Below are 56799 nucleotides of genomic sequence, written 5' to 3' on the forward strand. Positions count from 1 at the left end.
GACGACAAGTCGCCGATGGGGCGGTGACTGCTCAGCGGCATTTCCGGACGGGCGCTTGGCATCGGTGCGGATGCATGCTCATGCAGAGCGGGAGGCGGCCGGGAGCCCGCGTAGGCACCTTCCTGCCGAGTGCCCATAGGGAGATCGGCTTGCGGTGCGGCCGGTTCTGCTGTTCGGCTGGCGAGCCCCAGCCCAGCTGAGACGCGCCCGTGCGAGATGATGTTGTTGTGGCGGGGCTGCAGGGGTTCTCGACGGTTGGGTCGTTGTCGCGGCTTCGATCGGGTGAGCCGTTCGTGGTGCTGGTGGCTACTGAGCGGGATGAATCGGCGGAGCGGGCTTGGCGAGGTATTGCCGAGCGGCTTGTGGCGCTCGATGACGAGCAGCGGGGCGGCCGGCTCGGGGCTGGGCCGTCGGCAGTGTTCGACCCGGTGCCGGTAACGGGCGGCTACGTGTTCTCCGTCGACACGCATCTCATGACGACCAGGGCCGTGCGTGCGATCCCCGCCCTCGTTTTGCAGGAGTTCGAGGCGGCGGGGTCGGCAGCCGCGCGCGTGTCGGTCCCACAGGCAAGCCGTTGGCTGCGCGCCTTCGCAGGGCGGGTTGGACTGGCAACCCAGGTTCAGCTCTACGGCCCGATGAAGGCTTGGGTCAAAGCGCCCGACGCCCGTCCGCCCGGGCAGCCGCCGTTCCGCGCGGTTCCTTGGACCTCGGATCAACTCGAGCCGTTCACCGCAGCCGCTGCTCGGTGGGTCGGTGAGCGCGGGCCGGTGACCCTGACGCTGGTCGATGACGTTCTCGTTCAGGACGTGCCGCCGGCTGAGGCCGCCCGGGCTGCCCTGCTGCCGCTGTCCGGAGCCGGCGCGATGTGCGTGCTCTACGCCGGGGACGCCACTGGGGACGCCCGAGTAGTGACAGTGAGCTCCATACTCGGGATCGAAGTTATGGCGACCGACGCTGCTCTGAAGCGGGAAGGGTGGGCGCAACGGCTGGGCAACTCGGTCGAGTACTGGCGGGCGCTCGCACCACACATTTTCTGGGCGGGGGCCGATGTGACCGGCTGCTACGAGTCGGGACACTCGTTCGGTGGCTCGCAGTCGCTGCTGTCGGCTTTGACCCTGCAGGACGGATCACCGGCACAGACGCTGCATCACCGCGACACACTGATCCCGGACGCCTACTGGTGGCAGGTCCTCAGCCCCACTCACCTGGGCCAACTTCCAAAGCTCTCCGAAGGGCAAAGCGCCGCGCTCGACGGGGGACGCCTCGAAGTCCGATACGGAGACGCCGAGCAGTGGTCTGCTGGCACCGAGGCGCGGGCCGCGATGCGGACGCGTGCCCGGCGTGAGCTCGCGGTCCTCATCCCAGACTGATCAAGCGGCCTCGGGCCGAGCCGCAACTTGACCCGTCCGCAGCATGGGCTTGTTACTTGACAGGGCGTCGGTGAACTCGCCATAGGCGGATCCGCCTGCGGCGACGCCGCAGGCCGGGAACTTGCCCGAGATTGTGCGGCGTCTGCCGTCCCGTTTGCCCTGTCGCGTGATGAATCCCGCTCGGGTGCCTGTTGCGGGACCGCGCCGCCCCGGACGACCGAGTCCCTCGGGGGGACGTGCACCGGGCAGCGGCGCACCTTCGAGTGGATGCTCGTACCAGGAGCCGCATCTTCACCCAGTCCTGGACCGGCCCTGTCTTCGGCACGAGCGGGTGGGTTAGGTGCCGGAGGCCATGTAGGCGGCGAGGATGTAGTTGGGGTGCCGGTCGAGGTTCTTGCGGGCACGGTCATACCGCATCGTGGTCCGTGGGTCGGCGTGGCGGGCGGCGATCTGGACGTCGCGTAGATCCACCCCAGCATCGAGCATCGTCGTGACGTACGTGTGGCGCAGCATGTGCGGGTGCATCCGGGGCAGCCGTACCCCGGCGGCCTCGGCGAGGTGGCGGAGCCGGCGGGTGGAGGCGTGCCGGTCCATCCGTCGGCCATAGCGGTTGAGCAGCAGTGCCCCGGCCTGCCGGTCGCCGCAGGCCCGGTCGACCGCGCGGGAGACGGCCGGCGGCATCGGTACTAGGACGGTCTTGTCGCCCTTGCCGACGACCCGCAGGACCCGGTGGCCGTGCTCCTCGCCGATGTCGGACAGCGACAGCCCGCAGGCTTCGAACACGCGCAGGCCTAGCAGCCCGAGCAGGCAGACCAGGGCAAAGTCGTACCGGTTGGCGCTGCCACGGGCGGCGGAGACCAGGGCCTCGAGCTGCAGGTGCGAGAGCCCGAGCGTGGGTGACTCGGGCGGGACATGCGGGCGGCGGACATAGTCCGCCGGGGAGTGCTCGAGGACGGCGTCGATGACGCAGGTCCGGTAGAACATCGTCACCGTGGACAGGCGTCGGGAGACGGTCGAGGGGCGGTAGTGCTGGGCCTCCTGCATCCACCGGACGTAGAGCTCGATGTGCGGGCGCCGGGCCTGCAGGGGGTCGAGGCCGCGGGCCTGGCACCACACCAGGTAGGAGCGCAGGTCCGAGGCGGAGTGAGTGCGGGACTCGCCCTTGTAGCGGGCGAGGTAGGCCGCGACCGCGAGGCGGAGCGGGTCGGCGGCGACGGGCAGGAGCTCGGTCGAGGTCGTCATGCCCGACCATCCGCCCGCGCGCCGCGAGCGTCACGCCTCGGCTGCCACCTGGAAGATGGGGCCGTCGTCGTTCCGGTGCTCCAGCTGGCTTAGCCGGTGGCGGGCGGGAAGCGGGTGGCCAGGAACTCCGCGAGCAGTTGGCGGTCGTCGGGACCGAGGTCGCCGTTGCGCTTGAGCAGCCTGGCCAGGCCGCGGCGCCCGACGAGCGGGACGCCGTTGATGCTCTCGCCGAACCAGGGCAGCTCGGTCCCAACGAAGCACAGCGCGCCGCGCACGGGCACGGCCGCGTCAACGGCATGGAGGGCGGCGGTGACGTCGGCGACCTGGCCGGCGAGGCCGTCCAGCAGCTTGGTCTGGTCACGTCCGCGGATGTAGAGCCGCTCCTGGCGGGCGGTGAGGAACCCGCCGGACCGGCGGACCTCGAGCTCGCCCTGGTGGGTCTTGGCGTCGATGACCCACACGCCGCTCGGTGTGATGGCGATGTGATCGATGTTCGCGCGGGACAGCCGGCCGTCCGGGTGGCGGCGCACACGGTCGTGCAGAACCGTCACGTCGTCCAGGCCGTCGAGCTTGGCGGCCACGGCCCGCTCACCGCGGGCTCCCTGCGCCCACACCCGGGTGGTCGCGGGCTCCTCGCCCAGGGCAAGGATCAGCCCGCCGAGCAGCGGGTGACGGGAACGAACCTGCTGCTCACGGCGCTGCGACCGACGCTCGTACTCCCGCTGGGCCGACGTCCCCGCCGCGCTCACGGTCGACGCAACCTGGGCTGGTGCATCGTCCCGTACCGGCCCCGGCACGGGGTGAGCCGGGAGCGCCGGGGGCTCCACGGTCCTCGCCTCCGCGTAGCAGGCGAGGCAGGTCACCCGCCGCAGGCCCGGGTCCCACGCAGCGCGCGTTCCTGCCTCCAGCGGGCTGAGGCAGCCGCTGCAGGTGTCAGGACGCCGGAGAGCCAGAACACGCACGCCAACGTCGTCGGCCCAAGAGCACCGAACCTGAGCAGAAGGCCCTGTGCTCAAAGCCACCAGGCGAGCCCAAGCGCGGCACGTAGGACCGGTAGAACTGAAGCCTCTCCTACGGTCAAGTCTAGTTCTTCGGCCGACCGCGCCAGTTCAGCTTGGTTGGGGCGCCGGGCTCTGGGATGGAGTCGCTGGCGCCCAGAGCGGTGACCAGAGTCGTCAGTAGCTGATTGGTCCGACGTTGTTCGTCCACGAGCAGCGCGACGAGGCGCCGGCTCTTCTCGAACTCTGTCGTCAGGACAGCAAGCTCTGCGTTGCTCAGCCCAGCCATGTCACTCCGTCACGTCGAACCGTTGAGGACCAGACTCGCACGGGTGTAGGCGATACCCGCGGGGTGCTCGCAGCGCGGCATGTGGGTGCGTGAGCTGTCAGACGCGCCATCAGGCCGGCAGGAGCGCGCTGGCAGCGGGCGGCAGTGATGTCTTCTACATGAGGGCTCGTGAACCAGCCAAGAGGGTCCGGGCGGTAGTCGAGGCGACAGCGCCCGGACGTTCTCTGCCCAGAGGGAGCTGGCCGACCGCACCGCCACCCACCATGCCGGCCGAGCGTCCCACCTCTCGATGCGAGACCTGCGGCCGAGACTCGAACGACGACAAGCCGTGCGCCACCTGCGCCAGCTTGCGCCAGTAGACAGGGAGGCTCGGGTTCGTCAAGCGCCTCTGGGTAGGAGCGGCTCGATGCGCCCCAAGGGCGCCAGTTGCGGGCGAGGCATCGAAGCCGTGATTCTGCGCCAACGTGCGACGGTCCTGAACTAACCTCGGTCGAGACCGAGGTCGGCAGTTGGAGGCCTGGTGCAGCGCGTGACGTCAAGTAGATCGCAGGTCCAACTTCTCGGAGTCGGGGCCCTACGACAACGAGGGGAAGGGGCCTGATGACTACCGACGGCACTAAGGGGGAGTTGCAGGAGGCGGCGCCCAAGGGCCTCTTCATCATTGGCGGAACCGTGAAGGAGGTGATCACCACTTCCGAGCCGAAAATGGTCCGCGAACATCTGAGCTCGCTATTACAGGTAAAGAACCTCGTCGTCCTCCTCGGATCTGGCGCGTCGTTTCACCTGGGCTCGCCGAGAACACGCGACCTGACAAACAAGCAGGTTGTGGAACTCATCAAGGACTCAGGTGAGCAGCCGACGGATGGGGATGCTGCACTTCTGAGCACGATCAACCCGACCGACAGCGGCGACTTGGAGAAGCTGCTAAATGGTCTCCAACTCGCTGCATCACTGGCGGACCAAGCCGGGCAAGATGCGGTGACGCTCGGGTCGGGCTCCGCTTCGAAGTCCTACCAAAGAGAAGAAGTTGACGGCCTCAGGCAGCGGATAAACCGGGCGCTAGCCGAAGCATGTCGCTTGCCAAAGGAGAGCGGAGGACGGGAGGCGCCTTACAACATCGACCCGCTCTTTGCGCATCGGACTTTCCTGTCGCGAATCCTTCGCAGCCGACGCGCGAACCTTGGACGCCCACGGATCTTCACGACGAACTACGATCTGGTCATCGAGAGCGCTCTGGATGAGTTGGGCTATCCGTACATCGACGGCTTCAGCGGCACCGTCGACCGGCGCCTGAACCCTGCGTTCTACGGCCTCGACTTTCATCGGGTCGAGACGACGACGCAGTCCGTACTCGCCCGTGCGGAGGGTGCGCTCTACCTGCACAAGGTTCACGGCAGCCTGAACTGGCGGTCGAGCAGCAACCGCGATCGGTTGACTGGGCTCGAGTCGGTGGAGGTCAAGCAGAGCAATGCTCCCGCACAAGACGACGAGCTAGTGCTGATCTACCCGACGTCGTCGAAGGAGGGTGACACGCTTGCGTACCCGTACTCGGACCTCCTTCGACTGCTCAGCGACGCCGTCCAACAGGAGGACACGGCCGTGATCGTCGCTGGTTACGGATTCGCGGATCCACACATCAACCGTCTACTGCTTCGCAGCCTCGCAACGAACTCTGCGCTTAGCGTCATCGTCGCCGACCCTTTCGCAGTACTCGACGACGTCGACATGGCGACTCTCACGTCGGAGGCCGAACATCGGCAACTCGAGGACCTCGACATCACGCCGAAGAACACCGCCATCGCGGCGCTCGCGAGGGCGAGCGACTCGCGTATAGCGGTACTTACGGGCGAGCACGGCAAGTTCACGGAGTTCGCCCGCCTCATGCCGGGTTCAGCACCGCAGGGGGAGACCCCGGCGGCTGTCGCAGCGCTGATCGAGGCCCTAGAGCAGGCAGCGCGCGGTAGTGCTCCTGCAATCCCGGGAAGTGAAATCTCGTGATGGAAGCCGGCGGGATCGGGAGTGTGATCGACGTCCGCAGCACGACAATTCGCGTCGCGCTGGATGTTGGATCCAAGGGTTTCACAAAGGTGGGACCCGACGGACTTCAGACCGTGGGCGTCGTGAACTCCTACGTCACCGTGCCCGCGGGTGCGCACCGAATAGTGTGCATAGTAACCGGTGTCTACATCAGCGGACGTCAGGACCAGAAGGGCCAGGGCTCCCTCCTCAGCCAGGACGACGCGGCGACGTACGAACTCGAAGCCACCGTGGTCGGCCGCTTCGAAGGCGACAGGTTCAAGTCGGGCCTAACCGGGTACCCCCCGCTCCACGCGCCCGTGCTGGCAGCCACGCCGGGCGAGGTGAAGAACATCTTCCTCCCGGAGGGTGGTCCCTCCCTCCGTATCGGAACGTCAGCGGTCGTTACGGAGCAGGCTGTGCACCTCGACGCGAATCTGCTCTTGGGCCATCACTGCGCCGTCGTTGGCTCCACGGGATCGGGCAAGTCGTGCACCGTCACCGCCGTCATTGACGGACTGCTGGATCACGAGATCCCAAACGGGCACATCGTCGTCCTCGACATCAACGGAGAGTACGCGCAGTCCTTCGCCCCCTCGACCAACCGTGGCAAGAGAACGCGCCCGTTGGTGCTCGGCCCTCGGCCCGGCCCGGACTCCGGCCTATTCCTGCCGCACTGGTTCATGAATAACGAGGAGCACCTCAACCTTCTGCGTGCGAGCGAAGGAGTACAAGCTCCGGTCCTGCAGCGCGCCATCGCGGATGCGCGACTGGCAGGAACCAACAGGGGGACAGACGCCGATCAGCTCGATAATGTCCGATCGACGCTCGGTATTCTCGACGCACTCGGCAAGAACACGATGGATGCGGAGGCGCCCGCTCTTCGACAGCTTCAGTCGCTCTCGAACGTCCTCGCCAAGAACGCCGCGAAAGACTCGCCGATCAAGGCAAGGTGGCAGCGCATGGCGGATGTCGTGCCGAAGGTCATCGCGAAGTTGGGTCTTCGGGACAACGTCAAGTACCAGACTCTCACCGCTGAGCACCGAGACCTGCTGGCCAAGCTGACCAACTTCCTGAACACGGAGATCACGGCCGGGCTTGGAGAGCTTGGCCTTGGCAGCGGAAGCGCAAGTGCGGACTTCGACGCCCCGGTGTTCTACTCCCTCCAAGCTTTATGTGACATCTTCCTGCCGGCGCGAGTGCAGTTAGAGCAAGCAGTCGATAGCCGCATCGGCAGCTATGTGGCAACTCTCCAGATGCGCCTGAGTCGACTGCTTGCCGACGGCAGATACGACTTCATCACGCGGATCGAGAAGCACGAGGATCCGTTGGGCTCGTATCTGAAGGCACTGATGGGGGTTGACCCCACCCACGGTGATGCGACGTCGGCAGACTGGCCGGCCGCCAAGCACCTTCAATCTCAGGTCGCTGCGCAGGGTGCCGGCCCCTCAGTTACGATCTTCGATCTGAGCCTTGTTGCCAATGATGTGTTGGAGAACGTCGCCGCGCTACTCGGCCGCATTCTCCTTGATTTCGCAGTCAGAAGTCAGCCGCGCGCAGAGCACCCGCTCCTCCTGGTGCTGGAAGAGGCTCACCGATTCATTCCGTCGCGCCAGGACCCCAACGGTGGTTCAGGTCGGTCTGCGTCGATCTTCGAGCGAATCGCCAAGGAGGGGCGCAAGTTTGGCGTGTCGTTGCTGCTCGCGAGTCAGCGTCCGAGCGAACTCAGCGAGACGGTTGTAGCTCAATGCGGCACCGTCATTGCCCACCGCCTCAGCCATGAGGCGGACCAGAGCCTGCTCCGGCATGCGACCGCCCTCAGTTCGCGTGCACTACTTGACCAGTTGCCCAGTCTCGCTCAGCAGCACGCGCTCGTGACTGGCGTCAGCACGGGTGTCCCTGTCGCGGTTCGAGTCCGCGACGTCCAAGACCCGCCGAAGAGCGACGACCCCGACTTCATCAGCACGTGGGGTGATGCCGACAAGCTGGCAGACCTTGCCCTTCATATCGACAGGGTCGTCGCTGATTGGCAAGCGGGCGATAGTGAGCCTTCCTAATGCGAGGGTTCGCGCTCCGCCAGGTTCGTCCCGTAGGTACAATTATCGGTAACGCGATTCGCCTGGTCACGCCCGCACTGACAGTCCTATGGCCAGCGGCCAGCGCACCCCACCTATCGGCACTCTCGCTCACGCCTGCGCCGAATTGCGGCTCTATGTCGCGAACCGCAGGATACCCCCTATCGGGCTGCACGATCATCGGCAGAAGCGGACACGCGCAGCCCGCCAGGCGAGCGGGTGGCCCAGGACGGGGCGCGAGGTATCCGCAACTTGGGCGAGCGAACCATGGTTGTTGGCATGGCAGGGAGCGCTCGCGGACTTTGCGAGAGCGGCTGTGGGCCAGCAGGGTTTCAACTCCTGGGCTTCTGCAAGACTTCCCTCGGCCACCCAGCCTCCCCAGGAGGAGATCGTGAGCCGCAACTCCGAACGCAGCGCAACGAGGCAGAGCAGCGGTGAAGAGAGTGAGGGCACCAGCCGCCAGTCTTGGCTGATCCCGGCATTGCTGGGGCTTGGTGGCGTTCTTGTTGGCGTGATAGCGAGCGTCGGCACGACCACTCTCACGCTGCATGACCAACACAGCGAGACAAGGCGCGAGCAGCGCAGGGAAGCATACGCCAGCCTATATGCTGCCGTGGCTTCATACTTGAGCGAGATCGGGGTGCAGTCCCAAGTCATCCTAGAGGCTCGCGCAAACCCCCGAGGGCGAGAGCAGGCAATGAAGAGTGCGGACGAGGCATTGGACAAGCAGGACGAGGAGATCTTTCGTTCTCAGGCCGTGCTGGTGCTGACAGCAAATAAGTCTGTGTCGGATGCGGCCTTCGATCTCAGTACGCGGGCCCGGGCAATGCGTGCCGCGCTGACCGCTCCTGACTTGACCAAGCAGACCATCGACCAGCAAATCGACGTGATGTCGCGAGCCCTGGACCGGTACGCCGTTGATGCAAGACAAGACCTTGGAGTCGCCCCCTGACGGGCCGAGTGGCGCTGCTCCCTCATCGGCATTTCCGCGTGCTGACGGGAGCCCGGTCACAACGTGATGCAGCCCGTTCCGGGAGAGGGTCACCAGCGGCACACGGAGCCGGGCACGCGAGAGCCCCGGCGGGAGACGTCTCAGCCGGGGCGCTCGCGTGATGTCGCGAAAGGGCTAGCGGTTGCGCCCCGCGTCGCGGATCGCGCTGTCCGTGCGGTCGTCGTCGTCGCCCTCGATCTCCTTCGCGAGCAGGCCAGCGCCAATGGCCCAGACCAACGCGCCGAGAATCGCGACGTAGACGCCGATCTCGGAGCTCAGGTCGTCGCCGCGCTCAAGCCCGCCCATGGGGTTCAGGGCGAAGGCGATCGACTGCAGCGTTGCCGCGATACCGACCGCCATGGTGACGAGCGTCAGGCCTCGGTGCTGCCCACGGCGCGCGCGCTGCATGGCGTAGACGAGGGCCACCAGCAGGCCTAGGCCGAGATACGCGATGAACGGCACGAGCGAGTCGGTCTCGTAGCCGGTGCGGGTGACGTCGTCGGTAGCGGTGTCGGCCGTGACCCAGTCCAGGAAGGGCGAGATGTTGAACACCGCGATGCCGGCGGCGGCAACCGCGAGGCCGGTGGTACGCGCGCGGCGCGTGCCCTGCATGGGTGTCGCGCCGTGCTCGGTCGTGCTGACCAATTGAACTCCTTCGTGGGTGCGCGCCTGCGAGCGCAGGCGCCCTTCGTCCTAGACCGGCAACAGCCGTCCTAGGGGCTCTCGCTTGGGATGACGCCGGGCCTCGTCGGACGCCGGGGGCTCGACATCGACGACGGGCTGTCGCGCCCCGTGGGACGCGTGCCGACGGAAGATGCCCGAACGATCGAGGGGCAAACGGCGGCGCTAACACCAGGAGGAGTGACCTGCAACTCAAATGCGGGGCAGCTTCCCCTCTGCATCGCGGTGCACTCGCCTGTGCACGCAGTGTTACCTGGCCATCCCCGCGGCCGTCAATTCGGCGCGACTTCTTCGCGTTGCTCTCGCTGGCTGTCCGCTGTCTCCTGGCCAGGAACGAGTGCGTCGGTGAGTAGGCGCCCTGTCCTCGGCATGATGTGGGTGATCCCGTGGCCGCTCGTCGGCATGCCCGTGCGTCCCCAGGCGCCCCGCCACCGATCGCCTGTCAGACGGGTCTGCCCGCCGACCGACTCCGTCTGAAGCACCACGCTCACCGCCGGCCGGTCCTCGGCGGACGTCCATCCACTCGTAGGACATGCCCAGCACCATCACGGTGCCGCCGTCCTCGTCCGGCACCACGACCGTCCGCCAGGCTTTCGTGCGGACGGCTCGTTCCAGGCGCAGGGCGCAACTCCCTCAGCCCATGGGCCCGGTCGTGTCCGGCTGTCGGCCGTGTCGGCCGCGCATCCGGCGTGCGGTCGGGCACTGCGACGTCTCAGCGGGCGCTCGGCCGCGCTTGTCGAGGCCCGCCGCTGTGGACAAGCCGTGGAGTCGTCCATCCCGGCCGAGACTCCCGAGACCTTCGAGACACTGCTGGGCGCACGCCTCGGGCTGCACCTCGTCGGCCGCGTGGCCCTCGAGCCGGGACGAGCCAGGCAGGGGCACCCCGAGCTACGACGCCGCTCCCGCCCCAGCGACCCGTGCGCACGACTCCCCCGCACGGCCTCGCGGTCGACGCGCGCGCTTGCGGCGTCATCGGTCCTCTTCGTCCTCGCACGCGTCCCGCAGGTGCGGCGGGTCATACGCCAGCCGGTAGCCGCGCTTGACGACGGTCTGGATGCAGCGGGAGTCGCCGAGGGCCGAGCGCAGGCGCGTGACGGCCGACTCGACCGCGTGCTCGTCGATCCCGACGGCAGACCCGCCGGTGCTGCGCGCGATCGCCCGGAGCAGGTCGGCCCGGGAGAGCACGCGCCCCGGGTAGCGGGCCAGCGCCCGCAGCAGCGCCATCGGGACGGGCGGGAGCGGCACGACGCGGCCGTCCACGACGACGGCGTGGCCGCGTACGTCCAGCTCGTGGCCGGCGACGTCGAGCCGCGCGCTGCGGGCCGGCAGGCAGTCGACGACGGTACGCGCCAGCGCGCCGAGCCTTGCCCGCGTCGGCTGCGCCGTGGGGACGTCGCGACGTTCGAGCGGGCCGGCCGTGACCGGGCCGACACAGGCCACGAGGACGTCCTTGCGCAGCACGTCGAGCAGCTTGTCCTCGTCACCACGGGTCTCGGCGAGCCTGAGCAGGCTCACCGCGGCCGGCGCGCTCGTGAACGTCACGGCGTCGACCTGCCGGGCGAGCAACTGGTCGAGCAGCCGCTCCATGGGCGCGGTGTCCTCCGGGCTGACCCAGCGGTAGACCGGCACCTGCACGACGTCGGCCCCGGCGCCCTCGAGCGCGTCGACGAAGTCGGGCAGCGGCTCGCCGTGCAGCTGGACGACGACGCGCTTGCCCTCGAGGTCCATCGCCAGCAGGTGCTCCAGCACCTCCGACGAGGACTCCGAGGCCGGGGACCAGGCGTCGACGAGTCCGGCGGCCCGCACCGCCCCGCGCGCCTTCGGCCCGCGGGCGAGGACGTGCGCCGTCGACAGCTGCTCGCGCAGCGCATCGCCGAGCCCCCACCCCTCGGCCGCCTCGATCCAGCCGCGGAACCCGATCCCGGTCGTCGCCACGGCCAGATCGACCGGGGCGGCCAGGCAGGCCCTGGTGGCCGCGAGCAGCTCGGCGTCGTCGGGCAGCGGGATGATCCGGATCGAGGGCCCGTGCACCACCCGGGCCCCCCGGCGCTCGAGCAGGGCGAGCAGCTCGTCGGCCCGGCGCGCGGCCGTCACGGCGACCGTCCACCCGGCGAGCGGGGGCACGGCGGGCTCGGCCGGCGGCGCGGCGGGCTCCGGCTCGGGGGGCGTGTCGACCTGCAGGACGCTCTCTCCTGGCATGGCGGAAGGGTCGCGGTGGGGCGTTGCGCCTTCGGGTCCCTGGTGTTTCCGCGCGGCTACGTGTCGTGGGCAGCCTACGGCCGGCTGCTGTGAGCGCGCGCCCTCGACGACGCGGACGGGCTGGGAGAATTCGCGGGTGCCGACCGCTTCGCCCCGCCGCGCGCCCGCCGCTCCCACCGCCCCGGCACACCCGGCCGTACGCGCCGGTGCCCTGCTCGTCGTCGCGGTGGCGCTCACGGCCCTCAACCTGCGCACGGCCGTGACCAGTGTCGGCCCGGTGCTCGAGGAGCTGCGCACCGGCGTCGGCATGTCCGGGGCGGTGGCCGGCCTGCTCACGAGCATCCCGGTGCTCTGCTTCGCCGGGGTCGGCTTCCTCGCCCCGGCGGCAGCCCGACGGCTGGGTCCGCACGGCGCGGTGGCGGTCGCCCTGGCGCTGATGGCCGCCGGCGTCGTCCTGCGGGCTGCCGCGACGGTCCCGCTGGCCGTGCTGGCGTGCACCCTGCTCGCCCTCGTCGGCGGCGGGGTCGGCAACGTGCTGCTGCCGATGATCGTCAAGCTGCACTTCCCGGGCCGGGTCGGCCTGCTGACCGCGGTCTACACCACAGCGCTCGCGGTCGGCGCGACGGCCGCGGCGGCGCTGACCGTGCCGCTTGCCGAGCTGGCCGGCGACGGGGACGCCGCCGACGGGTGGCGGGTCGCCCTCGGGGTGTGGGCGCTGCCGGCCCTCGCCGCCGCGGTCGCGTGGGTCGTGGTCGTGCTGCGGCGGCGCGCCGCCGCTGGCGTCCCGGCCGGCGCGACGAGCCCGGCCACGCAACCGCTGCACCCGGCCCGGACCGTCGCAGGGCGCGCGCTGGCGGCGTACTTCGGCTCCCAGGCCCTCCTGGCGTACGTCACCATGGGGTGGCTGGCCCAGTTCTTCCGCGACGCGGGGGCCTCGGCGTCGACGGCGGGCTACCTGCTCGCCTTCACGGCGGCGCTGTCGGTGCCGGTCTCGATGGTCGTCCCCCAACTTGCGGCGCGCCGGCCGTCCCAGCGTGTGCTCGTGGCCGCCCTGGTCCTGGGCTACCTGCTGGGGTACGCCGGCCTGGTCGCCGCCCCGCTCGGCGGGGCCTGGCTGTGGGCGCTGCTCATCGGGCTGGGCTCGGGGTCGTTCCCGCTGGCCCTCACCTTCATCGGGCTGCGGTCGTCCACGCCGGCCGAGACGGCGTCGCTGTCGGCCTTCGCGCAGAGCACGGGCTACCTGCTCGCCACGCCCGGGCCGCTGCTGATCGGCTGGCTGCACGGCGCGGGCGGCTGGGCCGGGCCGTTCGCGGTCATCGTCGTCGCGCTCGTCGTCCAGCTCGTCGCCGGCCTCCACGTCGGAGGCCCGGCCCGCGAGTCCAGCCACGCCAGCACCGCCGGCCCCAGCTCGCGCAGGCTCTTGTAGTCGCGCAGCCCGGCCGGCATGCCGCGCAGCCACGCCGCCACCTGCGCACATGCCGCGGGGTCGTCCCCGATCGCGCCCAGCGGGTCCACGTAGGTGCGGATGGTGAAGACCACGGCCCCGGTACGCGGCAGCCGGCGCAGCGTCTGCCGCTCGGCGCGCAGGAACACCCCGCCCGGCACCTCGGCGCGCCCGGGCCGCGCCGCCGGCTCGGGCTGGAAGAGCGCCGGGTCGTCGAGGACGCTGCCGTTCAGCCGCCACAGCCCGCGCTCGGGCGTCAGCCTGCTCATGACGAGGTCGACCGGCGCGCCGATCGCCGCCGCGTACCCCGGGACGGGCGTGTGGATCTCGCCGACCGGCAGCCCGAGCTTGTCCGCGAGCCGCCACCGGGACGGGAACGCCACGCTCGCGGCCACCAGCCGCAGCGCCCCATCCGCGCCGGGCAGGTGCAGGCAGAGGTCCTCCGGGACCAGGCGGGCGGCGGCGTCGACCGGGTGCAGCCCCCGCGCGTCGTCCACGTACGCCTGCCCGCTGCGCGGGTCGCGCAGGGTGCCGCCGTCGCGGGCGTACCGGTCGGGGAAGCGGCCGACGAGGTGGGCCTCGAGGACGGCGAGCAGCTCGTCCCCGGCCGCGCGCACCGTCCCGGCCCCCGGGCCGGGCGGCCCGTCGAGCACCGCCACCGCCTCGTCGGGATGGTCGGCGAGGACGCTGCGCTTCTGCGCCAGCTGGGCGTCGGCGTCGTCCCCGAGCTCGATCCAGCCCGCGACGTCGAGCGTGCGCGTCCCGACCCGGTGGCGGTGCGGGCCCGGCTCGAAGGGCAGGTAGCGCGGCGCGGGCACGGGGCAACCGTAATCGAGCCGAGTAGGAGGCCTCCGGCCCTGGACGGGAGGGGGCCGACGGGCCTATACCGCTGTCAGGGGACGACGGCGTCCCCGATCCCGAGCAACGGGAGGTACGTGGTGCTCACGCTCGCGGTCGGCGAGGAGCCACCGGGCGAACGACGGGTCGCCCTGGTGCCGGAGAGCGTGCGACGGCTCTCGGCGGCAGGGCACACGGTGGTCGTCCCGCCCGGCGCGGGGGCAGGCGCCTGGATACCGGACTCGGCGTTCAGCGAAGCAGGAGCCACGATCGGGACTGCAGCCGATGGGTACGCGGCCGCCGACGTCGTGCTCACGGTGGCACCGCCGGCCCCCGCCCTCGTCGCGCAGCTACGCGCGGGCCAGACGCTGATCGGCATGCTCCAGCCGCTGACCAGCCCGGGGCTGGTGCGCGAGCTCGCCGACCGCGGCATCACCGCGGTCAGCCTCGACGGGCTGCCCCGGACCCTCAGCCGTGCTCAGGCCATGGACGCTCTCACGTCACAGGCGAGCGTCGCCGGCTACCGCGCGGTGATCGAGGCGGCGCACGCGTACGGGCGCTACCTGCCGCTGCTCATCACGGCGGCGGGCACGGCAAAGCCGGCCGAGGTCCTCGTGCTGGGCGCCGGTGTGGCGGGGCTGCAGGCCATGGCGACGGCGCGCCGGCTGGGCGCCGTGGTGCGCGGCTACGACATCCGGCCCGAGACGCGGCAGGAGGTCGCCTCGCTCGGGGCCGAGTTCCTGGAGCTGCAGTCGGTGCGCGCGGGCAGCGGCGAGGGCGGGTACGCCCGGATGCTCGACGACCGCGAGCTCGCCGCCCAACAGGCCGAGCTCGACGGCCACATCGCCCGCCACGACATCGTCATCACCACGGCGCAGGTGCCCGGGCGCCGCCCGCCGCTGCTGGTGCGCGGCGCGGCGGTCGAGCGCATGAAGGCCGGCTCGGTCGTCGTGGACATGGCGGCGAGCGAGCACGGCGGCAACGTCGAGGGCTCGGTCGCGGGGCGCACGGTGGTCACCGCAAACGGCGTGACGGTCATCGGCGCGGACGACCTGGCCTCCCGCATGGCGGGGTCCGCGTCCGCCGCCTACTCGCGCAACATCACGGCACTGCTGCTCCACCTCACCCGCGACGGGACGCTCGCGATCGACCTCACGGACGAGGTGCAGGCGGGAGTCGTCGTCACACACGACGGCACCGTGGTCCATCCGGCCACCGCCGCCCGGCTGGCCCAGCCCGAAGGAGCACCCCGATGAGCGAGCAACTGCTCTCCGACCTGACGGTGTTCGTGCTGGCCGTGCTCGTGGGCTTCGAGGTCATCGGCAAGGTGCCCTCGACCCTGCACACGCCGCTGATGTCCGGGACGAACGCGATCCACGGCGTGGTGCTCGTGGGGGCGCTGCTCATCGCGTCCACCGCCGACGACCTGCTCTCCTACGTGCTCGCCTTCGTGGCGGTCGCGTTCGCCGCGATGAACGTGACCGGCGGCTACGTCGTCACCGACCGGATGCTGGGGATGTTCCGCCGGCGTCGTGAGCCCGTCACGCAGAAGGGGTCACGGCCGTGAGCGACTTCGACGCCGGTGTGCGCCTCGTCCATCTGGCGGCGGCGGTGTGCTTCGTCGTCGGGCTCCACCTCATGGGCTCGCCGACGACGGCCCGCCGGGGGAACCTGCTCTCGGCCGCCGGCATGGCCGCCGCCGTGCTCGCCACCCTTGCCGTGGTCGTCCACGAGGGCACGATCACACGTACCGGAACCGTCGTTCTGGTGTCTGCCCTCCTGGTCGGTGGCGCGGCCGGGCTCGTGACGGCACGGCGGGTGCAGATGACCGCCATGCCGCAGCTGGTGAGCCTGTTCAACGCGGTCGGGGGTGGCGCGGCGGCGCTCGTCGCGCTGGACGACTTCCTCCGGCTGTCCGACGGGGCGGGAGTGCCGACGCGGACCGGTGTCGCGGCGACGCTCGACGTCGGGATCGGCGGGCTGACGTTCGCCGGGTCCCTCGTCGCCACCGGCAAGCTGCAGGGCGTCGTGACCGGCCGCCCCGTCGTCTTCCCCGGCGCCCGGCTGGTGAACGCGCTGCTGATCGCCGTCGCGGTGGCCGCCGGGGTGGTCGTCGTGGCCGACGGGTCGGTTCCGCTGCTGCTGGTGCTGCTCGCCGTCGGCCTCGTCCTCGGCGTCACCCTGGTGCTGCCGATCGGCGGGGCCGACATGCCCGTCGTCATCTCGCTGCTCAACGCCTGCACGGGCACGGTCGTGGCGATGGCGGGCTTCGTCCTGGAGAACCCGGTGCTGATCATCGCCGGCGCGCTCGTCGGCGCGTCGGGGGCGATCCTGACCCTGCTCATGGCGCGAGCGATGAACCGGCCCATCCGCAACATCGTGCTGGGCGGGTTCGGGGGCGGTGGCGGCGCGGCGGTGCCGGCGAGCTCGAGCGGCCTGCCGGTGCGCGAGGTGACCGCCGACGACGTGGCGATGCAGCTGGCGTACGCCGAGAAGGTGCTCATCGTGCCGGGGTACGGGCTTGCGGCCGCGCAGGCCCAGCACGAGGTGGGCGAGCTCGCGGACCTGCTGGAGGCTCGCGGCGTCGACGTCGCGTACGCCATCCATCCCGTCGCGGGGCGGATGCCCGGGCACATGAACGTGCTGCTGGCAGAGGCCGACGTCCCCTATCCCCAGCTCAAGGAGATGGACGAGGTCAACCCCGAGTTCTCCCGCGCCGACGTCGCCCTCGTGGTCGGGGCGAACGACGTGACGAACCCCGCCGCGCGCCGGCCGGGCACCGCGATCTCCGGGATGCCGATCCTCGACGTCGACCAGGCGCGCAGCGTCATCGTCCTCAAGCGGTCAATGGGCCACGGCTACGCCGACATCGAGAACGAGCTCTACACCGACCCGCGTACCGGGATGTTCTTCACCGACGCGAAGAGCGGGCTCGCCGCGCTCGTCGCGTCGGTGAAGACGCTGGTGGGCTGAGCGGTCAGACCGCGACCGCCCCCTCGGCGGGGACATCCTCCCGGCGGGCGTTGATGAGCAGCGCGGCCGCGACCAGGCCGCACAGGAGCAGCATGCTGCCCCAGAAGAACGCCACGTGGTAGCCGCGGATGAGGGCCTCGCCCTGGACGGCGGCGGCCTGCTGCGGGTCCCTGAGGTTGTCGGCGATGTACGACGTGATGGCCGACGCGTAGAGCGTGTTGAGCAGCGCGGTGCCGAGCGAGCCGCCGATCTGCTGGGCCGTGTTGAGGACCGCCGACGCGATGCCGGCGTCGTGCCCGCCCACGCCGACGAGCGCGACGCTGGACGCCGGGATGAACACCAGCGCCATGCCGACGCTCATCACGATCTCCGACGGCAGGACGTGGGTCCAGTACGAGGTGTCGCGGGTGACCTGGGTGAGCCAGAGCATGCCGGCGATGGCCAGGACGAGGCCGACGAGCAGCAGCGGGCGCGGGCCGATCCGGGGCAGCAGCTGGGCCGCGATGCCGGCGGTGGCGATGATGCCGAGGCTGAAGGGCAGGAACGCGAAGCCGGACTTCAGGGGGCTGTAGCCGAGCGTCTGCTGCAGGTAGAACGTGAGGAACAGGAACATGGCGAACAGCCCCGCCCCCACGAACAGGAAGACGAGGTACGCCCCGCCGCGGTTGCGGTCGAGCACGACGCGCAGCGGCAGCAGCGGGTTCTTCGCCCGGGCCTCGTAGGCCACGAACGCCACCAGCAGCAGGACGGCGACCGTGAGGAACGTGATGGTGGAGCCCGCCGTCCAGCCGACGTCCTCCTTGGCGGCCTCGGTGAACCCGTAGACGAGGGTCACCAGGCCGAGGGTCGCGAGCACGGTCCCCGGGATGTCGTAGCTGCGGTCGCCGGGGGCACGGCTCTCATGGACGTACGGGATCGCGGCCAGCGCGGCGAGGACGGCGATCGGCACGTTGACGCCGAGGCACCAGCGCCAGGAGAAGTACTCGGTGAGCACCCCGCCGAGGATGAGGCCGATCGCCGCGCCGCCACCGGAGATGGCGCCGAACACCCCGAACGCCTTCGCCCGCTCCTTCGGCTCCGTGAACGTCACGGTGATGATGGACAGGGCGGCTGGTGCCAGCAGCGCGCCGAACGCGCCCTGCAGCGCTCGAGCCGCGAAGAGCAGTTCCTGGTTCGGGGCGATCCCGCCGAGCCCGGAGGCGAAGGCGAAGCCGAGCAGGCCGATGACGAACGTCTTCTTGCGGCCGGTGAAGTCGGCGATGCGGCCGCCGAGCAGCAGCAGGCCGCCGAAGGCCAGGGTGTAGGCCGTCACGATCCACTGGACGTTCGCGTTGCTGATGCCGAGGTCGTCGCGGGCCGACGGGATCGCGATGTTCACGATCGATGCGTCGAGCACCACCATGAGCTGGGCTACCGCGATGACCCCCAGCGCTTTCCAACGAGTGGGGTCCGGGGCAGCGCCCGCCGCGACGTGCTCGCCGGCGGGGCCTTGAGGTGCCGTCATTGCGTCTCCTCCGCTTCGGCCGCGGGCGGCCGGGCTGGCGTCGTGCCGTTGCCCTCCCGGCCGGCGCCGCGACACTGCGGTGCGACGACAGGAGTCAGACGTACGTTAGGACCACCCCGCGGCCGGTCACCACGGGGCGGCCCGATGACCTCGGACACAGCGGCCCGCACTCGACCGCACGGGCCCCGCCCCTGCGCCGAGCTCATCTCACCGTGAGCCGGATCCGCGCGCTCGAGTCGGCCCCGTCGGTGGCGGAGACGCCCAGCCCCTCCAGGGCGCTCCACCGCTCGATCTCCTCGGCGTTCTCGCCCCGCTCCTTCGCCACGGCCAGCGCCTTCGCCAGGTCGACGTACATCACGAAGCCCTGTCCCTCGGCGTCCGGCACCGCCCGGCGGAACGCGTCGGAGCTCCCGACCTGCCCGGTCGCCCCCGCGGTCCCGACCGACACCCGCAGCCCGTCGCTCTCCCGCTGCACCGTCACGTCCCCGCTGATCTCCCCGGCCTCGAGCAGCCGGCGCAGCACCTGCTCGGCGCGGTCGGGGTCGTCCGAGCGCGTGCGCACCGTGACGCCCAGCCCGGCGGCGGCGCTCGCGGAGTCGTCGCCGAGCGCGACCGCGGTGTCGGTGCCGAGCACGGCGCGCAGGTCGTCGCCGCCCTCGATTGGCGCCTGAGCGGACATCGCGTTCCCCCTGGTCGTAGCAGTCCTCGGCAGCGGAGCTCAGGTGCCGCGGGAGGCGCACCCCGTTGCCCGACCGGCCGATTCCCCGCCCTCCCGGCGAGCAACCACGAAGATCGATCGGGCGATGTGCGATCCGGGCGGCAGAGGCCGCCAGCCCGGGACGGGCCACCGCGGACCGCCGCACCGCCGGCGGCGCCCCGGCCCCGTTCGGGTGCCCGGCTTCCGCTCCCGGCCTCGGTGAGCGACGATGGCTGGCCGCGGCGGGCAGGAGAGCCCGCCCCGTCCTACGGAGCCGTGCATGTCCTCCCCCGCTCTCGAGCGCGTCGTCCTCCTCGACCAGTCGGGGCGCCCGGCCGGCGAGGCCCTCAAGAGCGAGGTCCACACCCGGGAGACGCCGCTCCACCTGGCCTTCTCCTGCTACGCCTTCGGCCCCGACGGCCGGGTTCTCTTCACCCGCCGGGCGCTGGGCAAGAAGACGTGGCCCGGCGTGTGGACCGGCAGCGTCTGCGGCCACCCCTCGCCCGGCGAGGACTCGCAGGAGGCGGTCGCGCGCCGCCTCGAGCAGGAGCTCGGCCTGACCGCCACCGCGATCGCGATGGCGCTGCCCGCGTTCGCCTACCGGGCCGTCGACGCGTCCGGGATCGTGGAGAACGAGGTGTGCCCGGTCTACCTGGCCCGCGTGGACCGCGACCCCACCCCGGACCCGGACGAGGTCGCCGAGTGGCAGTGGGCCGCCTGGGACGACCTGGTGCGGGTCGCCGCGGCGACGCCATGGCTGATCAGCCCGTGGGCCGTGCTGCAGATCGCCGAGCTCACACCCGTGCTCCCCGACCTGCTGCCGCCTTTCGTCACGGTCTGCCCCTGATCGCTCCCACGCCGGGAACCCCTGCCCCCCACCGCACGTCGAGCCGCGCGTACGTGACGCAGCCGTTGCGGGGCACCCGCCCTGCCACACTGCGCAGCAGGAGCCGCACGCGATGCGGCTGCGCGGGAGCCGCCGCAGCGCGGTCGGAAGGGGACACACCGTGACGCTCGACGTGACTCTGGTCGGCACGACGACGAAGATCGCCGTCGTCAACCTGCGGCCGGGGCAGGTGGTCTACAGCGAGGCCGGAAAGTTCCTCTTCGGCTCCTCGGACGTCGTCATGGAGACCAAGCTCTCCGCGCCCAGCGCGCCCGCAGGCCAGCCGGCGCCCCAGCCGATGCCGGGCCAGCAGCAGCCGCAGGGCGGTGGCATGGGCGGGGGCATGGGCGGGGGCCTCGGTGGCCTGCTCGGCGGAGGCGGCGGCGGGGGGCTCGGGGGCATGCTCGGGGGGCGCGGCGGCGGTGGCGCACCCGGTGGCGGGACGGGCGGTGCGGCGGGAGGAGCCGCCGGTGGCCTGGGCGGCATGCTGCGCACCGCGGCCCAGGCCGGCAAGCGGATGCTGGCGGGCGAGTCCTTCGCCTTCACCCACTTCCACACCCGGGGCGGCGACGGCCTGCTCGGGCTGGCCGGGGTCATCCCGGGTGAGATGCGGGCGATCGAGCTCGACGGGCGGACGACCTGGTTCGCCGAGAAGGACGCCTTCGTCGCCGCCGAGGCCGGGGTCGACTTCGACATCGCCTTCTCCGGGCTCCGGCAGGGCATCTCCGGCGGCGAGGGGTTCATCCTCGAGAAGTTCAGCGGCGTCGGCACGTTGCTCATCGCCGGGGCCGGGGACTTCATCGACATCAACCCCGCCGACTACGGCGGCAAGCTGCGGGTCGACACCGGCTGCATCGTCGCCTGGGACTCCAACATCCGCTACGGCGTCGAGCGGCTCGGCGCGCTCAACAAGCAGGGGATGATGAACGCGATGTTCGGCGGCGAGGGCATGTCGCTCGCGACCCTCGAGGGCAACGGGCAGGTCATCCTGCAGTCGGTGACCATGGACGGGCTGTCCAAGGCGCTGGCCAAGAACGCGGGCGCGGGCGACCGCTGAGCCCCGGGCTTCCGTTCCCGGGCCGCTCTGCGCGATCATGGCCGCGCAGGCCACCCAGGCGTACCGAGGAGGAGACGTGGCGCAGTTCTCGCGCGGGTTCTCCGGGCGGCCCCGCTCGGAGGAGCCGGACCTGCCGCCGGGGCAGTACCGCACCCACGACTTCCCGGTGCTGTCCGCGGGCCCCACGCCCCGGGTCCCGCTCGACACGTGGCAGTTCACCATCGTCACGGAGGCCGGCGAGCGGCACAGCTGGGACTGGAAGGCGCTGCAGCAGCTGCCGTCCGAGAGCGTGACGGTCGACCTGCACTGCGTCACCCGCTGGTCCAAGCTGGGCACGCGGTGGCGCGGCGTCTCGCTCGACACCCTCTTCGAGGACGTCGAGACCGCCTCCGAGTACGCGTACGTCCGGGCGTACGGCGGCTACACCACGAACCTGCCGCTGGAGGACCTGCTCGACGGCCAGGCCTGGGTCGCGTACGAGTACGACGGCGACCCGCTCGCCCCCGAGCACGGCGGGCCGGCGCGCCTGCTCGTCCCCCACCTCTACCTGTGGAAGAGCGCGAAGTGGGTGCAGGGGATCGTCCTGACGCCGCAGGACGAGCCGGGCTTCTGGGAGACGGCCGGCTACCACATGTACGGAGACCCGTGGCAGGAACAGCGCTACGCCGGCGACTGACCTGGCGGCCGGCCCAGCTGTCGGCCGTACGCCAGGAGACGCCCACCGCCCGCACCCTCACGCTGCGCGTCGACGGCTGGGCCGGGCACGTCCCGGGCCAGCACGTGGACGTCCGGCTCACCGCTGCCGACGGCTACACGGCCGTGCGGTCGTACTCCATCTCCTCGGCTCCGGCCGAGGGCGAGCTGGAAATCACCGTCGACGAGGTGCGCGGCGGGGAGGTCTCGCCCTACCTCGTGCGCGAGATCGCCGCCGGTGACCTGGTGGAGGTGCGCGGCCCGCTCGGCGGCTGGTTCGTGTGGCAGCCGCAGAGCACCCGGCCGCTGCAGCTGGTCGCCGGCGGCTCGGGCATCGCCCCGCTGATGTCGATGGCGCGGGCGCGGGCTGCGGCCGGCGGCGGCGCACCCACCCGGCTGCTCTACTCGGTGCGGCGGCCCGACGCGGTCGTCTTCGCCGCGGAGCTGGCCGGGCTCGCCGCCCCCGGCTCGGGGCTCGAGGTGAGCTACGCCTACACGCGCGCGGTGCCCGAGGGCTGGCCGCGCCCCGCCGGCCGGGTCGACGCGGCCCTGCTCGCCGAGGCGACCTGGCCGGCCGAGCGGGCCCCCGACTGCTTCGTGTGCGGCCCGACCGGCTTCGTCGAGGCCACCGCAGACCTGCTCGTGGCCGCCGGCCACAGCGCCTCCGCCATCCGGACCGAGCGGTTCGGGCCGACCGGGAGCACGTCATGAGCGACCTGCCCAGCTCCGAGCCCACGTTCCTCGACGGCAACGCCGCCGCCGGGCCGCTGCGCGACGTCTTCTCCGTCGACCTGACGTCCGCCGTCGGCACCTGCGCCGGCTGCGGTGACGCGGGCCCGGTCGGCGGCGTCCGCCTCTACAGCCAGGCCCCCGGGCTCGTCGGCCGGTGCCCCGGCTGCGAGGAGGTGCTGTTCACGCTGGTGCGCGGCGAGCAGGACACCTTCCTCAGCATGAAGGGGTTCGCGATGCTGCGGTTCCCCACCGCCGGCTGAGGAGCCGCTCAGCCGCTCGCGTACCGCTCCAGCAGGGCCGCCGGCGCGCACGCGGCCCACGCGTCCTCGACCGCGGCGCGGAGCACGTCCGCTGTTACGCGGTCGAGCTGGACCAGCACCGCCGGGTACCCGTCGAAGTGCGGGATGGTGAAGAACGCGCCGTCCCCGGAGGCGAGGACGGCCTCCTTCTCCCCCAGGTCGGCCGTGGCCAGGGCGAGGATCGGGCCGCCGGGCGCAGGGGTGTCGCCGAAGCGCTTGAGGTCGGCCTTGGTGAACGGCCGCTCCCAGGCGAACGCCTTCTTCCGGACCAGCCACGTCCGGTGCCCGTACCGCGTGCCCTCGGTGACCTCGGGCAGGGCCGCCGCGAGCTCGGCCACGTCCGCGACAGAGGCCATGGGCCCACGCTAGCGGCTGGTCGGGCGGGCACGGGTCGACGGCGGGCCGGGTCGCCCTGGCACGTTCGGGCGGTCAGCACTCCTGGCCCCGGGACGAGGCCCCGAGCGACGGGCCGGCCGGGCCCGGGGCCACGCGCTGCATGTTGGTCCACCCGGTCCATCCGCGTTCCTCCAGCAGCTCGAGCAGCCGGGGCGCGCACGCGAAGGAGTCGAGGAAGGCGGCGTCGAGGAGCGCCACCAGGTCGTCCCCGACCGGCTGCTCCTCCTCCATCCCCTCCGTCCGGGCGGCGGCCGCCTCGACGAACGCGGCCACGCGGTCCGCCAGCCCCGGCAGCCTCGGGTCGTCCGGGCCGCAGTCGACGAGGTCGCTGAAGTCCACGTAGAGCTCGCGCAGCGTCTCGTCCTCGATCTGCACCCGTTTGATCGCCATGAGCCCGGGGACCTCCTCGGGGACCTGCGCGGCGATGAGGATCCAGCTGTCCCGCTCGATGTCGATCAACTGTTTCCGGAATCCCAGCTCATGCATACGGTCGAGGTAGGCGACGACCTCGGCGGGCAGGGCCAGGCTGTCGCCCGCCGCCAGCTGGCCGATGAGCTCCCGGTGCCGCTGGCGCTCGCGGATCTCGGCCCGCAGCCGTCGGTCGATGTCGGCCACCGCTTCGGCGAACTCCGTCCCGTCCGCGCACAGCAGCTCCGAGACCCGGCGGAGCGGCACGCCCGCGTCGGCGAGCGTCCGGATCCGGATGAGCTGCACGACCGCCGCGGCGTCGTAGCGGCGGTACCCCGAGGCGTCGCGCGCGGGCTCGGGCAGCAGGCCCTTCGCGTGGTAGTGCCGGACCGCGCGGACCGTGACCCCGGCGTACGACGCCAACTGGCTGATGGTCAGCATCCGTGATCGCCCGATCTCCCGTGCCGACGGCCGGTCACGCAATTCTGCGCCGGTAGGTGCTCATCGCGAGCGCGTACGCCGCAAGCAGCAGGGCCAGGCACCAGGCCACGGCGAGCCAGCCGTCACCGCCCACGGGCTGCTCGGCGTAGAGCCTGCGCAGCGTGTTGACGATCGGGGTCACCGGCTGGTTCTCCGCGAACCAGCGCACCGGGCCCGGCATCCCGGCCGTGGGCACGAACGCGGAGCTCACGAACGGCAGGAAGATCAGCGGGTAGGAGAAGCCGCTCACGCCGTCCAACGACGTCGCGGTCAGCCCCGGGATGACGGCCAGCCAGGTCAGCGCGAGGGTGAACAGCACCAGGATGGCGAGCACCGCCAGCCAGCCGAGCACTCCTGCGCCCGTGCGGAACCCCATGACGAGCGCGACGGCCACGACCAGGGCGAGCGAGACCATGTTGGCCACGAGCGAGGTGAGCACGTGGCTCCAGAGCACGGCGGAGCGGGAGATCGGCATCGACCGGAACCGCTCGAACAGGCCGCCCGACACGTCCTGGAACAGCCGGAACGCCGTGTAGGCGATGCCGGAGGCCACGGTGATGAGCAGGATCCCCGGCAGCAGGTAGTCGACGTACTCGCCCCCGCCGACCTCGATCGCGCCACCGAAGACGTACACGAAGAGCAACAGCATGGTGATCGGGGTGACGGCCGTGGTGATGATGGTGTCGGGGCTGCGCAGGATGTGCCGCAGCGACCGCCTGAGCAGGACGAAGGTGTCGCGGGCGAGGTAGGCGGTCATCGTCGCCCCCCTACCTTCGGGCCCCGGCGGCGCCGACCACCGCGAGGAAGATCTCTTCGAGGGTCGGCTGCTTCTCGACGAACTCCACCTCGGCCGGCGGCAGCAGCTTCTGCAGCTGCCCGAACGTCCCCTCCACGAGGATTCTCCCCTCGTGCAGGATCGCGATCCGGTCGGCGAGCTGCTCGGCCTCGTCGAGGTACTGCGTCGTGAGCAGGACCGTGGTGCCGCTGCCGGCCAGCTCCCGGACGGTGTCCCACACCTCGATCCGCGACTGCGGGTCGAGCCCTGTCGTGGGCTCGTCCAGGAAGAGCACCGGCGGGTCGCCGATCAGGCTCATCGCGATGTCGAGCCGGCGGCGCATCCCGCCGGAGTACGTGCCGACCCTGCGGTCGGCCGCGCCGGCCAGCCCGAACCGGGCGAGCAGCCCGTCCGCGACCCCGCTCGCGCCGCGCAGATGGCGCAGCTGGGCGACGAGCACGAGGTTCTCCCGCCCGGTGAGGACCTCGTCGACCGCGGCGAACTGCCCCGTGAGGCTGATCGACTCGCGCACCCGGTGCGGCTGCCGGGCGACGTCGTGGCCGTTGACCCGCGCGGTCCCGCCGTCGGCGCGCAGGAGTGTGGACAGGATCCGCACGACGGTGGTCTTGCCCGCGCCGTTGGAGCCGAGCAGCGCGCAGACCGACCCCTGCTGGACGCTGAGGTCGACGCCGGCCAGGACCAGCTGGCCGCCGTAGGACTTGGTGAGCCCGGCCGTCTCTATCGTCGGTGTCGACGTCATGGCGTCAGCGTCCAGCCCTGACGCTGCGTCAAGGTCAAGCCCGCACCGGACACCCGTCCGCAGGTCAGCGCTTCGCCGACAGCGTGACGTCCTGACATCGCTGGACACCCGCTCGCCGCGCTGATGAACTACCCCCTGCCCCGAGCACGAGGGGCGATGAGGAAGGCGGGACACATGACGCTGACGGCTCCTGAGACCTCTTCTCACGAGCGGCCGGTGCTCCTCAGCGTCGAGGACGACCCCGGGGTGGCGCGCGCCATCGCCCGTGACCTGCGCCGCCGCTACGGTGGCACCCACCGCGTGGTCCGCGCCGAGTCCGGGCCAGAGGGCCTGGACGCGCTGCGCGAGCTGACCGTGCGCGGAGAGCGGGTGGCGCTGCTGCTGGCGGACCACCGGATGCCGGCGATGACGGGCATCGAGTTCCTCGAGGAGGCGATGGACCTCGCGCCCGACGCCAAGCGCGTGCTGCTGACGGCGTACGCGGACACGGATGCGGCGATCCGGGCGATCAACGAGGTCGACCTCGACCGCTACCTGCTCAAGCCGTGGGACCCGCCGGAGGAGCGGCTCTACCCCCCGCTGGACGAGCTGCTGCGCGAGTGGGCGGCCACCACCCGGCCGGCGACCGAGGGGCTCACTCTGGTGGGGCACCAGTGGAGCGCGCAGACCCAGCTGGCCAAGGAGTTCCTGGCCCGCAACGGCATCCCCTACCGCCATCTGGACGTACGCGTAGAGGAGGCCCGCCGGCTGCTGGCCGTCGCGCGGCTCGACGACGCGCCCGACGAGCTGCCCGTCGCCTTCCTGCCCGACGGCACCGTGCTCGCGCGCTGCACGCCGCGCGACCTCGCCGAGCGGGTCGGCCTCCCGACCACCGCGGGCAGCCCGTTCTACGACGTCGTCGTGGTGGGCGGAGGCCCCGCCGGCCTCGGCTCCGCGGTCTACGCGGCGAGCGAGGGCCTGCGCACGCTGCTCGTCGAGCGGGCGGCGACCGGCGGCCAGGCGGGGCAGAGCAGCCGCATCGAGAACTACCTCGGATTCCCGAAGGGCGTTGCAGGAGCCGACCTGGCGCAGCGAGCGAGGGACCAGGCACTGCGCTTCGGGGTCGAGATCGTGACCACGGCCGAGGTGACCTCGCTGGAGTCCTCCGGCGAGGGGCGCAAGGCGCACTTCGCCGACGGGTCCGAGGTGGCGTGCCACGCCGTCGTGCTCGCGACCGGCGTCTCCTACACCTCCCTTCCCGCGCCCGGCATCGCGGAGTTCACCGGCCGCGGCGTCTACCAGGGGGCGGCCGCCCATGAGGCGCACAACTGCGCCGGGCAGGACGTCTACATCGTCGGAGCCGCCAACTCGGCAGGCCAGGCAGCACTCTTCTTCGCCAAATACGCTTCGCGTGTCGTCATCGTCGCCCGCGGTGGGGACCTGCGCCGCAGCATGAGCGAGTACCTCGTCGCGCGCATCGAGGCGACGGACAACATCGAGGTGCGGCTGTGCACCGAGGTCGCCGCGGCCGAGGGCGAGGAGCACCTGCAGCGGCTGCGGCTGCGCGACAACCGCACGGACACGGTGGAGACCGTCGACGCCGAATGGCTCTTCATCTTCATCGGCGCCAAGCCCCGCACCTCCTGGCTCGGCGAGGCCGTCGTACGCGACGAGAAGGGCTTCCTCGTCACCGGGCCCGACCTGCTCGACGCCCAGCGCAGGCCTCCCGCCGGGTGGCCGCTCGAGCGCGACCCCTACCTGCTGGAGACCAGCGTCCCCGGGGTCTTCGCGGCCGGGGACGTGCGGGCCACCTCGATCAAGCGCGTGGCCTCGGCCGTCGGCGAGGGGGCGCTTGCCGTCAGCCTGGTGCACCGCTACCTGGAGGGGCTGTGACCGACCTCGGCACCGCACGCGTCAGCCCGGACGAGCTGCGCAAGCTCTTCCTCTTCGAGGCGCTCCCGCAGGCCAAGCTGGAGTGGCTCTCCGAGCACGGCGAGCGGCGGACGTACGAAGCGGGCGCGGTCGTCTACCGCGAGGGCGAGCCCGCGAGCTGCTTCTACACGATGCTCGAAGGCCGGGTGCGCCTGCTGCGCACGGTCAACGGCGAGGACATCCTCATCAACGAGACCGACCACGTCGGCACCTACGCCGGGGCGATGAAGTCCTTCATCCCGGGCTCGGATGAGACCTACTCCAACGGGCTGGTCACGGTCGAGCCGAGCAGCTTCTTCCAGCTGGCCGCGCCGCTCTTCTCCGAGTTCATGCACGTCCACATGCCCATGGCCGTGCACCTGCTCGAGGGGCTCTACGTCGGCATCCGCAACGCCGAGTCGGTGGTTCGCCAGCGCGAGCACCTCGCCAAGCTCGGCACCCTGTCCGCGAGCCTGGCCCACGAGCTCAACAACCCCGCCGCAGCCGCCGGCCGGGCCACCGCACAGCTGCGCGAGCGGGTCGCCGGACTGCGGAAGGGGCTCGCCCTGCTGGCGAGCCCGGGCGTCGACCCGGCGGCGCTGCAGCGCGTGCTACTGGCCCAGGAGGCCGCGGTGCGCCTGGCCCGGGAGGCAGGCCCGCTGAGCCCGCTGGAGCGGGCGGACCTCGAGGACGAGCTGGGCGACCGGATCGAGGCCGCGGGCGTCGAGGGGGCGTACGACCTCGCCGCCGTCTTCGTCGGCGCCGGCCTCGGCCCCGAGTGGCTCGACGAGGCGCTCGACGGCCTGACCGGCAAGCTCGCGCAGAAGTGCCTGCGCTGGGTGGCCGACGCGCTGGAGACCGAGGCGCTCATGGACGAGATCGCCCAGTCGACGAACGCCATCTCCGAGCTCGTCGCCGCCGTCAAGCAGTACTCCTACATGGACAGCTCGTCGGTGCAGGAGGTCGACGTCACCGCCGGCCTCGAGAGCACGCTGGTGATCCTCGGCCACAAGCTGCAGGCGGTCGACGTGGTGCGCGAGTACGCCGCGGGGCTGCCGCGGATCCCGGCCTACGGCGCCGAGCTCAACCAGGTGTGGACCAACCTCATCGACAACGCGGCGCAGGCGATGAACGGCCACGGCGTCCTCACCCTGCGCGTCCTGCACGAGGGGAACGACGTGCGTGTCGAGGTGGCCGACACCGGGCCCGGCATCCCGGAGACCGTGCAGCCCCGCGTCTTCGAGGCCTTCTTCACCACCAAGCCGCAGGGGCAGGGCAGCGGGCTGGGCCTGGACAACGCCCGGCGGATCGTCGAGCGGCGGCACAACGGCTCCATCAGCTTCACCACGAGCGACCGCGGCACCACCTTCCGCGTCACACTGCCCGTGACGCAGCGTCTGTCCTGACCGATACCGACCCCGGAGCACCTCATGGCCGACCCGTCCGCCTGCAGTCACCTGGACACCATCGACGCTTCCGTCGAGCCCAGCGCCGACGGGTGCGAGGACTGCCTCCGGGAGGACGGCTGGTGGGTCCACCTGCGGCTGTGCCGGTCCTGCGGGCACGTCGGCTGCTGCGACTCCTCCCCCGCCAGGCACGCCACCGCGCACAGCCGAAGCACCACCCACCCGGTTGTGCAGTCGTTCGAGCCCGGCGAGGACTGGCTCTGGTGCTACTCGGACGAAGTCGGCTTCCACCTTCCGGCGCTGACGCCGAGCCCGTCGCACAGCTGACGCCGCAGCCTCGGGCCCCGGGAAGGCCCGCTCAGAGCCGACGGATCGTACGCCCCGGCTCCCCGTAGCCGGAGAACTCCGCCGCGAGGACGTCGAGGAGCCGGTCCTCGCTCACCTCGGGCGCGATGACCACGTCGGGGTCCGGCCGCCGCGTGCCGTCCCCCAGCCGGTAGACGCGCCACTGCCCTCCGTCACGGACGATCTCCAGCCGCAGCCGGCCGTAGACGTCGAACCACAGCGGCTGCATGCGCCCATTGTGGGAGCGCGGCGTCGCCCGTCAAGGGTCAGTCCCCGCTGCTGATCCGAGTGCGCGAGCTGTAGACGAGGTCGGCGAACTCCTGGTGCTTGGCGATGTAGCTCTTCACGAAGGGGCACAGCGGAAGGACTCTTCCGCCGTTGCGCCGCACGTCCTCGAGCGCGGCGTTCACGAGCCGTGAGGCGACACCCTGGCCCTCGTAGCCGTCGAACACCTCGGTGTGCGTGAACACCACCAGTGCGTCGGTCGGGATGTACTCCGCGATCGCGGCGAGCGACCCGTTGTCGTCCTCGACCCGGCCCTCGTAGCGCTTCCGGTCGACCACGTTGCTGACGGCGAGATGCATGACGTCCCTTCGGGCAGGAGCGGGGATGCTCGACCGCCAAGCTCTCATGCTCTAGCGTCCGGGCGACAGTGACGCGTCGGACGAGGAGCCCCCGGTGGACGAGCAGTCGATCCTGCAGCAGGTGCACCAGCTGGTGGAGCAGGAGCACACGCTGCGTGCCCAGGTGGAGGCCGGCACCCTGAGCGCGGAGGACGAGCGCGCCCGGCTGCAGCGGCTCGAGGAGGCGCTGGACCAGTGCTGGGACCTGCTGCGCCAGCGCCGTGCCCGGCGCGACGCCGGCCAGGACGCCGACGGCGCCACGGTCAGGCCGGTCGGCGAGGTGGAGGGCTACCTCCAGTAGTCGCCCGAGCTCGACCGGCCCGCTGCCGAACAGGCGGGAGAGAGGCGTACCGGCAACCGGCCGCGCCACGAGGAGGAGGTGGCTCCCTGCTCGGCGTACGGACGCGGGTCGCGCTGCCGGCCCTGGGCCGGGCACTGGCGCTGTCCCTGGCGCTGTCTCTGGCGCTGGCTGGGTGCACGCTGCCCGCGCCGGCGTCCTCCGCGCCCGCTCCCCCGGCGGTGTCCGGCACGGGGCCCTCCGGCACGGCACTCGCCGCGCTCGACGGCCTGCAGGTCAAGGGCCGCGCCCCGCGCACCGGCTACGACCGCGACGAGTTCGGGCCGGCCTGGGCCGACGTGGACCGCAACGGCTGCGACACCCGCAACGACATCCTGCGCCGCGACCTCGACGCGGTGACGACGAGGCCGGGCACCCGGGACTGCGTGATCGCGGCCGGGACGCTCGCCGACCCGTACTCCGGGACGACGATCGCGTTCGTGCGCGGCCAGGGCACGAGCCGGGCCGTGCAGATCGACCACGTCGTCGCGCTCTCCGACGCCTGGCAGAAGGGCGCCCGGCAGTGGAGCGCGCAGCGGCGAGCGCAGTTCGCCAACGACCCGCTCGAGCTGCTGGCCGTCGACGGCGGGCTCAACCAGGCCAAGCGCGACGGCGACGCCGCCACCTGGCTGCCGCCGGACCGGGCGGCCCGCTGCGCGTACGTCGCCCGGCAGGTGGCGGTCAAGGCGAAGTACGGGCTGTGGGTGACCGAGGCGGAACGGTCCGCGATCGCGCGTGTGCTGGCCCGCTGCCCGGAGGAGCCGCTCCCGAGCGGCTGACCGGGTCGCCGCGACGTATCACCCGCCGCCCGCCCGGCTCCTCGACCTTGCTGCCCGCACTGCGGCAGACTGCGAGACCGCGCCCGCGCGGGCGACGGCGGAGGAGGAGACGAGTGGCGCAGTTCCGGATGAACGGAGCACGCGTCCTCGAGGCACATCTGGCCGGGGACGCGGTGCGCGCGCTCACCGGCTCGATGGTGGCCTACGAGGGCAACGTGCAGTTCAAGAACGCCGGCATGGGCGGAGGCGGCGGCTTCAAGGCGGCGCTGAAGCGCAAGATGACCGGCGAGTCCCTCGAGCTGATGGAGATGGCCGGCCACGGCGTCGTCTACCTGGCCAACGCGGGGATGGAGGTCGAGCTGGTCCAGCTGACCGGTGACACCCTGTCGGTGGAGTCCAGCGCGCTGCTGGCGATCGGGCCGGGGCTGCGCACCGACGTCACGTTCGCCGGGCTGCGCGGCGCGACCTCCGGGCAGGGCCTGTTCACCACCACGGTGTCGGGTCACGGCGACCTGGCGGTGCTGTCGGACGGGCCGATGATCGCGCTGGAGGTCTCGCCGGCGTACCCGCTCGTCGTGGACCCGGACGCCTTCATCGCGCACCGTGGCCAGCTCAGCCAGACCTTCGTCACGGACATCTCGTGGAAGGCGCTCATCGGCGAGGGCGGCGGAGAGGCCTACAGCCTGCGCTTCGACGGGACCGGCGTCGTCTACATCCAGCCTGCGGAGCGGTGACGTGGCGCGATTCGAGAAGGTCAACAGCAAGGTCGTCAAGGTCCAGCTCGGCCCGCCCGTCGTCGCGCGGCGCGGCTCGATGCTCGCCTACTCCGGCCAGGTCGGCTTCACCCCGCACGGCGTCCCCGGCGGGATGGGAGGCGGGATGGGCGGGATGGGCGGCCTCGCCGGCCTCGCCGGCGGCCTCGCGCAGCGTGCAGCCGGCGAGCACGTGTCGATGATGGAGGCGCACGGGCAGGGCGAGGTGCACTACGGCTTCCGCGGCGCGCACGTCACCGTGCTCGACGTCAGCCCCGGCCAGCAGCTGCAGGTCGAGGCGGACCGGCTGCTCGCCCACGACTCCTCGCTGCAGTCCTCGACCGTCTTCCTCGGCTCGGGCGGCATCCGACAGGCGATCAGCGGCGCGGTCTCCGGGCAGGGCCTCTTCACCACCCAGCTGTCCGGCGCCGGCTCGGTGGCGATCCTGAGCCACGGCGGCACGATCGCGCTCCAGGTGACCCCCCAGAGCCAGGTCGCCGTCGACCCGCAGGCCTACGTGGCCGCCCTGGGCCAGCTGAGCGTCGAGGTGTCCGCGAAGGTCGGCTGGCGCGACGCCGTGGGCAAGGGCTCGGGCGAGGCGATCCAGCTCAAGGTGACCGGGCAGGGCACGGTCTACGTCCAGGCGTCCGAGCAGAAGCTCTGAGGGGAGAGACCATGGCGCCCACCATCCTGAATCCGTCGACGCTGCCGAGCGACGACAACGTCAACTCCTACGCCTTCTGCATCGAGCTGCGCCAGCCGTGGTTCCTGCGCAAGGGCGCGATGATCGCGTACTACGGGCAGGCCAGCTTCGAGGGGCTCGCGCAGACCTCGCTCTCGGCGATGGTCGCCGCGCGCTTCTCCAGCCCGCTCTACGTCCAGCAGTGGGTCGTGGCGCAGGGCCACGGCAAGGTCCTCATCGGCGACCGCGGCTACGACATCAACTCCTACGACCTCGACGCCGGCAACCTCACGATCCGCGCCGCGAACCTGCTCGGGTTCGAGACCGGGCTGGAGCTCAAGCAGTCGATCGTCCCCGGCTTCCTCACCCTCATCGGCACCGGCAAGTTCCTGGCCTCCTCCAACGGGCCGGTCATCTTCGCCGAGCCACCGCTGCGCGTCGACCCGGAGGCGCTGCTCGGCTGGGCCGACTGCCCCTCCCCGTCCCACCACTACGACACCGGGTGGATGCAGGGCTTCCTCGGCTCGATGGCGCACGCGGTGCTCGGCGTCCAGTCCGGGGAGGAGCGCCAGTTCGACTTCACCGGGGCCGGGACGATCCTCTTCCAGTCCACCGAGGTGCCCCGGCCCGACCCGGCGCACCTCGCCCAGCTCGAGAGCCAGATCACGGGGCTCGGGGTCCCCGGGCTGCAGCGCATCCAGAGCGTCGTGAGCCAACGGCTGGCCGCCGAGCAGCAACGCTGACGCTCACGCGGGACGGCCCGGCGTACGCCAGTCGACGGAGTTGTCCGAGCCGTCCCGCGAGTCCGCTCCGAACAGCGGCGTCAGGATCGCGAGCAGCAGGAAGAATCCAAGCAACAGCAGCATTTCTCGGCCCTCCAGGCCCTGTGGACATGGCCCCCGACGGGCCGTCGTCCTGGTGCCTTCAACGGTGCTCGCACCGCCCGTCGGGGACAAGCAATTACTTCTGCACGACGATTCAGCTGTGCTGAAGGGTCGTCATGGCGCACGATGGGACCGTGCTGGACGTCCGCCGCCTCCGCGTGCTCAAGACCGTCGTCGACACCGGCTCGGTGACGGCCGCGGCACAGGCCCTGAGCTACACCCCGTCCGCCGTCAGCCAGCAGCTGTCAGCGCTCGAGCGCGAGGCCGGGACGCCGCTGTTCGAGAAGGCGGGCCGCGGGCTGCGCCCCACGGCGGCGGGCACGCTGCTCGCCGAGCACGCCGGCGGCGTCCTCTCCCGGCTGGAGGAGGCGGAGCAGGCGCTCGTCACGCTGCGCGCCGGCCAGGCCGGGCAGCTGAGCATGGTCGTGCTTCCGTCCGCGCTGTCGGGCCTGCTGCCGGGGGCGGTCGGGCAGTTCCGGCGCCAGTGCCCCCAGGTCGCCCTCGACCTGCGCCCGGGCGAGGCGGACGACGCGTTCCCGGCGCTGCGCTCCGGCGCCGCCGACCTCATCGTGGCCGTGCAGCCCGGCTCGGTCCGGGAGATCCCGGACGACGGGCTGGTCTACACCCACCTGCTCGACGACTGCTACAAGGTCGTGCTGCCCAAGCAGCACCGCCTCGCCGCGCGCCGGCAGGTCGACATGGCCGACCTGGTCGACGAGGACTGGGTGACCACGGCGAGCTGCCCGGGCTACTGCCAGCTGCCCGTGCAGGAGGCCTGGGCGGCGGCCGGCTTCACGCCGCGGACCGGCATGGACGCCGACGACTTCCCCGCCGCGCAGGGGTACGTCGCGGCCGGGCTCGGCGTCGCGCTCATACCGCGGATGGCGCTGTCGAGCCTGCGGGAGGACATCGTGGTCCGCCGGCTGCGCGGGGAGGAGCCGTTCCGGCGGCTCTTCGCGGTCACCAGGCCCACCTTGACCGGTGACATCCGGGTGAGCCGCATGATCGAGGCGCTGAAGTCGGTCGTTCCCGCCCAGCTGGCGACGGCGTCCGCGTGAGAGCCGGGCTGCTGGCCGTCCCCGCAGCGCTCGCGCTCGCCGTGGGCCTGGCGCAGCCGCCCGCCGCAGCAGCCGTGACGTCGTGGCCGGACGAGCCCGGGGACGCCGCCCCCGCGGCCGACATCACCGCGTACTCGATCGGCGTCTTCGGCGACCACACCGGCGGCAGCGTCCGGCTGGCCGCGTACGACCCGGCGACGGTCGCGCAGCTCGTCGTCAGCGTCTCGCTCGACGTGGACGGCGACGGCACCGCGGACTTCGTGCTCTGGAAGTACGGCCGGCCCGGGCCGGTCGAGGTGGTCCGCGAGTCCGACGCCGAGACGGTGTGCACCGACGGGTTCGCCGCGTACGACGCCGCCGGCTCGACGGTCTCCGTGTACGCCCCGAGCCGATGCCTCGGCAGCCCGGCCTCCGCGCGCGGGCAGCTCTACGTGGGCGGCCGGCTCGTGAGCGCCGGCGCCGCCGACTTCGCCCCCTCCGCCGACGAGCTCTCCCCCGCCGTCGCGGTCGGCGCGACCTCGCCCGTGCAGCCGCCGCCTCCCCCGAGCCCCGCCCCCTCACCGACGCCGGCGCCGCCCTCCCCGAGCCCCGCTCCGACGCCTCCTGGCCCCCAGCCCGCGCCCCCGGCCGGCCCCGCCCGGGTGGCCCCGAAGGCCCAGGCGACGGTGGCGTACAGCCGCGGCGTCGCCACGGTCTGCGTCGTCGCGCGGGACGGCTCAGCGGGGCTGCGCGGGGAGCGCGCCCGCCTGCTGACCAAGCCGCCACGGTCGGGGACGTGGCGGCCCGCCAGGACGTACGTCCTGAACCGGGCCGGCCGGGCCTGCGTGACGCAGCCGGCGGTGCGGGTGTGGCAGTACCGCTGGCGGGTGCTCGCCAGCCCGGCCGTCGTCCCCGCCACGTCCAACACCGTGCGGGTCGAGCCGCGGCGGTGACCGCCCGCCGCAGCGGTTGAGGGGCACCTCGCCGAGCGGCAGGCGGTGGCCACCGGCACTTATCCACGCGACGATCTCCGGGCGCCGGTGAGAGGATCGGCCCATGGAGGTCCTGCAGTCCGCCAAGCTCGCCGATGTCCTCTACGACGTCCGAGGCCCCGCACTGACCCGAGCCAGGGAGCTGGAGAGCGCAGGCCACCGGGTCATCAAGCTCAACATCGGCAACCCGGCGCCGTTCGGCTTCGAGGCCCCGCACGAGCTGCTCGAGGACATGATCGCCAACCTGCCGATCGCGCAGGGCTACAGCGACAGCAAGGGCATCCTGTCCGCCCGGCGCGCGGTCATGCAGTACGCGCAGAACAAGGGCTTCCCGAGCGTCGACGTCGAGGACATCTACCTGGGCAACGGCGTCAGCGAGCTCATCGTCATGGCGCTGCAGGGCCTGCTCGACAACGGCGACGAGGTGCTCGTCCCGGCGCCGGACTACCCGCTCTGGACCGCGTCGACCAGCCTGGCCGGCGGTCGCGCGGTGCACTACCGCTGCGACGAGTCCAACGGCTGGCAGCCGGACGTCGAGGACCTCGAGTCCAAGGTCACCGACCGCACCAAGGCCATCGTCGTCATCAACCCGAACAACCCGACCGGCGCCGTCTACGACCGGCCCGTCCTCGAGGCGATCACCGAGGTCGCGCGCCGGCACGGCCTGCTCCTGATGGCCGACGAGATCTACGACAAGATCCTCTACGACGGCGCCGAGCACACGTCCCTGGCCGCGATCGCGCCGGACCTGCTCTGCCTGACCTTCAACGGGCTGTCGAAGGCGTACCGCGTCGCCGGGTTCCGCTCCGGCTGGATGATCGTGTCCGGGCCGAAGAAGCACGCCGCGAGCTACATCGAGGGCCTGGACATGCTCGCGAACATGCGGCTCTGCCCGAACGTCCCGGCCCAGCACGCGATCCAGGCCGCGCTCGGCGGCTACCAGAGCATCAACGACCTGATCCTGCCGGGCGGCCGCCTCCTCGAGCAGCGTGACCTGACGTGGAAGCTGCTCAACGAGATCCCCGGCGTCAGCTGTGTGAAGCCGCGCGGCGCGCTCTACTGCTTCCCCCGGCTCGACCCCGAGGTCTACCCCGTCAAGGACGACCGCCGCCTCATCCTCGACCTGCTCGAGGAGCAGCACGTGCTGGTCGTCCAGGGCACCGGCTTCAACTGGCCGGCCCCGGACCACTTCCGCATCGTGACCCTTCCCCGGGTCGAGCAACTGCAGGACGCGCTCGGCCGGATCCGCAGCTTCCTGACCGACCGCAACTGGAGCGCGGGGCAGCGCTGACGCTTCTGCTAACGCGGTTGTGCAACCGCCTCAGTGGCTCGCGGTGCCGCGCCGTGACTCGAGCACGGGGTCGACGATGCGCTCGACGACGAACCCGGTCGCCACCGCGTTGACGGCGGAGTGGGCGACCTCCACCACGCGCTCCCCTGCCTGCCAGGTGCGCGGCGGGGCACCCGCGCCGGTGGCGTTCTGCAGCGTCACGTCGACGATGACGCGGGTGATCGTCTGCACCACGTCGGCCCGGACGGCGATCAGGCCCGTCGAGCGCCACACCCCGCGGAGGGCGCCGAGGGCGACGCTGGTGCCCACCTGCATGGCGAGGGTCGCCGCCCTGGGGTGGTCGTCGTCGCTGGGGTCACGGCCGAGCAGGATCAGCAGGGCCCGGCCCGGGACGTAGGAGGCCGGCCGTCCCGTCACCCGTCGCTCCAGCGCCTGGCCGGCGGTCATCGCCGCTGCGCCCACCAGGCCGCCGAGCATCCCGCGGGCTGCCGCTGCGGCGAGGACGGCGGGGCGTCCGCTGATCGTCGTCATGGCACCACCCTGCCGGTCGGCGTCCAGGCCCGCGAGCCGGGGTGCCCGCAGGCTCTTGTCATCGGCGCAGTGCAGGAGGACGCTCGGCTCGAGGGGACATGCTCGGTCCGGGTCGCGGCTGCGCGACGCGACGATGCGGGGGTGCTGCACATGGCGAACGTCACCTGGCCGCCGGCGGACGGTGACCTGAGCGTCCCGATCCAGGGGCTGCTCAAGAACCTGGAGCTGCTCGAGCGGCGGGAGCAAGGGCCCGGCGAGACGAAGAGCCCGACGGTCACCCTGGTCGGCGGCACCCCGGCGAGCTTGCAGGTCATAACCTCCGGTGCGACGTCCCTCGCGAAGTGGATGGCCCTCGCCCTGGGAACGGTGGGTGGGGGCAGTGGCGCGTGGGCGGCGGTGAAGGGCTTCTGGCTCAACGAGGACGAGACGCTGAGGCTCGCCTACACGGGTGCTGCCGCCCTGATCCTCTCGGCCGTGGCGGTCTCGATCGCGATCATCGTCCGCGGCGACGTCACGGCGCGAGCTTCCGCGATGGCCGCCGAGTACGCGGCCCGCAGCCAGGTGGCGGCGGCGATGCTGACCACGCCCAACTACGGCCGCGTGGCCCCCGCTCTGGCTCCGGCGTACTTCGCCGCCGTGCCCGACGGGGCCAACCCGCCGAACCAGACCTGGAAGCCGGTCGAGGCGTTCTCGAGGAACAACGGCACCTGGACGGTGAAGATCGACGGCCGGTGGGAGGACGTCAACCGCGTCATCGACCTCATCACGTACGAGGAGCTCCTGCGGGCGCAGGCGAAGGCGGCGACCAACGGGAAGCCGTGAGATTGCGCAACGGCCGGGCCCGGCGAGGCCGAGCCGGCGCGCCCGGAGAGCACGGGCGCTGAGCGCGGTCACGTCGACGTCCGGCGCCCCCGAGGTCCAGGTCGCTCGGACACAGCGGCGAGCGCCCGGTCCCGCCAGTGCCCGGCCCGGGCCCGCTCCGCGACCCGGGCCGCCCGCCGGAAGTGCTCGCCCGCCTGCTCGCGGCGCCCCAGCGCCCCGGCCAGCCGGCCGAGGTGGAGGGCGACCGGCCCGAGCGTGACCAGGCCGCTGCCGGCACCGGCCAGCTCGTCCTCCGCCGGCAGCAGCAGGGCGTACAGCCGCTCCGCAGCCTCCCGGTCACCCAGCTCGGCGGCTGCCGAGGCGTGCAGGCAGCTGCGCGCCTCCAGGAGCGCGTCGTGCGGGGACGGCGGGACCGCGCGCAGCGCCTCCTGCGCCGCATCGACGTTCCCCCGGGCGAGCAGGGCCAGGGGGCGCACCCACGGCGCGTACGGCCCGCTGTGGACCGAGAAGTCGTCGAGCGTCGCCAGCGCCAGCCCGAGGATGCCGTCCTCCAGCCCGGACATGCCCGCGCCGGCGAGCCGGCCCGCCGCCGACCGGTACGCCGCGCCCGCCTCCGTGCGGCGGCCGCCGATCGCGAGCCGCAGCGCGGCGTACCAGGCCGTGAACGTGCCGGCAGCCGGCAGGGCGAAGCGCTCGGCCAGCTCGTCGACGGCGGCGGCATGCCCGTCCGCACCGGCGAGGTCGGCCAGCGCACAGGCCGACTGCAGCTGGACCAGGTGGCCGAGGACGGCGAAGGGGGCACGGGCCTCCTCCCCCCGGGTGGCCGCGACGAGCTCGGCACCGACCCGGGCGCGCTCGCGGGCGAGCCCCGCCCGGGCGTACGACTGCAGGAACCGGGCGTTGAGGGCGAGCACGAGCAGGCCGGGGTCGTCCAGCCGGCGGGCCAGCCGCTCGGCCTCGTCGGCGGCGCTGCCTCCACGGGGGCCGGTGTCGGCCCGGCGCTCCATCGCGACGGTGACGAGCAGCCGGGCGCGCTCGGCGTCCCGCCCGGGGGGCAGGGCCACGAGCGCGCGCTCGGACGCCTCCACCAGGCGGGCCGAGAGCTGCTCGTCGTCGTTGACCGGCCAGATCGCCGGGACGTCGAAGGAGCCGAGGACGTCCACCGCCTCCAGCGGGCTCGTGGCCGGGTCGAGCGCGTCGAGCGCCCGGGCGCGGTGCGAGCGCGCCTCGCCCAGCCGCCCGGTGACGGCGAGCGCGCGGACCAGGCCCATCCGGGCCTGCAGCCCGGCGCGGCCGGCATCGGTCCCCAGCCGGTCGAGCGCGGCGAGGGCCTCGTCCCACAGCCGGGCCGCGTCGTGCATCGCCGACCGGCGCTCGGCCCGCCGGGCTGCGGCAGCGGCGTACCGCGCGGTCACCGCGGCGTCGACCCGGCTGCCTGCCCGGACGAGGTGGAAGGCGAGGGCCTCGATGTCGTCGGGGCGCACGTCGAGCAGGTACGCGGCGGCCGCGGCGTGCCACTGCGCCCGCCGGGCGAAAGGCACGTCGGCGTACACCGTCTCCTGCACCAGGGCGTGCGCGAACCGCATCCGGTCCGGCCCGGCCTCCTCCACGAACCCGGCGAGCAGGGCCGCCTCGACCGCGTCGAGCACGCGCCCCTCGTCCCCGTCCGCGGCCACGAGAAGCTCCAGCTCCACCTCGCCGCCGAGCACGGCCGCCCGGCGCAGCACGTCGCGGGCAGCCGCCGGCAGCGTGCCCAGCCGGTGGCGCAGCACGTCGCGGACTCCGGGCGGCACCGCCTGCAGCGCGGCCTCGCCCTCGGCGTCCCAGACCCTGAGCAGCTCGTGGACGAAGAAGGGGTTGCCCCCGCTGCGCGCGTGGACCCGGCGCACCTGCGCGGGCGGCAGCGGCCGCGACGCCACCGCTTCGGCGAGCGCGCCGACCTGGTCCGCGGGCAGGCCGCCCAGGTACACCCGCAGCGGGCCCCCCCTCGCCAGGCGCGCCAGCGCCTCGGTCAGCTGCCCGGACAGCTCGGTCGAGCGGTACGTCACCACGAGCAGGGCCCGGCCGGCGTCGGACGTGGCCACCGGCGCCAGCAGCGCGAGCGTGTCCTCGTCGGCCCAGTGCAGGTCGTCGAGGACGAGCAGCAGCGGACGCCGCGCCGCTGCCGCCGCCACCAGCCCGACGACCGAGCGCGCCCGGTCGAACCGCTGCCCCTCAGCCGGGCCCGGGCCGCCGAGACCGGCCGACCGGAGCTCCTGCTCCCCGGCGCCCGCGCTGCGCAAGGCGCCCGTCCACGGCCACACCGTCGGCGCGCCGGTGAGCTCCGGGCACTCCCCGCGTCCCGTCGCCCAGCCCGCCGCCGCCAGCCGGCCGGCCAGCTCGCGGGCCAGCGCGGTCTTCCCGGCGCCGGGCGCCCCCGAGACCAGGGCGACGCGCGGGCGGCCGTCGGCGAGCACGGCGGCCGCTGCCTGCTCCAGCGCGGCCAGCTCGTCCGTTCGGCCGACGAACGGCGCCTCCGACCGGAGGACGGGCGCGGCGACCGCGACGGCCGCGGGGGCGGGCAGCAGCGCCGGCGCGTGGGCCAGGATGTCGGCCTGCAGCTGCCCGAGGGCCGGGCCGGGGTCGGCCCCCACCGCGCCGCGCAGCGCCTCCCGGGCACGGCGCAGGACGGCGAGGGCGTCCGCCTGGCGCCCGGAGCGGTACAGCGCGAGGGCAAGCAGCCGCCAGCCCTCCTCGCGCAGCGGACGGGCCTCGACGTGCGCCTCCAGGCCCGGAACCGCCGCCGCGTCCCGGCCGAGCGCCAGCGCCGCCGCGGCATGTCGCTCCACCGCGAGCAGCCGCAGCTCCTCCAGGCGCGCCGCCTCCGCGTGCGCCCAGGGCAGCTCGGCGAACTCGGCGTACGCCCCGCCCCGCCAGTCCTCGAGCGCCCGCTCCAGCCGGGCCAGCGCGCCGGCCGCCCCACCGCTCGCGAGCAGCCGCTCCGCGTCGGCGACCGCGTCCTCGAACCGCCAGGCGTCGACCGCGCCCCGCCCGGGCCGCAACGCGTAGCCCGGCGCCGCGGTGATCAGCAGGCGGGAGGGCGTGCGCGGCGGGCGATCCGGCTCCAGGGCCTTGCGCAGCGCCCCCACGAACGTCTGGACCGCCCCGACGGCCCCCTCCGGCGCGTCCTCCCACAGGTCCTCGACCAGCCTGCGGACGGGCACGACGCGCCCGCGGGACACGAGCAGCCGGGCCAGCACGGCCCGGTGCCGCGGGCCCTTGAGGCCGAGCGGGCGGTCCCCGGCGTACGCCTCCAGCGGCCCGAGCACCCGGAACGTGACCATGTCGCCCCGACGCTACTGCAACCCCGCGTGCTGATCGGCTGCTGATCGAGACCCCGCACTGTGGCTCTGCGGCCCGGCGTGCGGGCCGGAGACTGCGACAGCGACAGCAAAGGACGAGCGGATGACCCTCACGATCCCCGGGTTCCGGCAGCAGCACATCGAGGTGGCCGACGGCGTGGCCCTGTCCGTGACGGTCGGCGGGACGGGCAGCCCCGTCGTGCTGCTGCACGGCTTCCCCCAGACGCACCTGATGTGGCGGCACGTCGCCCCTGACCTGGCCGCGGACCACACGGTGGTCTGCCCGGACCTGCGCGGCTACGGCGCGAGCGACAAGCCGGCCGACCCCGACGGGCAGGCGTACTCCAAGCGCACCATGGCCGCGGACGTCGTCGCCGTCGCCCGGGCGCTGGGGCACGAGCGGTTCGCCCTCGCCGGCCACGACCGGGGCGCCCTGGTGGCGATCCGGGCCGGCCTCGACTTCCCCGACGTCGTCACGCACCTGCTGGCGCTCGACGTCCTGCCGACGGTCGACTCGTGGGAGGTGCTGCAGGGCCGGACGGCGGCCGTCGCCTTCCACCTCTACCTCATGGCCCAGCCGCCCGGGCTTCCCGAATCCATGATCACGGCTTCTGCTGATGATTTCTTCGGGTATTTCCTCGACCTGTGGGTCAACGACGCTTCAGCGATCCCGGCCGACGTGCGGGCGGCGTACCTCGACGCCTGCCGGGCCGCGGTGCCGTCGATCGTCGCCGACTACCGGGCTTCGGCGACGGTCGACGTCGACCACGACCTGGCCGACCGCGCGGCGGGCAGCCGGCTGCGCATGCCCGTCGGCGTGCTCCAGCAGGACTGGGGCCCGGACTTCAGCTCGGCCGCCGTGTCGCGCTGGCAGGCGTGGGCCGCCGATCTCGACCACCGCTTCGTGGCGAGCGGCCACTTCATGGCCGAGGAGTCCCCCGCGGACGTCCTCGGCGCGCTGCGGGCGCTCCTCGCGCGGTAGCGGGACCGCCGGTCAGTGCGGGTGGGGCGGTAGACCAGCTCCTGGGGGCGGCCGTCGACCGTCCGGCCGCTCAGCAGCTCCAGGTCGACGTCGCCCGCCCCGCCGAAGACCGGCTGAACGCCGGTCCGGCCCGTGATGACCGGGAAGACCGTCACCTGGACGCGGTCGACGAGCCCGGCGTCCAGCAGCGCCCGGTCCAGCGACAGGCTCCCGTGCGAGCGCAACGGCACGTCGGACTCCTGCTTGAGCCGGATACCCCCGCGACGGCGTCCCCGGCCTCGACCGTGGCTCCCGGCCGGTCGAGCGGCTGCGGCAGCGTGGACGGGACCGCCGTCGCCGGCAGGGCGAGCATGCGCGTGCCTCCGACTCCGGATCGGGGTCGAGCGCACCCGACGCCCGCATCTGCGCGAGCTCCCGGTAGGTCCGGGCGCCGAAGACCATCCGCTGCGGCTGCGCGTAGGCCTCCGTCCGGTGCTGCAGCAGCTCCGGCCCTCGTTGCCCCAGTAGCCGCCCCAGTCGCCGTCCGGGCCGTAGGAGCCGTAGCCGTCGAGGCTGGCGAAGACGTGGAACGTGTAGGCCGCGGTCATGACGCTCTCCTCGGTCGCGCGGGCAGGTGCAGGGGTGGACCGCGCTCCCGCGGCCGAGTCATCGGGGGGCATGATCATCGGCAGGGCCTGCGGCACGAGGTCGCGGGCGACGACGACGAGCAGAGGGAGACCTTCATGACACGGGTCCTCGTCACCGGTGCCCGCGGCAAGACCGGAGTGCCGATGGTCGAGCTCCTCCTCGCCCGCGGCCGCGTCGAGGTGCTGGCCGGGAGCAGCGACCCCGCGGCAGTCAACGTCGCCGGCGCACGGCCCACGGCCTTCTCCTGGGACGACCCGTCCGGCTGGCCGGCGGCGACGGCCGGGGTCGACGCCGTCTACGTCGTACGGCCCGACCGGCCCGACGCACCGGAGCTCGTCCGCGCCCTGCTCGACGCCGCGCCTGGGGATGCGCGGGTCGTGCTGCTGTCCGAGCGGGAGGCGGACTACGAGGGGCTCGACGGGTGGGCGCTGCGGGTCGAGGGCGTCGTCCGGCAGAGCGGCCGCGGTTGGACGATCCTGCGGCCCAGCTGGTTCATGCAGGTCTTCACCGACCCGCGGTTCTACCGCGACGCGATCGCGGACGGGGAGCTGGCGTTCCCGAGCGGCGGGGCGAGCGTCGCCTGGATCGACGCGGTGGACATCGCGGCCGTAGGGGCGCACGCGCTGCTCGAGGAGGGGCACGCGGGCCAGGTCTACGAGCTGTCCGGCCCCGAGGCGCTGTCGCTGCCGCGGACGGCGGAGCTGCTCTCCGCCGCGGCCGGCCACCCCGTGGCCCATCGCGAGCTCACGGTCGACGACGCCGTGGCGGGCTCCACGGGCTGGGCGCGTGCCGTCGACACCGTCACCTTCGACCGCGTCCGCTCCGGGGCGTTCTCCGGGGTGACGGACACGGTCGAGCGGGTGACGGGACGCCCCGCGCGCACCCTGGAGGCGTTCCTCGCCGACTCCGGGCAGCTGCTCCACACCCGGCGCTGACGGCGCCGCCGAGCTCGTGGAGCGCCAGGGGCGTCAGGGCGCCCTTGGCGCTCCACGGTCGGCCGTCCCCTACAGCGCCTCGTCGGCCAGCGTGCTCGGGTCGGTGTTCGCCCCGCACACCAGGACGGCCACCCGCTCCCCCGGCTCGGGCGCGTACGCCCCGCCGAGCAGCCCCGCGAGCGCGGTCGCCGCGCCGTACTCGGCGGCGATGCGGTAGTCCTCCCACAGCGCGCGCCGGGCGGCCACGACGTCCGCGTCGCGCACCAGCACGCTGACCGGCGCCGTCCGACCGGCGACGCCGAACGCGATGTCGCCGACCCGGCGCGCGCCCAGCGAGTCGGCGGCGATGCCGGAGACCGGCACGTCGACCGGCCGGCCGGCGGCCAGGGCGGAGTGCAGCGTCGGCGCGGTCTCCGGCTCGACGGCGACGACCCGGGCCCGGCCGGCGACGGCGGTCGCCACCCCTGCGAGCAGCCCGCCCCCGCCGACGGCGAGCACGACCGTGTCGACGTCCGGCAGGTCGGCCAGGATCTCGGTGCCGATCGTGCCGGCGCCGGCGGCGATCTCCGGCTGGTCGTACGCGTGGCAGAAGAGCGCCCCGCGCTCGGTGCAGTGCAGCAGGGCCGCGTCGTACGCCTCGGCGTACTGCTGCCCGACCTGGCGCACCTGCGCCCCGTAGCCGCGCAGCCGCGCGACCTTCACCGCGGGCGCCGTCTCGGGGACGAACACCGTGGCGGGCACCCCGAGCACGGACGCGGCGTACGCGTTGGCAAGCCCTGCGTTGCCCCCGGAGGCGGCGACGACACCGACCGTCGGGTCCAGGACGCCGGCCTCGCGGGCGGCGAGCATCCGGTTGAACGCACCTCTGGGCTTGAACACCCCCGTGTGCTGAAGGTGCTCGCACTTCAGCCACAGCCCGCCGCCGGCCTCCAGCATCGGCGTCCGGCGCACGTACCCCTGGATGCGGCGCTCGGCCGCGGAAACGTCCTCGGGCGTGATCGTGCCCGCCCGGTGCAGCTGCTCACTCACGGCCCGACCTTACGGAGCGGCCCGTCGCGCTCAGCGCACCAGGTCGAGCAGCCACCGCGTGATCTCCTCGCCGGCCATGACGCCCGAGCTGCGCGTGACACCGACGTGCGGGGCGTTCCACCCCTGGTCGTGCAGCTCCCCGTGGGCCGGGCGCACCCCGGCGTCGGCCAGCTCGAGGAGCTCGGCGTCCAGGAGCGAGTCCCCGGCAGCGAGGACCCGCCCCGCTCCGACCCGCTGCACGACCTCGACGATGGCAGCAGACTTCGTGAGCGGGCGCGGGACGAGGTAGAGCTTGCGCCCCTGCAACGAGACGGTCCACCCCTGCGTCTCGGCCCACATCGTCAGCTCGGACACCAGCCCGACGGGCATCTCGTCACGCTGCACCACGGCATAGCAGAAGAGATCTTCAGCGATGCGCAGTTTGCGGGTCCAGCGCGGGTCGGACACCTTGCGCAGGTGCTCGGTGATGGTCTCCAGCGGCGCGCACGCGGCCGCCAGTGCGGCGTCGACCTGCCGGCGCCAGTCCTCGTCGGGCCGGCCGTCGACCAGCAGATGACCGCCGTTGGCGCACACCGCGTAGTGCGGCTGCGGGCCGGGCAGCCGCACCCGGGCGTACTGGTCGCGGGTGCGCGTGGTGGTCGGGACCAGCACCGCCGCCGCCGCGAGCTCCTGCAGCAGCCGGCCGGCCTCCGCGGTGAGGAAGGACAGCGGCTCGCCGTGGTAGACCTCCGCGACCAGCATGCTCGGGGCCTCGGCGTCGGGGACGCGCAGGCCGAGGGCGCGCGCGGAGAAGATCAGCGTGCGGTCGAGGTCGCAGGCCGCGACCACGGGGGTCGCGTAGCCCACCGGGCCCCCGTCCGCAGCGTCGGATGTCGTGTCGCTCATGTGCCTGTCCTTCGTTCGGTGCCGGCCGCCGTGCGGCCGTCCGCTCCGGTCGCCCCGCGTGTGTAGCGCGGGTGGATGAGCCCGACGCAGCTGTAGGGAAGGTCGTCGACGGCCTCGACCGGCACCCCGCGCTGCTCGGCGAGCAGCAGCACGTGGGCCAGCCCCGGCTCGTCCCCGCGCCGCACGAGGACGCGCCACGGGACCCGGCGGAGCAGGACGCGCGTCGTCTCGCCGACCCCCGGCTTCACCAGGTTGACGTCGTCGATGCCGTAGTCCTTGCTCACCCGCTCCACCGCCGCCCACCCAGCCCAGGTCGGCTCGCGCTCCCCGGCCGCAAGCAGCGGCCAGTCCCGGTCCACCTCGGCCCGGACCTCCGCGAACCTGGCCGAGACCGCGTCGACGAAGCGCAGGCTGACGTCGGCGTGCGCGAGCTCGGCGTAGTACTTGGCGCCGTGGAAGTCACGCGGGCCGATCAGCCGGGCGTTGAGGACCGTGCGGCTGACCAGGCCGGAGACGGTGGAGTTCAGGCAGGCCGACGGGATGAGGAAGTCGTCGCGGGTGCCGAACACCTCGACGCACCGCCCCGGGTCGGCCAGGACGGCGAGCCGCGGGTCGAAGCGCGCGCCCGTGCGCCCGGCGTGGAGGTCGAGCGCCACGCGCAGCTCGCGGGCGATGGCGCCCTTGCCGGTCCACCCGTCAACGAAGACGACGTCCTCCGGGCGGTGCGCCGACGCCAGCCAGCGCAGCGCCACCTCGTCGATGCCGCGGCCGCGCACGATGCTGGCCGAGTAGTGCGGCACGTCGAGCCCGCGCGTCGCAGCCCATCGCCGCATGAGCACACCGACCGGCGTGCCCGCCCGCGCCAGGCTCACGAGCACCGCCCCGTCGCCGCGCTCGGCCAGCACCATCTCGGTCACCACGCCGACCGCGTGTGCCAGCCGCCGGGCCGAGGCGTCCAGGGCGTCGACGAAGAGCTGCTGGTACGCCGCCGTGGGTTGGTACTCCACCGGCAGCGACTCCGCGTAGTGCGCGCCGCCGGACTGGATGGCCTCCTCGCGCTCCTCCACCGGCGCCTCGAGCGCGACCCCCGAGAGGTCCTTCAGCAGCCACCCGACCTCGTCGGCGGGGTAGGAGCCGAACACCGGGCCGCGCAGCGGCTCCGGCAGGTGCACCGGGCCGCGCAGCGGCTCCGGCAGGTGCCCCGGGCCGCGCAGCGGCTCCGGCAGGTGCACAGGGCCGCGCAGCCCGCTCGGCAGCACGACGAGGACGGCCTCGGGCGTGACCGAGCGCACGGCCGCCAGCAGGCCGCCGGGGGCGTACAGCTCGGGGGTGTCGGCGGCGTCGTCGACCACGAGCACGACCGCGTCGGGCTCGGGGTGGCCGGCGGGCGGGGCGACGTTGTAGGCGTAGCGCGTGCCGGGCCCGTCCGCGGGGTCGTCGCAGGCCGGGAAGGCCAGCGCGGTGCGTACGGCGTAGCCCGGGTCGTCCAGCACCAGGACCGGCGACCGGGTCGTGGACGAGAAACGGACAGCCGCCTCGGGCGCGAGCTCGGCGAGCTCCGCGGCGATGCGCAGCGGGGCGTAGAGCAGCTCCTCGGTGCCGAGGACCAGGACGCGCGCTCCCGGCCGCAGGACGAGCGGGCCCAGCGCGTCCCGCAGCGCGCCGGCGGTCGCCGCGACCGCGGCGTCGAAGGCGGGCCGGTCGGCGGCCGCGAAGCCGTGCCGGCCACCCTCCGGCGTCTTCCGCGGCCAGTGGCTCGCCAGCCGCTGCAGCCCGGCCGGCGGCCGGGGCCCGGGGGCCGCGCCCGTGGCCGTGCCCGCCGGGCCGCCGGCCGCATCGAGCTCCGCGATCCGCTCGGCCGCCCGCTCCGTGAGCCCCGGCGGCAGCTCCGCCTCGCCGGCGGCGAGGGCGACGACGTCGACCGTGGCCCCGAGCTCCGCGGCGAAGCGGGCCATGGCCTCCCGGTCCTTCGCGGCCCGCAGGTCGACGAGGGCGGCGATGACGTAGCGGGAGCGGGGGTTGGCCCGGTGCAGCGCGCTGATCGTGTTGCGTGCCGTGAGCCCGGTGCTCAGCTCGTCGTCCACGAGCACGAGCGGCCCTTCCCCAGCGAGCAGGGCGGGGTCGGCCGGCAGCAGCAGATGGCTCGTGGCGTGGCTGTGCTCCTCCTCGAACCCTGCCAACGGCTCGACCCCCGGCACCGCCCGTCGCGTGGAGTGCAGGTACGCCGCCTGCAGCGCGTCGGCGACGCAGTGCCCCAGCGCGGTCGCCGTCTCGGCGAACCCGACGACGACGGGAGCGCCGGCGCTCGCCGGCGGGGCGGGCAGCGCCGGGCCGCGCAGCCGGCGCCACAGCGCGCCCGGGGCCGCGGCGTCGCCACGGACAGCGGCGCCGACGAGGGGCGCCAGCTCCTCCTGCCCGCCGTGGCCGTGGCCGAGCAGCTGCCCCGCGAGGCGTCCGAGCAACAGGCCGCAGGCGTCGACGAGCCGGGGGTCGGTGGGGACGTGCTTGCCGAGGACGCGCGAGACGAGCAGGTGCGCGCGGCGCGGGTTGCGCCGCAGCGCCAGCCCCAGCAGGTCCTCCAGCTCGAGCCCGACCGGCGAGGCCGCGGTGCGCAGCCCGAGGCCGAGCTCGCGGGAGGCCCACCCCCCGGTCCACGGCGTGAACGGGGCCGAGCTCGTCACGTGCCCACGCTCGCGGCGAGCAGGTCGACGTGGCTGACGTCCTCGGCGGCGACGCCGAAGACCTCGGCCCGGCGCATGGTCCGCAGCGCCCAGGACGTGTGCGGCTTGCTCTCGTTCATCTTGTTGCCGTAGTCGGAACGGCTGACCCCGCCGCGGGAGGCGCTGCCGAGGACGTCGCGGGCGTCGCTCCACTCCTCGTGGCTGACCACGGACATGGCGTGCACCACGCCGACGTGGGCCGGGTGGATGACCGTCTTGCCGGTCAGGCCGTTGGCCTTGTCCAGCTGGACCTCGCGCAGCAGCCCGTCCATCCCGCCGTCGACCAGCTCGTGGCGGAGCCCGCGGGCGTCGTTCTCCTCGAAGGGCGTGGTGCGCAGCAGCGGGCGGAAGACCCGCTCGTGGGCCGAGAAGTACTCCCAGACGGGGCCGGTCACCACGAACCCGGACTCGTCGCTGCGGCCGAGCACGTTGACGATGTCGCCGATCGCGCTGGCCACCGGGTGGACGTCGTAGATCGTGAGCTCCCTGTCGCGACGGATGCCGTAGGCGCTGCACAGGTCGGTGGCGCCGATGCGCACGGCGAGGACCATGTCGCGGTGCTTGCCGAGCAGGCGCGCGACGCCGACGAGGACGTCCGTACGCGTCTCACGGTAGACGATCTCCGGCGACTCCAGCACCGGCATGAGGAAGAGCCGCAGCCCCGTGGCCGCGCGCAGCTCGGCGAGCTCGTCCAGGTAGGCGACCCCCGACAGGTCGGTGAACTTCGGCACCACGAACCCGCTGAGCACCTCGGCGTGAGGCCCGAGGGCGCGGACGATCTGCGCCATCTGGCCCGGGCGGCGCACCCGGACGAAGAGCAGCGGCAGGTCGGCCTCGGGCGTCGCGGCGAGGGCGCTCAGCTGCTGCACCGCGTGCGTCTGCGCTGCCTCGACCTCCGCGTCGGGCACCGCGTCCTCCAGGCACACGACCAGGCTGCGCACGCCGGCGCCCGCCTGCCGGACGATGTCCTCGGCCAGGCGGGGGCGGTTGGCCGGGCAGTAGAGCGTCGCGCCGAGCGCGGCCGCGAGCGTCGCCGGGTCGCTCGTCCGGTCGAAGGGAGCGGGCTGCACGTGGAACAGGTGCTCGCGGACCTGCGGTGCGACGTGGTCGAAGTGCCGCATGACCTTTCCTCCCCTGGGGCTCAAGGGCGCGTCCGGGCTGTCATCCGGCTGCAACATCCGCTCGCACGGTAGCCGGACTCGGCCCGGTCGCGCGGGCGTCGCGGATGAGGCTGTGGACACACTTGCGGCACGTCCCGCGACGATCAGGGCGTCCCGGACGTTCCCAGGGCAGCCGCGGTCCCGACGTGAGGCAGGATTCGACGATGACCACCATCAGCAAGGGCGCGAACGTCCCGCTGCCCGGCACCCGCGTCTCGGCCGTCCTCGGCTGGCAGGCCGGCCCGGGCGTACCCGACGTGGACGCCTCCGCGCTGCTGCTGACCGCGGACGGGCGGGTCCGGTCCGACGCCGACTTCGTGTTCTACAACCAGCCCCAGCACGCCTCCGGTGCCGTGCGCCACGCCGGGAAGCAGGCCGGGCCGGGCGGCCCCGCGACCGACAGCCTCTCGGTCGACACCGGTGTCCTGGAGCCGGTCGTCGAGCGGGTCGTGATCGGTGCCTCGGCCGACCGCGGAAGCTTCGGCAGCGTCCCCGGCCTGCACCTGCGGGTGCTCGACGCCGACAGCGGCGCCGAGCTCGTCCGCTTCGACATCTCCGACGCCTCGACCGAGACCGCGTTCGTGTTCGGCGAGCTCTACCGCCGCGGCGGCGCCTGGAAGTTCCGGGCGGTCGGGCAGGGCTACGCCTCCGGCCTCGCCGGGCTCGCCTCCGACTTCGGCATCAGCGTCGACGACGAGCCGGCCCCCCCGCCCGTCGCCCCGGCTGCCGCCCCCGCCCCCGCCATCTCGCTGAAGAAGCAGCAGCTGGTGAACCTCGAGAAGAAGCTCGAGCAGCGGGGGGACCGCAAGCTCCTCGACCTGACCAAGCGGGCCGCGGTCTCGCTGGAGAAGAAGGGGCTCGGGGAGCACACGGCCCGGGTCGCGATCTGCCTGGACATCTCCGGGTCGATGCACCGTCTCTACTCGGGCGGCAAGATCCAGGCCCTCGCCGAGCGCGTGCTCGCGCTGGGCATGCGCTTCGACGACGACGCGAGCATCGACTGCTTCGTCTTCGGGGAGGGGGCGTACGAGGCCGGCTCCATGAGCCCGGACAACTACAGCGCCTACGTCCGCGAGATCCTCGCCTCGCACCGGCTCGAGGCCGGGACGTACTACGGCAAGGCCATGGGGGCCATCCGGAGGCACTACTTCGGCTCGGACGCCCCGCGCACGTCCCCCGCCCCGGGGGTGCCCGTCTACGTCATGTTCATCACCGACGGGGCGACGTTCGACGAGGACGTGACCCGCAGCCACGTGATGTCGAGCTCGTACGAGCCGCTCTTCTGGCAGTTCATGGCCATCGGGCGCAGCAGCAAGTCCATCGACGCGAAGCCCTCCCGCTTCGGGCTCGGCGGCGGGGGACGCAGCGAGTTCGCGTTCCTCGAGGGGCTGGACGACATGTCCGGCCGGTTCCTCGACAACGCCGACTTCTTCGCGGTCGAGGACCCGGCCAACATCTCCGACGACGCGCTCTTCGACCTGCTGATGACCGAGTACCCGGAGTGGCTCAAGCAGGCGCGCCAGCGCGGGCTGGTGCGCTGAGGCGCCCCCGGCCCCGTAGTCGCCGCACACGACGAACGACGCACCTCCCGGAGCGGAGGTGCGTCGTTCGTCGTTCGGGGTCGGAGGCGGGCCGCGCCCGGAGCGGGGCGCGCCCGTCAGACCCGCGGGATCGAGGTCTCGTGCTCCTCGACGTGCCCGTCGAGCGTGACGATCTCGCCGTGGCCGACGTTCTTGTTGTGCTGCAACGAGCTGAGCAGGGCCGCGCCGATGAAGGCGACGCCGATGAGGCCGGTGATGACCTCGGGGACCTCGTGGCCGATGGACACGAGCATGATGACCGCGAGCGCGCCGATGGCCCAGTGGGCGCCGTGCTCGAGGTAGATGTACTGGGAGAGCGTTCCCTTGCGGACCAGGTAGACGGTCAGCGAGCGGATGTACATCGCGCCGATGCCGAGGCCGGCCGCGATGATGTAGATGTTGTTCGAGATGGCGAACGCGCCGATGACGCCGTCGAACGAGAACGACGCGTCGAGGACCTCGAGGTAGAGGAAGAGGAAGAAGCCGGCCTTGCCGGTCGCCTTCGCCGCCTGCGACGGGCCGCCGCGACGCGCGGGCGCCGCGTCCTCGCCGTCGTCGGCGATGCCCTGGCTCTCGAACAGCGACCCCAGGCCGTTGACCAGCAGGTACGTCATCACGCCGAGGACGCCGGAGAGCAGCACCTCGCCGGGCTCCTCGGCCAGGGTCTCCGCCGCCAGGGCCAGTGCGCCGAGGCCGAGCACCACCGCGAGCGCGTCGAGCTGGCCGAGCTTGGCGAGCGGGCGCTCGAGGAAGCCCAGCCAATGGTGCTCGCGCTCCTCGTCGAAGAGCCAGTCGAGGAAGAGCATGAGCAGGAACATGCCGCCGAACGCCGCGATGTCCGGGTGCGCCTCGTGCAGGAGGTACGCGTAGGTGCCCTCCTCCTCGGCGCTCCCGCCCTCGTTGGCCAACCGGATCGCCTCGACCGGCGACAGCTGCGCGGTGATGCCGACGATCAGCAGCGGGAAGACCAGCCGCATGCCGAACACGGCGATCGCGATACCGATCGTGAGGAAGATCTTCTGCCAGAAGTCCGACATCCGGACGAGGATCTTCGCGTTGACGACGGCGTTGTCGAAGGAGAGCGAGATCTCGAGGATCGACAGGATGGCGACGAGGACCAGGGCCTCGGGGCCGCCGAGCACCAGGGCGGCTATGAGGCCGACGGCGGTGATGCCGAACGACCATCCGAAGGTACGGAGGATCAACGTCTCTCCTCGAGTGCGACTGACGCTCCGGGCGGAGCTACGGACATTCGGCCGAAGCGTATCCGCGCGATGGGGTCGGTGCGCACGCACGACGGCCCGGCGCCTCGCGAGGAAGCGCCGGGCCGGCGTGGGAAGTGACGGGCGGCCGCCCCGCGGACGGAGCGGCGCGCCCGCCCTGCAGGCGGAGTGCGGGGAAGGTCAGACCCCGACGCCGAAGTCGGAGGCGATGCCGCGTAGGCCCGAGGCGTAGCCCTGGCCGACCGCGCGGAACTTCCACTCCGCGCCGTTGCGGTAGACCTCGCCGAAGACCATCGCGGTCTCGGTGGAGGCGTCCTCGGACAGGTCGTAGCGCGCCAGCTCCTCGTTGTTGTCGGCGTTGACGACGCGGATGAAGGCGTTGCGCACCTGGCCGAAGCTCTGCGAGCGCGTCTCGGCGTCGTAGATGGAGACCGCGAACACGACCTTGTCGGCCTCGGCCGGCATCGCCGGCAGCGAGAGCTTGATCTGCTCGTCGTCGCCCTCGCCCTCACCGGTAAGGTTGTCGCCGGTGTGCTCGACGGCGCCCTCGGGGCTCTTGAGGTTGTTGAAGAACACGAAGTGCTTGTCCGAGAGCACCTTGCCGTCGGCCTTGACGAGGATCGCCGAGGCGTCGAGGTCGAAGTCGGTGCCCGTCGTCGTGCGGACGTCCCAGCCCAGGCCGACGATCGCGTTGTTCAGGCCGGCCGGCCCGGCCTGCTTGGTGAGCGAGACATTCCCGCCCTTGGAAAGGCTGACTCCCACGAGGGACCTCCGGTTGTGATCGTGGGCGAACGTACGCCCAACGTCTTCGTGGCCTTGAACGCCGGGGATACGGCGACTGGTTCCGGAGCCTAGCCCCACGCCGCGTGATCCAGCTCATGACACCGCCCCGCGGGCGGGCGGTCAGCGGGCGCGGGCGGCGCGGATCTCGCCCACGACCGACGCCGCGCCGGCCGCGACCGCTTCGAGCTCGCGCAGGTACGCCTCCCAGTCCGGGTGCGGCCGGTCCTGCACGGACTCGGCCGCCCTGTCGAGCCGCAAGGCGAGCGCGTCCAGCGCCTGCACCCACCGCTGGGGCAGGGGCTCACCCCCGGCCAGCGCCAGCCGCTGGGCGTCGCGGACGGCGAAGCGGGCGGCCTTGAGCGGAGCCGTCGGGTCCGCCACCGCGGCCTCCAGCCGCTCGCGCCGGCGGCCCACCCCCGTCACCGCCTCCTCCGCCTGGTCCAGGGCGTCGGCCGCGGCCGCGACGGCCGCCTCGGCCTCGGCGCTCTCGCCGGCACGGCCGGCTCGGGCGGCGTCGTCGAGCAGGTCGCGGGCCTGGCGCACCCGCTCGGCCGCTCCGGGGAGCGCGGCCTCGACGTCGTGCCAGGAGGAGGCGACGAACCCGCGCCGCAGCGCGGACAGTGCCGGCCCCACGCCCGCCAGCCGGTGCTCGACGGCGTCGGCCCGGGTGCGCAGCGACGACAGCCGGCGGCGTACGGCCTCCCGGCGGCTCGGCAGCTCCTCGGCGGCAGCGCGTGCACGGTCGGCCTGCGCCGCCACCCGGTCCGCCAGCTCGACGGCCGCGGCGACACCGAGCCGCGCCGCGCCGCCGTCGAGCCGGGCGGCGTCCTGCTCGGCGGCGGCCAGCAGCTCGCCGGCGCTGCCGGGAGCCAGCCCGTCCGCCGCCAGCCGGGCGACCGCCTCCCGCGCCGCGGCCAGGGCCGAGCGGGCTGCGGCGACCCGCGGCGGGAGCTGGGCGAGCGCCGCGTCCACGACGGCGAGCGGCGCGGCCGAGCGGGCGGCGAAGGCGTCGAGCTCGGCCGAGCAGCGCCGCATGCGCTCCAGGACCGCCTCGAAGTCCCGCTCGGCCGCGCCCGGCGCCCCGGGGACGTCGTCCTCGTCCAGCGGGTGCGCGTCGATGGCGGCGAGATAAGCCGCGCCGAGCACGTCGGCGGCCCGGTCCAGCGGGGCGAACTCCGCGCGCAGCCGCCCTCCCGGGCCCTGCGGGTCGAGGGTGGCGGCGGCGTCCACGCGTGCGCGGAGGTCGCGCTGGGCGCGGTCCACCGCGTAGAAGGACTCGATCAGGGCGTCCCGCGCCGCCAGGGCACGCTCGGCCTGGGCGTTGCGGCCGCGACGGCCCAGCACCCGATCGGCTCCTTCCGTTGGCTGTCCGGCAACGCTACCCCCGGCGCCCGCCCTGCTCGCCGAACGTTTCCACACCGCTCACCCCGCGGCCACCTGCCCGGCGCGTGCCGTGGCGCCGGCTGAGAGAGCATGGGGATCATGCGAGCCCTCGCCGGACCGCGGACGAGCCTGGCGCCCCAGGTCGTCGCCCACCGCGGAGCCTCCGCCGACGTCGCCGAGCACACGCTCGCGGCGTACGAGAAAGCGATCGCGGACGGGGCCGACGCCCTCGAGTGCGACGTCCGGCTGACCCGCGACGGGCACCTGGTCTGCGTGCACGACCGGACCGTCGACCGGACCTCCGACGGGCGCGGGGTCGTGTCCGCCCTCGAGCTCGCGGACCTGTCCCAGCTCGACTTCGAGTCGTGGGCCGGGCAGGGGCGCTGGCACGCCGAGGGCGTCGACCGTGACGAGCGTGGCGTCCTCTCCCTGGACCGGCTGCTCGGCCTGGTGCGCAGCGCGGGACGACCGGTACAGCTGGCCATCGAGACCAAGCACCCCACGCGCTGGGCCGGCCGCGTCGAGCGCACCCTCTGCGAGCTGCTGGAGCGGCACGGCCTGGCCCGGCCGCGCCCGGGCGAGGCGAGCACCGTCCGCGTCATGAGCTTCAGCACCACTGCCCTGCGCCGGGTCGGCGAGCAGGCGCCCGGCCTGCCGCTGGTGTGGCTGACGAGCCGTCACCGGCTGGGGATGAGCGCGGGCCGGGCGGCCGGCGTGCGCGTCCCCGCGATCGGCGGCCTGCTGGCCGGGCTGCCCGCGGGGGTCGCCGGGTTCGGGCCGAGCATCGGGCTGCTGCGTGAGCGGCCCGAGCTGGTGGAGGCGACCCACCGGCGCGGCCGCGCGGTGCACGTCTGGACGGTCGACGACCCCGCCGACGCCCGCCTCTGCGTCGAGCTGGGCGTCGACGTCGTGATCACGAACCGGCCGGCGGCGCTGCGGGCACAGCTCAGCGGGCTCGGCGTCGGCTGACGCCCGGCCTCAGGCCGCTGCGGCGAGTCGCCGGACCAGCTCGGTGCGCAGCTCGTGGGCCCCGTCCGGGCGGGTGCCCTCGTAGTAGACGCGCCATCCCTCGGCCACCGGGACGGCGCTGACGTAGCGCAGCCCGCCGGGCGGGTGCGGCGAGACCAGCGCCGGCTCGTCCCCGACCGCGGTGAACGTGCCGTCCGGCAGCGTCCCGACCGCGAGCCCGGTCTGCTCCTCCCAGTTCTGCCCGGCCGTGGCCCGGCCGTCGTAGTACGCCAGCAGCCGTCCGCCCTCCTCGACGACGCAGCTGACCCGCACGCCGCGGGCGTCCCACAGCCCGGGCCGGCCGGACAGCGCGGTCCCGCGCCACTGCCAGTCGACGCCGTCGGCGCTCGTCGCGTACTCGGTCGTCATCCGGTCGGTGGCGAGCGGGTCGTCCAGCGGGTGCACCGAGGCCCACAGGTGCCAGAGCCCGCCGTGCCGGACCACGACCGGGTCCTTGGGCGCGGCCAGCTCGGTGCACGGCAGGACGGTCCGTGGCGTCGCCTCGGCGAGCCCCTCCGGCGTGTCGGCCTCCAGCAGGTCGACCCGCCAGCCGCGGGTGCCCGGGATGGCCGCGCTGACGTACATGCGCCAGCGGCCCTCGGGGGTGACGACGACCGCCGGGCGCTCGAGCGACTCGGCCGCGAACGCGTCCTTCCCGACGACCGCGACGGTCTCGAAGCGGGCCCCGTCGGCCGAGCGGGCCAGCACGTTGGCGAACCCGCGGCCCTCGCCCACCGGCCGGCGCAAGCGGTAGGCGAGGTAGAAGACGCCGTCGACGAGGAGCGCGCTCGGGCCGCCGGCCCAGGCGCCGGGACGACCCTCCGGGGGCTCCACCACCACGGTGCCCGCGTCCCAGTCGATCGCAGGCAGCCCCTCCGGAAGCTCGGTCACGGTGCAGTTCCTCCACAAGGGCCGTCGCGAGGTGTCGGGCGGGCTCCCGAGGATCGTCCACCGCCGACCGGGCGCGCAA

The 56799-nt window shown here is 73.1% G+C and carries 51 protein-coding genes and 2 pseudogenes; 29 read left to right on the forward strand and 24 right to left on the reverse strand.

Going from position 1 to position 56799, the window contains the following annotated elements; all coding sequences use genetic code 11:
• Nucleotides 1-227 precede the first annotated feature (227 nt).
• Nucleotides 228-1370, forward strand: a complete 1143-nt coding sequence (locus G9H72_RS00005; protein ID WP_166165958.1) for a hypothetical protein — start codon at nucleotides 228-230, stop codon at nucleotides 1368-1370.
• A 336-nt stretch (nucleotides 1371-1706) separates the two neighbouring features.
• Here G9H72_RS00005 and G9H72_RS00010 read toward each other — a convergent pair whose 3' ends face one another.
• Together G9H72_RS00010 and G9H72_RS00015 are read right to left on the reverse strand one after the other, a co-directional pair.
• The gene (locus tag G9H72_RS00010; protein ID WP_166165960.1) at nucleotides 1707-2612 is read right to left on the reverse strand and encodes a tyrosine-type recombinase/integrase; all 906 of its coding nucleotides are present in this window, start codon (nucleotides 2610-2612) and stop codon (nucleotides 1707-1709) included.
• An 89-nt stretch (nucleotides 2613-2701) separates the two neighbouring features.
• Entirely contained in the window at nucleotides 2702-3361 is a 660-nt protein-coding gene (locus tag G9H72_RS00015; RefSeq protein ID WP_166165962.1) for a nuclease-related domain-containing protein, read from the reverse strand.
• Nucleotides 3362-4499: 1138 nt separating this feature from the next.
• On the opposite strand from G9H72_RS00015, the gene G9H72_RS00020 reads away from it, so the two are divergent.
• The 3 genes from G9H72_RS00020 (at nucleotide 4500) to G9H72_RS00030 (ending at nucleotide 8942) form a co-directional block, all read left to right on the forward strand.
• Entirely contained in the window at nucleotides 4500-5897 is a 1398-nt protein-coding gene (locus G9H72_RS00020) for an SIR2 family protein (RefSeq protein ID WP_166165964.1), read from the forward strand.
• A gap of 23 nt (nucleotides 5898-5920) precedes the next feature.
• Nucleotides 5921-7972, forward strand: coding sequence for an ATP-binding protein (locus G9H72_RS00025; RefSeq protein ID WP_166165966.1), 2052 nt, complete (start codon nucleotides 5921-5923; stop codon nucleotides 7970-7972).
• A gap of 409 nt (nucleotides 7973-8381) precedes the next feature.
• A complete protein-coding gene (locus tag G9H72_RS00030) occupies nucleotides 8382-8942 on the forward strand; it encodes a hypothetical protein (protein WP_166165968.1) in 561 nt (186 codons plus the stop codon).
• Between the two features lie 174 nt (nucleotides 8943-9116).
• Here the strand turns inward: G9H72_RS00030 and G9H72_RS00035 are convergent, their stop codons facing one another.
• Entirely contained in the window at nucleotides 9117-9626 is a 510-nt protein-coding gene (locus tag G9H72_RS00035; protein WP_166165970.1) for a hypothetical protein, read from the reverse strand.
• A gap of 1005 nt (nucleotides 9627-10631) precedes the next feature.
• Nucleotides 10632-11861 (reverse strand): uroporphyrinogen-III synthase, encoded by a 1230-nt coding sequence (locus G9H72_RS00040; protein WP_166165972.1) that lies wholly within the window; start codon nucleotides 11859-11861, stop codon nucleotides 10632-10634.
• 136 nt (nucleotides 11862-11997) lie between these two features.
• Between G9H72_RS00040 and G9H72_RS00045 the strand changes: the two genes are divergently transcribed.
• The gene (locus G9H72_RS00045) at nucleotides 11998-13287 is read left to right on the forward strand and encodes an MFS transporter (protein ID WP_407939508.1); all 1290 of its coding nucleotides are present in this window, start codon (nucleotides 11998-12000) and stop codon (nucleotides 13285-13287) included.
• Between the two features lie 23 nt (nucleotides 13288-13310).
• Here G9H72_RS00045 and G9H72_RS21025 read toward each other — a convergent pair.
• A pseudogene (locus tag G9H72_RS21025) lies at nucleotides 13311-14123 on the reverse strand (heme-dependent oxidative N-demethylase family protein); the annotation flags it as partial.
• A 117-nt stretch (nucleotides 14124-14240) separates the two neighbouring features.
• Here G9H72_RS21025 and G9H72_RS00050 point away from each other — a divergent pair.
• The 3 genes from G9H72_RS00050 to G9H72_RS00060 are packed head-to-tail and all read left to right on the forward strand — an operon-like array spanning nucleotide 14241 to nucleotide 17115.
• A complete protein-coding gene (locus G9H72_RS00050) occupies nucleotides 14241-15398 on the forward strand; it encodes a Re/Si-specific NAD(P)(+) transhydrogenase subunit alpha (RefSeq protein ID WP_331271847.1) in 1158 nt (385 codons plus the stop codon).
• A complete protein-coding gene (locus G9H72_RS00055; protein ID WP_166165978.1) occupies nucleotides 15395-15709 on the forward strand; it encodes an NAD(P) transhydrogenase subunit alpha in 315 nt (104 codons plus the stop codon). Before G9H72_RS00050 ends, G9H72_RS00055 begins: the two co-directional genes overlap by 4 nt.
• Nucleotides 15706-17115, forward strand: coding sequence for an NAD(P)(+) transhydrogenase (Re/Si-specific) subunit beta (locus tag G9H72_RS00060; protein WP_166165980.1), 1410 nt, complete (start codon nucleotides 15706-15708; stop codon nucleotides 17113-17115). The genes G9H72_RS00055 and G9H72_RS00060 overlap by 4 nt, the downstream gene beginning before the upstream one ends.
• A 4-nt stretch (nucleotides 17116-17119) precedes the next feature.
• Here the strand turns inward: G9H72_RS00060 and G9H72_RS00065 are convergent, their stop codons facing one another.
• Together G9H72_RS00065 and G9H72_RS00070 are read right to left on the reverse strand one after the other, a co-directional pair.
• A complete protein-coding gene (locus G9H72_RS00065; RefSeq protein ID WP_166165982.1) occupies nucleotides 17120-18619 on the reverse strand; it encodes an MFS transporter in 1500 nt (499 codons plus the stop codon).
• A 202-nt stretch (nucleotides 18620-18821) separates the two neighbouring features.
• Entirely contained in the window at nucleotides 18822-19298 is a 477-nt protein-coding gene (locus G9H72_RS00070) for a hypothetical protein (RefSeq protein ID WP_166165984.1), read from the reverse strand.
• A 298-nt stretch (nucleotides 19299-19596) separates the two neighbouring features.
• Between G9H72_RS00070 and idi the strand changes: the two genes are divergently transcribed.
• The 5 genes from idi to G9H72_RS00095 all read left to right on the forward strand — a co-directional run bounded on the left by idi (nucleotide 19597) and on the right by G9H72_RS00095 (nucleotide 22944).
• Complete coding sequence (gene idi / locus G9H72_RS00075; RefSeq protein ID WP_166165985.1) at nucleotides 19597-20163, forward strand: isopentenyl-diphosphate Delta-isomerase; 567 nt, start codon at nucleotides 19597-19599, stop codon at nucleotides 20161-20163.
• 160 nt (nucleotides 20164-20323) lie between these two features.
• Entirely contained in the window at nucleotides 20324-21259 is a 936-nt protein-coding gene (locus G9H72_RS22695; protein ID WP_331271848.1) for an AIM24 family protein, read from the forward strand.
• A 37-nt stretch (nucleotides 21260-21296) separates the two neighbouring features.
• Entirely contained in the window at nucleotides 21297-21935 is a 639-nt protein-coding gene (locus G9H72_RS00085) for a molybdopterin-dependent oxidoreductase (protein WP_166165986.1), read from the forward strand.
• On the forward strand, nucleotides 21905-22663 hold the full coding sequence (locus tag G9H72_RS00090) for a ferredoxin reductase (RefSeq protein WP_166165987.1): 759 nt from the start codon (nucleotides 21905-21907) through the stop codon (nucleotides 22661-22663). The genes G9H72_RS00085 and G9H72_RS00090 overlap by 31 nt, the downstream gene beginning before the upstream one ends.
• A complete protein-coding gene (locus tag G9H72_RS00095; RefSeq protein WP_166165988.1) occupies nucleotides 22660-22944 on the forward strand; it encodes a DUF6510 family protein in 285 nt (94 codons plus the stop codon). Before G9H72_RS00090 ends, G9H72_RS00095 begins: the two co-directional genes overlap by 4 nt.
• An 8-nt stretch (nucleotides 22945-22952) precedes the next feature.
• On the opposite strand, the gene G9H72_RS00100 is transcribed toward G9H72_RS00095, so the two are convergent.
• The 4 genes from G9H72_RS00100 to G9H72_RS00115 form a co-directional block, all read right to left on the reverse strand.
• Entirely contained in the window at nucleotides 22953-23339 is a 387-nt protein-coding gene (locus G9H72_RS00100) for an MmcQ/YjbR family DNA-binding protein (protein WP_166165989.1), read from the reverse strand.
• A 73-nt stretch (nucleotides 23340-23412) separates the two neighbouring features.
• On the reverse strand, nucleotides 23413-24228 hold the full coding sequence (locus G9H72_RS00105) for a MerR family transcriptional regulator (RefSeq protein ID WP_166165990.1): 816 nt from the start codon (nucleotides 24226-24228) through the stop codon (nucleotides 23413-23415).
• 34 nt (nucleotides 24229-24262) lie between these two features.
• Nucleotides 24263-25024: an ABC transporter permease gene (locus tag G9H72_RS00110; protein ID WP_166165991.1), complete on the reverse strand. Its 762-nt coding sequence runs from the start codon at nucleotides 25022-25024 to the stop codon at nucleotides 24263-24265.
• A gap of 10 nt (nucleotides 25025-25034) precedes the next feature.
• Nucleotides 25035-25802, reverse strand: coding sequence for an ABC transporter ATP-binding protein (locus G9H72_RS00115; protein ID WP_166165992.1), 768 nt, complete (start codon nucleotides 25800-25802; stop codon nucleotides 25035-25037).
• 174 nt (nucleotides 25803-25976) lie between these two features.
• Here G9H72_RS00115 and G9H72_RS00120 point away from each other — a divergent pair, with 174 nt between their 5' ends.
• Genes G9H72_RS00120 through G9H72_RS00130 form a run of 3 tightly spaced genes read left to right on the forward strand, consistent with a single transcriptional unit; the run spans nucleotide 25977 to nucleotide 29425 of the window.
• Nucleotides 25977-27674 carry an FAD-dependent oxidoreductase gene (locus G9H72_RS00120; protein ID WP_166167584.1) on the forward strand — a complete coding sequence of 566 codons (1698 nt, stop codon included), beginning with the start codon at nucleotides 25977-25979 and terminating at the stop codon, nucleotides 27672-27674.
• On the forward strand, nucleotides 27671-29098 hold the full coding sequence (locus G9H72_RS00125; RefSeq protein WP_166165993.1) for an ATP-binding protein: 1428 nt from the start codon (nucleotides 27671-27673) through the stop codon (nucleotides 29096-29098). The genes G9H72_RS00120 and G9H72_RS00125 overlap by 4 nt, the downstream gene beginning before the upstream one ends.
• 24 nt (nucleotides 29099-29122) lie before the next feature.
• Nucleotides 29123-29425: a UBP-type zinc finger domain-containing protein gene (locus G9H72_RS00130; protein WP_166165994.1), complete on the forward strand. Its 303-nt coding sequence runs from the start codon at nucleotides 29123-29125 to the stop codon at nucleotides 29423-29425.
• Nucleotides 29426-29456: 31 nt separating this feature from the next.
• Here G9H72_RS00130 and G9H72_RS00135 read toward each other — a convergent pair whose 3' ends face one another.
• Both G9H72_RS00135 and G9H72_RS00140 read right to left on the reverse strand, forming a co-directional pair.
• Nucleotides 29457-29672 carry a DUF7661 family protein gene (locus tag G9H72_RS00135; RefSeq protein ID WP_166165995.1) on the reverse strand — a complete coding sequence of 72 codons (216 nt, stop codon included), beginning with the start codon at nucleotides 29670-29672 and terminating at the stop codon, nucleotides 29457-29459.
• A gap of 37 nt (nucleotides 29673-29709) precedes the next feature.
• On the reverse strand, nucleotides 29710-30027 hold the full coding sequence (locus G9H72_RS00140) for a GNAT family N-acetyltransferase (RefSeq protein ID WP_166165996.1): 318 nt from the start codon (nucleotides 30025-30027) through the stop codon (nucleotides 29710-29712).
• A 94-nt stretch (nucleotides 30028-30121) separates the two neighbouring features.
• Here G9H72_RS00140 and G9H72_RS00145 point away from each other — a divergent pair, with 94 nt between their 5' ends.
• The 8 genes from G9H72_RS00145 (at nucleotide 30122) to G9H72_RS00180 (ending at nucleotide 36820) form a co-directional block, all read left to right on the forward strand.
• Complete coding sequence (locus G9H72_RS00145) at nucleotides 30122-30367, forward strand: DUF2630 family protein (RefSeq protein ID WP_166165997.1); 246 nt, start codon at nucleotides 30122-30124, stop codon at nucleotides 30365-30367.
• A 218-nt stretch (nucleotides 30368-30585) separates the two neighbouring features.
• Nucleotides 30586-31182, forward strand: coding sequence for an HNH endonuclease family protein (locus G9H72_RS21030; protein ID WP_331271851.1), 597 nt, complete (start codon nucleotides 30586-30588; stop codon nucleotides 31180-31182).
• A 128-nt stretch (nucleotides 31183-31310) separates the two neighbouring features.
• Complete coding sequence (locus G9H72_RS00155; RefSeq protein WP_166167590.1) at nucleotides 31311-31916, forward strand: AIM24 family protein; 606 nt, start codon at nucleotides 31311-31313, stop codon at nucleotides 31914-31916.
• Between the two features lies 1 nt (nucleotide 31917).
• Nucleotides 31918-32598 carry an AIM24 family protein gene (locus G9H72_RS00160; protein WP_166165998.1) on the forward strand — a complete coding sequence of 227 codons (681 nt, stop codon included), beginning with the start codon at nucleotides 31918-31920 and terminating at the stop codon, nucleotides 32596-32598.
• An 11-nt stretch (nucleotides 32599-32609) separates the two neighbouring features.
• Nucleotides 32610-33359 (forward strand): AIM24 family protein, encoded by a 750-nt coding sequence (locus tag G9H72_RS00165; protein WP_166165999.1) that lies wholly within the window; start codon nucleotides 32610-32612, stop codon nucleotides 33357-33359.
• 257 nt (nucleotides 33360-33616) lie between these two features.
• Entirely contained in the window at nucleotides 33617-34558 is a 942-nt protein-coding gene (locus G9H72_RS00170; protein WP_166166000.1) for a LysR family transcriptional regulator, read from the forward strand.
• On the forward strand, nucleotides 34555-35490 hold the full coding sequence (locus G9H72_RS00175; protein ID WP_166166001.1) for a hypothetical protein: 936 nt from the start codon (nucleotides 34555-34557) through the stop codon (nucleotides 35488-35490). Before G9H72_RS00170 ends, G9H72_RS00175 begins: the two co-directional genes overlap by 4 nt.
• Before the next feature lie 103 nt (nucleotides 35491-35593).
• On the forward strand, nucleotides 35594-36820 hold the full coding sequence (locus tag G9H72_RS00180; protein ID WP_166166002.1) for a pyridoxal phosphate-dependent aminotransferase: 1227 nt from the start codon (nucleotides 35594-35596) through the stop codon (nucleotides 36818-36820).
• A gap of 30 nt (nucleotides 36821-36850) precedes the next feature.
• Here G9H72_RS00180 and G9H72_RS00185 read toward each other — a convergent pair whose 3' ends face one another.
• Nucleotides 36851-37501, reverse strand: coding sequence for a hypothetical protein (locus G9H72_RS00185; RefSeq protein ID WP_231126153.1), 651 nt, complete (start codon nucleotides 37499-37501; stop codon nucleotides 36851-36853).
• Here G9H72_RS00185 and G9H72_RS00190 point away from each other — a divergent pair, their 5' ends adjacent.
• Nucleotides 37502-38173 carry a hypothetical protein gene (locus G9H72_RS00190; protein WP_166166003.1) on the forward strand — a complete coding sequence of 224 codons (672 nt, stop codon included), beginning with the start codon at nucleotides 37502-37504 and terminating at the stop codon, nucleotides 38171-38173. It begins immediately after the preceding gene.
• A gap of 68 nt (nucleotides 38174-38241) precedes the next feature.
• Here G9H72_RS00190 and G9H72_RS22130 read toward each other — a convergent pair whose 3' ends face one another.
• A complete protein-coding gene (locus G9H72_RS22130) occupies nucleotides 38242-41496 on the reverse strand; it encodes an AfsR/SARP family transcriptional regulator (RefSeq protein WP_166166004.1) in 3255 nt (1084 codons plus the stop codon).
• A 121-nt stretch (nucleotides 41497-41617) separates the two neighbouring features.
• Here G9H72_RS22130 and G9H72_RS00200 point away from each other — a divergent pair, with 121 nt between their 5' ends.
• On the forward strand, nucleotides 41618-42496 hold the full coding sequence (locus G9H72_RS00200) for an alpha/beta fold hydrolase (protein ID WP_166166005.1): 879 nt from the start codon (nucleotides 41618-41620) through the stop codon (nucleotides 42494-42496).
• A gap of 20 nt (nucleotides 42497-42516) precedes the next feature.
• Here the strand turns inward: G9H72_RS00200 and G9H72_RS23295 are convergent.
• Nucleotides 42517-43083 (reverse strand): annotated as a pseudogene (locus G9H72_RS23295) (dihydrofolate reductase family protein); the annotation flags it as partial.
• 135 nt (nucleotides 43084-43218) lie between these two features.
• On the opposite strand from G9H72_RS23295, the gene G9H72_RS00210 reads away from it, so the two are divergent.
• Entirely contained in the window at nucleotides 43219-44058 is an 840-nt protein-coding gene (locus G9H72_RS00210) for an NAD(P)H-binding protein (protein ID WP_166166006.1), read from the forward strand.
• A gap of 69 nt (nucleotides 44059-44127) precedes the next feature.
• On the opposite strand, the gene G9H72_RS00215 is transcribed toward G9H72_RS00210, so the two are convergent.
• Genes G9H72_RS00215 through G9H72_RS00230 form a run of 4 tightly spaced genes read right to left on the reverse strand, consistent with a single transcriptional unit; the run spans nucleotide 44128 to nucleotide 49813 of the window.
• Entirely contained in the window at nucleotides 44128-45087 is a 960-nt protein-coding gene (locus G9H72_RS00215) for a threonine/serine dehydratase (protein ID WP_331271853.1), read from the reverse strand.
• A gap of 30 nt (nucleotides 45088-45117) precedes the next feature.
• Nucleotides 45118-45972 carry an HAD family hydrolase gene (locus tag G9H72_RS00220; protein ID WP_166166007.1) on the reverse strand — a complete coding sequence of 285 codons (855 nt, stop codon included), beginning with the start codon at nucleotides 45970-45972 and terminating at the stop codon, nucleotides 45118-45120.
• On the reverse strand, nucleotides 45969-48653 hold the full coding sequence (locus G9H72_RS00225; protein ID WP_166166008.1) for a phosphoribosyltransferase: 2685 nt from the start codon (nucleotides 48651-48653) through the stop codon (nucleotides 45969-45971). Before G9H72_RS00225 ends, G9H72_RS00220 begins: the two co-directional genes overlap by 4 nt.
• Nucleotides 48650-49813, reverse strand: a complete 1164-nt coding sequence (locus tag G9H72_RS00230) for an HpcH/HpaI aldolase/citrate lyase family protein (protein ID WP_166166009.1) — start codon at nucleotides 49811-49813, stop codon at nucleotides 48650-48652. Before G9H72_RS00230 ends, G9H72_RS00225 begins: the two co-directional genes overlap by 4 nt.
• A gap of 203 nt (nucleotides 49814-50016) precedes the next feature.
• On the opposite strand from G9H72_RS00230, the gene G9H72_RS00235 reads away from it, so the two are divergent.
• Nucleotides 50017-51393 (forward strand): VWA domain-containing protein, encoded by a 1377-nt coding sequence (locus tag G9H72_RS00235; RefSeq protein WP_166166010.1) that lies wholly within the window; start codon nucleotides 50017-50019, stop codon nucleotides 51391-51393.
• A gap of 116 nt (nucleotides 51394-51509) precedes the next feature.
• On the opposite strand, the gene G9H72_RS00240 is transcribed toward G9H72_RS00235, so the two are convergent.
• From G9H72_RS00240 to G9H72_RS00250, 3 genes are all read right to left on the reverse strand, one after another.
• Entirely contained in the window at nucleotides 51510-52637 is a 1128-nt protein-coding gene (locus G9H72_RS00240) for a DUF475 domain-containing protein (RefSeq protein WP_166166011.1), read from the reverse strand.
• 198 nt (nucleotides 52638-52835) lie between these two features.
• Nucleotides 52836-53417, reverse strand: a complete 582-nt coding sequence (locus G9H72_RS00245; RefSeq protein WP_166166012.1) for a TerD family protein — start codon at nucleotides 53415-53417, stop codon at nucleotides 52836-52838.
• A 141-nt stretch (nucleotides 53418-53558) separates the two neighbouring features.
• On the reverse strand, nucleotides 53559-54782 hold the full coding sequence (locus tag G9H72_RS00250; protein ID WP_166166013.1) for a molecular chaperone DnaJ: 1224 nt from the start codon (nucleotides 54780-54782) through the stop codon (nucleotides 53559-53561).
• Nucleotides 54783-54920: 138 nt separating this feature from the next.
• On the opposite strand from G9H72_RS00250, the gene G9H72_RS00255 reads away from it, so the two are divergent.
• Complete coding sequence (locus G9H72_RS00255) at nucleotides 54921-55790, forward strand: glycerophosphodiester phosphodiesterase (RefSeq protein WP_166166014.1); 870 nt, start codon at nucleotides 54921-54923, stop codon at nucleotides 55788-55790.
• A gap of 9 nt (nucleotides 55791-55799) precedes the next feature.
• Here the strand turns inward: G9H72_RS00255 and G9H72_RS00260 are convergent, their stop codons facing one another.
• Nucleotides 55800-56720 carry a glycoside hydrolase family protein gene (locus G9H72_RS00260; RefSeq protein ID WP_231126154.1) on the reverse strand — a complete coding sequence of 307 codons (921 nt, stop codon included), beginning with the start codon at nucleotides 56718-56720 and terminating at the stop codon, nucleotides 55800-55802.
• Between the last annotated feature and the right edge of the window lie 79 nt (nucleotides 56721-56799).

Source organism: Motilibacter aurantiacus (assembly GCF_011250645.1).
In the GTDB taxonomy this organism is placed as follows: domain Bacteria; phylum Actinomycetota; class Actinomycetes; order Motilibacterales; family Motilibacteraceae; genus Motilibacter_A; species Motilibacter_A aurantiacus.

Coding starts and splice junctions, on each gene's coding strand:
- G9H72_RS00010 (WP_166165960.1), bottom strand. CDS start 2,612: ATGACGACCTCGACCGAGCTCCTGCCCGTCGCCGCCGACCCGCTCCGC.
- G9H72_RS00020 (WP_166165964.1), top strand. CDS start 4,500: ATGACTACCGACGGCACTAAGGGGGAGTTGCAGGAGGCGGCGCCCAAG.
- G9H72_RS00040 (WP_166165972.1), bottom strand. CDS start 11,861: ATGCCAGGAGAGAGCGTCCTGCAGGTCGACACGCCCCCCGAGCCGGAG.
- G9H72_RS00055 (WP_166165978.1), top strand. CDS start 15,395: ATGAGCGAGCAACTGCTCTCCGACCTGACGGTGTTCGTGCTGGCCGTG.
- G9H72_RS00065 (WP_166165982.1), bottom strand. CDS start 18,619: ATGACGGCACCTCAAGGCCCCGCCGGCGAGCACGTCGCGGCGGGCGCT.
- G9H72_RS00070 (WP_166165984.1), bottom strand. CDS start 19,298: ATGTCCGCTCAGGCGCCAATCGAGGGCGGCGACGACCTGCGCGCCGTG.
- idi (WP_166165985.1), top strand. CDS start 19,597: ATGTCCTCCCCCGCTCTCGAGCGCGTCGTCCTCCTCGACCAGTCGGGG.
- G9H72_RS00085 (WP_166165986.1), top strand. CDS start 21,297: ATGGCCGCGCAGGCCACCCAGGCGTACCGAGGAGGAGACGTGGCGCAG.
- G9H72_RS00095 (WP_166165988.1), top strand. CDS start 22,660: ATGAGCGACCTGCCCAGCTCCGAGCCCACGTTCCTCGACGGCAACGCC.
- G9H72_RS00100 (WP_166165989.1), bottom strand. CDS start 23,339: ATGGCCTCTGTCGCGGACGTGGCCGAGCTCGCGGCGGCCCTGCCCGAG.
- G9H72_RS00105 (WP_166165990.1), bottom strand. CDS start 24,228: ATGCTGACCATCAGCCAGTTGGCGTCGTACGCCGGGGTCACGGTCCGC.
- G9H72_RS00110 (WP_166165991.1), bottom strand. CDS start 25,024: ATGACCGCCTACCTCGCCCGCGACACCTTCGTCCTGCTCAGGCGGTCG.
- G9H72_RS00115 (WP_166165992.1), bottom strand. CDS start 25,802: ATGACGTCGACACCGACGATAGAGACGGCCGGGCTCACCAAGTCCTAC.
- G9H72_RS00120 (WP_166167584.1), top strand. CDS start 25,977: ATGACGCTGACGGCTCCTGAGACCTCTTCTCACGAGCGGCCGGTGCTC.
- G9H72_RS00130 (WP_166165994.1), top strand. CDS start 29,123: ATGGCCGACCCGTCCGCCTGCAGTCACCTGGACACCATCGACGCTTCC.
- G9H72_RS00135 (WP_166165995.1), bottom strand. CDS start 29,672: ATGCAGCCGCTGTGGTTCGACGTCTACGGCCGGCTGCGGCTGGAGATC.
- G9H72_RS00140 (WP_166165996.1), bottom strand. CDS start 30,027: ATGCATCTCGCCGTCAGCAACGTGGTCGACCGGAAGCGCTACGAGGGC.
- G9H72_RS00155 (WP_166167590.1), top strand. CDS start 31,311: ATGAACGGAGCACGCGTCCTCGAGGCACATCTGGCCGGGGACGCGGTG.
- G9H72_RS00165 (WP_166165999.1), top strand. CDS start 32,610: ATGGCGCCCACCATCCTGAATCCGTCGACGCTGCCGAGCGACGACAAC.
- G9H72_RS00170 (WP_166166000.1), top strand. CDS start 33,617: ATGGCGCACGATGGGACCGTGCTGGACGTCCGCCGCCTCCGCGTGCTC.
- G9H72_RS00180 (WP_166166002.1), top strand. CDS start 35,594: ATGGAGGTCCTGCAGTCCGCCAAGCTCGCCGATGTCCTCTACGACGTC.
- G9H72_RS00190 (WP_166166003.1), top strand. CDS start 37,502: ATGGCGAACGTCACCTGGCCGCCGGCGGACGGTGACCTGAGCGTCCCG.
- G9H72_RS22130 (WP_166166004.1), bottom strand. CDS start 41,496: ATGGTCACGTTCCGGGTGCTCGGGCCGCTGGAGGCGTACGCCGGGGAC.
- G9H72_RS00200 (WP_166166005.1), top strand. CDS start 41,618: ATGACCCTCACGATCCCCGGGTTCCGGCAGCAGCACATCGAGGTGGCC.
- G9H72_RS00210 (WP_166166006.1), top strand. CDS start 43,219: ATGACACGGGTCCTCGTCACCGGTGCCCGCGGCAAGACCGGAGTGCCG.
- G9H72_RS00220 (WP_166166007.1), bottom strand. CDS start 45,972: ATGAGCGACACGACATCCGACGCTGCGGACGGGGGCCCGGTGGGCTAC.
- G9H72_RS00230 (WP_166166009.1), bottom strand. CDS start 49,813: ATGCGGCACTTCGACCACGTCGCACCGCAGGTCCGCGAGCACCTGTTC.
- G9H72_RS00235 (WP_166166010.1), top strand. CDS start 50,017: ATGACCACCATCAGCAAGGGCGCGAACGTCCCGCTGCCCGGCACCCGC.
- G9H72_RS00255 (WP_166166014.1), top strand. CDS start 54,921: ATGCGAGCCCTCGCCGGACCGCGGACGAGCCTGGCGCCCCAGGTCGTC.